This is a genomic window from Streptomyces sp. NPDC056883, assembly GCF_042788835.1.
In the GTDB taxonomy this organism is placed as follows: domain Bacteria; phylum Actinomycetota; class Actinomycetes; order Streptomycetales; family Streptomycetaceae; genus Streptomyces; species Streptomyces stoeckheimensis.
On record NZ_JBHUBS010000003.1, the window covers coordinates 171,414 to 228,062 of the forward strand.

Annotated in this window: 47 protein-coding genes (2 of these 47 running past the window's edge); 22 read left to right on the top strand and 25 right to left on the bottom strand. The window is 72.6% G+C overall.

Annotated elements, in window-relative coordinates:
• The 3 genes from ACFRU2_RS09835 to ACFRU2_RS09845 form a co-directional block, all read left to right on the top strand.
• On the top strand, positions 1-674 hold the 3' portion of the coding sequence (locus ACFRU2_RS09835) for a maleate cis-trans isomerase (RefSeq protein WP_382969992.1). 97 nt of this gene lie to the left of the window's left edge; only the last 674 of its 771 coding nucleotides appear in the window; its start codon lies off the left edge, out of view; its stop codon occupies positions 672-674.
• A gap of 114 nt (positions 675-788) precedes the next feature.
• Entirely contained in the window at positions 789-1,613 is an 825-nt protein-coding gene (locus ACFRU2_RS09840; protein ID WP_382969995.1) for a PP2C family protein-serine/threonine phosphatase, read from the top strand.
• A gap of 98 nt (positions 1,614-1,711) precedes the next feature.
• A complete protein-coding gene (locus tag ACFRU2_RS09845) occupies positions 1,712-2,656 on the top strand; it encodes an MASE1 domain-containing protein (protein ID WP_382969998.1) in 945 nt (314 codons plus the stop codon).
• 42 nt (positions 2,657-2,698) lie between these two features.
• Here the strand turns inward: ACFRU2_RS09845 and ACFRU2_RS09850 are convergent, their stop codons facing one another.
• Complete coding sequence (locus tag ACFRU2_RS09850; protein ID WP_382970000.1) at positions 2,699-3,919, bottom strand: aromatic amino acid transaminase; 1,221 nt, start codon at positions 3,917-3,919, stop codon at positions 2,699-2,701.
• Positions 3,912-4,889 carry a DMT family transporter gene (locus ACFRU2_RS09855; RefSeq protein WP_382970003.1) on the bottom strand — a complete coding sequence of 326 codons (978 nt, stop codon included), beginning with the start codon at positions 4,887-4,889 and terminating at the stop codon, positions 3,912-3,914. The genes ACFRU2_RS09850 and ACFRU2_RS09855 overlap by 8 nt, the downstream gene beginning before the upstream one ends.
• A 135-nt stretch (positions 4,890-5,024) precedes the next feature.
• Between ACFRU2_RS09855 and ACFRU2_RS09860 the strand changes: the two genes are divergently transcribed.
• Entirely contained in the window at positions 5,025-5,513 is a 489-nt protein-coding gene (locus ACFRU2_RS09860; RefSeq protein ID WP_382970005.1) for an Lrp/AsnC family transcriptional regulator, read from the top strand.
• A 59-nt stretch (positions 5,514-5,572) separates the two neighbouring features.
• Here ACFRU2_RS09860 and ACFRU2_RS09865 read toward each other — a convergent pair whose 3' ends face one another.
• From ACFRU2_RS09865 to ACFRU2_RS09875, 3 genes are all read right to left on the bottom strand, one after another.
• Positions 5,573-7,258 carry an alpha/beta fold hydrolase gene (locus ACFRU2_RS09865; RefSeq protein WP_382970007.1) on the bottom strand — a complete coding sequence of 562 codons (1,686 nt, stop codon included), beginning with the start codon at positions 7,256-7,258 and terminating at the stop codon, positions 5,573-5,575.
• 110 nt (positions 7,259-7,368) lie between these two features.
• A complete protein-coding gene (locus ACFRU2_RS09870; RefSeq protein ID WP_382970010.1) occupies positions 7,369-7,926 on the bottom strand; it encodes a TetR/AcrR family transcriptional regulator in 558 nt (185 codons plus the stop codon).
• A 60-nt stretch (positions 7,927-7,986) separates the two neighbouring features.
• Positions 7,987-8,499, bottom strand: coding sequence for an O-acetyl-ADP-ribose deacetylase (locus ACFRU2_RS09875; RefSeq protein WP_382970013.1), 513 nt, complete (start codon positions 8,497-8,499; stop codon positions 7,987-7,989).
• Between the two features lie 380 nt (positions 8,500-8,879).
• Between ACFRU2_RS09875 and ACFRU2_RS09880 the strand changes: the two genes are divergently transcribed.
• Entirely contained in the window at positions 8,880-9,995 is a 1,116-nt protein-coding gene (locus ACFRU2_RS09880) for a right-handed parallel beta-helix repeat-containing protein (protein ID WP_382970015.1), read from the top strand.
• A 33-nt stretch (positions 9,996-10,028) separates the two neighbouring features.
• Here ACFRU2_RS09880 and ACFRU2_RS09885 read toward each other — a convergent pair whose 3' ends face one another.
• Together ACFRU2_RS09885 and ACFRU2_RS09890 are read right to left on the bottom strand one after the other, a co-directional pair.
• On the bottom strand, positions 10,029-10,532 hold the full coding sequence (locus ACFRU2_RS09885; RefSeq protein ID WP_382970018.1) for a MarR family winged helix-turn-helix transcriptional regulator: 504 nt from the start codon (positions 10,530-10,532) through the stop codon (positions 10,029-10,031).
• Positions 10,533-10,542: 10 nt separating this feature from the next.
• A complete protein-coding gene (locus ACFRU2_RS09890) occupies positions 10,543-11,976 on the bottom strand; it encodes an MFS transporter (RefSeq protein WP_382970019.1) in 1,434 nt (477 codons plus the stop codon).
• A gap of 311 nt (positions 11,977-12,287) precedes the next feature.
• On the opposite strand from ACFRU2_RS09890, the gene ACFRU2_RS09895 reads away from it, so the two are divergent.
• Both ACFRU2_RS09895 and ACFRU2_RS09900 read left to right on the top strand, forming a co-directional pair.
• Entirely contained in the window at positions 12,288-13,478 is a 1,191-nt protein-coding gene (locus ACFRU2_RS09895) for an anion permease (protein WP_382970022.1), read from the top strand.
• Between the two features lie 57 nt (positions 13,479-13,535).
• Positions 13,536-14,678, top strand: coding sequence for an aromatic acid exporter family protein (locus ACFRU2_RS09900; protein WP_382970025.1), 1,143 nt, complete (start codon positions 13,536-13,538; stop codon positions 14,676-14,678).
• Between the two features lie 25 nt (positions 14,679-14,703).
• Here ACFRU2_RS09900 and ACFRU2_RS09905 read toward each other — a convergent pair whose 3' ends face one another.
• Complete coding sequence (locus tag ACFRU2_RS09905) at positions 14,704-16,125, bottom strand: phytoene desaturase family protein (RefSeq protein WP_382970027.1); 1,422 nt, start codon at positions 16,123-16,125, stop codon at positions 14,704-14,706.
• Between the two features lie 96 nt (positions 16,126-16,221).
• Entirely contained in the window at positions 16,222-17,043 is an 822-nt protein-coding gene (locus ACFRU2_RS09910) for an inositol monophosphatase family protein (protein WP_382970029.1), read from the bottom strand.
• Between the two features lie 265 nt (positions 17,044-17,308).
• On the opposite strand from ACFRU2_RS09910, the gene ACFRU2_RS09915 reads away from it, so the two are divergent.
• Positions 17,309-18,496, top strand: coding sequence for an alpha/beta hydrolase (locus ACFRU2_RS09915; RefSeq protein WP_382970031.1), 1,188 nt, complete (start codon positions 17,309-17,311; stop codon positions 18,494-18,496).
• 7 nt (positions 18,497-18,503) lie between these two features.
• On the opposite strand, the gene ACFRU2_RS09920 is transcribed toward ACFRU2_RS09915, so the two are convergent.
• Positions 18,504-18,716, bottom strand: a complete 213-nt coding sequence (locus tag ACFRU2_RS09920; RefSeq protein ID WP_382970033.1) for a hypothetical protein — start codon at positions 18,714-18,716, stop codon at positions 18,504-18,506.
• 98 nt (positions 18,717-18,814) lie between these two features.
• Positions 18,815-21,268, bottom strand: a complete 2,454-nt coding sequence (locus ACFRU2_RS09925; RefSeq protein ID WP_382970035.1) for a tetratricopeptide repeat protein — start codon at positions 21,266-21,268, stop codon at positions 18,815-18,817.
• A 213-nt stretch (positions 21,269-21,481) separates the two neighbouring features.
• On the opposite strand from ACFRU2_RS09925, the gene ACFRU2_RS09930 reads away from it, so the two are divergent.
• The 3 genes from ACFRU2_RS09930 to ACFRU2_RS09940 all read left to right on the top strand — a co-directional run bounded on the left by ACFRU2_RS09930 (position 21,482) and on the right by ACFRU2_RS09940 (position 23,248).
• The gene (locus ACFRU2_RS09930; protein ID WP_382970037.1) at positions 21,482-21,934 is read left to right on the top strand and encodes a carboxymuconolactone decarboxylase family protein; all 453 of its coding nucleotides are present in this window, start codon (positions 21,482-21,484) and stop codon (positions 21,932-21,934) included.
• An 88-nt stretch (positions 21,935-22,022) separates the two neighbouring features.
• Positions 22,023-22,484, top strand: a complete 462-nt coding sequence (locus tag ACFRU2_RS09935; protein WP_382970040.1) for an iron chaperone — start codon at positions 22,023-22,025, stop codon at positions 22,482-22,484.
• Between the two features lie 59 nt (positions 22,485-22,543).
• Positions 22,544-23,248 carry a 4'-phosphopantetheinyl transferase family protein gene (locus tag ACFRU2_RS09940; protein WP_382970043.1) on the top strand — a complete coding sequence of 235 codons (705 nt, stop codon included), beginning with the start codon at positions 22,544-22,546 and terminating at the stop codon, positions 23,246-23,248.
• Between the two features lie 50 nt (positions 23,249-23,298).
• On the opposite strand, the gene ACFRU2_RS09945 is transcribed toward ACFRU2_RS09940, so the two are convergent.
• The gene (locus ACFRU2_RS09945) at positions 23,299-24,327 is read right to left on the bottom strand and encodes a phosphotransferase family protein (RefSeq protein WP_382970045.1); all 1,029 of its coding nucleotides are present in this window, start codon (positions 24,325-24,327) and stop codon (positions 23,299-23,301) included.
• 304 nt (positions 24,328-24,631) lie between these two features.
• Here ACFRU2_RS09945 and ACFRU2_RS09950 point away from each other — a divergent pair, with 304 nt between their 5' ends.
• Positions 24,632-25,990: an ABC transporter ATP-binding protein gene (locus tag ACFRU2_RS09950; protein WP_382970048.1), complete on the top strand. Its 1,359-nt coding sequence runs from the start codon at positions 24,632-24,634 to the stop codon at positions 25,988-25,990.
• Between the two features lie 72 nt (positions 25,991-26,062).
• Here the strand turns inward: ACFRU2_RS09950 and ACFRU2_RS09955 are convergent, their stop codons facing one another.
• On the bottom strand, positions 26,063-27,391 hold the full coding sequence (locus ACFRU2_RS09955; protein ID WP_382970050.1) for an ROK family protein: 1,329 nt from the start codon (positions 27,389-27,391) through the stop codon (positions 26,063-26,065).
• A gap of 184 nt (positions 27,392-27,575) precedes the next feature.
• Here ACFRU2_RS09955 and ACFRU2_RS09960 point away from each other — a divergent pair, with 184 nt between their 5' ends.
• The 7 genes from ACFRU2_RS09960 (at position 27,576) to ACFRU2_RS09990 (ending at position 39,977) form a co-directional block, all read left to right on the top strand.
• Positions 27,576-28,895: an ABC transporter substrate-binding protein gene (locus tag ACFRU2_RS09960; RefSeq protein WP_382970053.1), complete on the top strand. Its 1,320-nt coding sequence runs from the start codon at positions 27,576-27,578 to the stop codon at positions 28,893-28,895.
• Between the two features lie 13 nt (positions 28,896-28,908).
• Positions 28,909-29,904, top strand: a complete 996-nt coding sequence (locus ACFRU2_RS09965; protein WP_382970055.1) for a carbohydrate ABC transporter permease — start codon at positions 28,909-28,911, stop codon at positions 29,902-29,904.
• A gap of 31 nt (positions 29,905-29,935) precedes the next feature.
• Positions 29,936-30,775: a carbohydrate ABC transporter permease gene (locus ACFRU2_RS09970; RefSeq protein ID WP_382970814.1), complete on the top strand. Its 840-nt coding sequence runs from the start codon at positions 29,936-29,938 to the stop codon at positions 30,773-30,775.
• Between the two features lie 11 nt (positions 30,776-30,786).
• Positions 30,787-32,163: a GH1 family beta-glucosidase gene (locus tag ACFRU2_RS09975; protein WP_382970058.1), complete on the top strand. Its 1,377-nt coding sequence runs from the start codon at positions 30,787-30,789 to the stop codon at positions 32,161-32,163.
• A gap of 607 nt (positions 32,164-32,770) precedes the next feature.
• A complete protein-coding gene (locus ACFRU2_RS09980) occupies positions 32,771-34,978 on the top strand; it encodes a discoidin domain-containing protein (RefSeq protein WP_382970061.1) in 2,208 nt (735 codons plus the stop codon).
• A gap of 207 nt (positions 34,979-35,185) precedes the next feature.
• Positions 35,186-37,360 carry a discoidin domain-containing protein gene (locus tag ACFRU2_RS09985; RefSeq protein ID WP_382970063.1) on the top strand — a complete coding sequence of 725 codons (2,175 nt, stop codon included), beginning with the start codon at positions 35,186-35,188 and terminating at the stop codon, positions 37,358-37,360.
• 160 nt (positions 37,361-37,520) lie between these two features.
• Positions 37,521-39,977: a glycoside hydrolase family 3 C-terminal domain-containing protein gene (locus ACFRU2_RS09990; RefSeq protein WP_382970065.1), complete on the top strand. Its 2,457-nt coding sequence runs from the start codon at positions 37,521-37,523 to the stop codon at positions 39,975-39,977.
• A 121-nt stretch (positions 39,978-40,098) separates the two neighbouring features.
• Here ACFRU2_RS09990 and ACFRU2_RS09995 read toward each other — a convergent pair whose 3' ends face one another.
• From ACFRU2_RS09995 to ACFRU2_RS10030, 8 genes are all read right to left on the bottom strand, one after another.
• Positions 40,099-41,112, bottom strand: coding sequence for a TIGR03842 family LLM class F420-dependent oxidoreductase (locus ACFRU2_RS09995; RefSeq protein WP_382970068.1), 1,014 nt, complete (start codon positions 41,110-41,112; stop codon positions 40,099-40,101).
• A gap of 38 nt (positions 41,113-41,150) precedes the next feature.
• Entirely contained in the window at positions 41,151-42,551 is a 1,401-nt protein-coding gene (hydA, locus tag ACFRU2_RS10000; RefSeq protein ID WP_382970071.1) for a dihydropyrimidinase, read from the bottom strand.
• A gap of 17 nt (positions 42,552-42,568) precedes the next feature.
• On the bottom strand, positions 42,569-43,864 hold the full coding sequence (locus tag ACFRU2_RS10005) for an aspartate aminotransferase family protein (RefSeq protein ID WP_382970074.1): 1,296 nt from the start codon (positions 43,862-43,864) through the stop codon (positions 42,569-42,571).
• Positions 43,861-44,703 carry a nitrilase-related carbon-nitrogen hydrolase gene (locus ACFRU2_RS10010; RefSeq protein WP_382970077.1) on the bottom strand — a complete coding sequence of 281 codons (843 nt, stop codon included), beginning with the start codon at positions 44,701-44,703 and terminating at the stop codon, positions 43,861-43,863. Before ACFRU2_RS10010 ends, ACFRU2_RS10005 begins: the two co-directional genes overlap by 4 nt.
• Positions 44,704-44,876: 173 nt before the next feature.
• Complete coding sequence (locus ACFRU2_RS10015; protein ID WP_382970079.1) at positions 44,877-46,883, bottom strand: hypothetical protein; 2,007 nt, start codon at positions 46,881-46,883, stop codon at positions 44,877-44,879.
• Positions 46,884-46,983: 100 nt separating this feature from the next.
• Positions 46,984-48,882 (bottom strand): zinc ribbon domain-containing protein, encoded by a 1,899-nt coding sequence (locus ACFRU2_RS10020; protein ID WP_382970082.1) that lies wholly within the window; start codon positions 48,880-48,882, stop codon positions 46,984-46,986.
• A 226-nt stretch (positions 48,883-49,108) separates the two neighbouring features.
• Positions 49,109-49,489, bottom strand: coding sequence for a PPOX class F420-dependent oxidoreductase (locus tag ACFRU2_RS10025; RefSeq protein ID WP_382970084.1), 381 nt, complete (start codon positions 49,487-49,489; stop codon positions 49,109-49,111).
• Between the two features lie 23 nt (positions 49,490-49,512).
• Positions 49,513-49,941, bottom strand: coding sequence for a MarR family winged helix-turn-helix transcriptional regulator (locus ACFRU2_RS10030; protein WP_382970087.1), 429 nt, complete (start codon positions 49,939-49,941; stop codon positions 49,513-49,515).
• 134 nt (positions 49,942-50,075) lie between these two features.
• Between ACFRU2_RS10030 and ACFRU2_RS10035 the strand changes: the two genes are divergently transcribed.
• A complete protein-coding gene (locus ACFRU2_RS10035; protein ID WP_382970090.1) occupies positions 50,076-50,960 on the top strand; it encodes an MBL fold metallo-hydrolase in 885 nt (294 codons plus the stop codon).
• A 53-nt stretch (positions 50,961-51,013) separates the two neighbouring features.
• On the opposite strand, the gene ACFRU2_RS10040 is transcribed toward ACFRU2_RS10035, so the two are convergent.
• Together ACFRU2_RS10040 and ACFRU2_RS10045 are read right to left on the bottom strand one after the other, a co-directional pair.
• Entirely contained in the window at positions 51,014-52,231 is a 1,218-nt protein-coding gene (locus ACFRU2_RS10040) for an alginate lyase family protein (protein ID WP_382970093.1), read from the bottom strand.
• A gap of 142 nt (positions 52,232-52,373) precedes the next feature.
• Positions 52,374-52,625: a helix-turn-helix domain-containing protein gene (locus tag ACFRU2_RS10045; protein WP_382970096.1), complete on the bottom strand. Its 252-nt coding sequence runs from the start codon at positions 52,623-52,625 to the stop codon at positions 52,374-52,376.
• 64 nt (positions 52,626-52,689) lie between these two features.
• Here ACFRU2_RS10045 and map point away from each other — a divergent pair, with 64 nt between their 5' ends.
• Entirely contained in the window at positions 52,690-53,457 is a 768-nt protein-coding gene (gene map, locus ACFRU2_RS10050; protein WP_382970099.1) for a type I methionyl aminopeptidase, read from the top strand.
• A gap of 14 nt (positions 53,458-53,471) precedes the next feature.
• Here map and ggt read toward each other — a convergent pair whose 3' ends face one another.
• Positions 53,472-55,271, bottom strand: coding sequence for a gamma-glutamyltransferase (gene ggt, locus ACFRU2_RS10055; RefSeq protein ID WP_382970102.1), 1,800 nt, complete (start codon positions 55,269-55,271; stop codon positions 53,472-53,474).
• A 101-nt stretch (positions 55,272-55,372) separates the two neighbouring features.
• On the opposite strand from ggt, the gene ACFRU2_RS10060 reads away from it, so the two are divergent.
• On the top strand, positions 55,373-56,098 hold the full coding sequence (locus ACFRU2_RS10060; RefSeq protein WP_382970105.1) for a hypothetical protein: 726 nt from the start codon (positions 55,373-55,375) through the stop codon (positions 56,096-56,098).
• On the opposite strand, the gene ACFRU2_RS10065 is transcribed toward ACFRU2_RS10060, so the two are convergent.
• Positions 56,058-56,649, bottom strand: the 3' portion of a protein-coding gene (locus ACFRU2_RS10065; RefSeq protein WP_382970108.1) for a cytochrome P450. 665 nt of this gene lie beyond the right edge of the window; the window shows 592 of its 1,257 coding nt (coding positions 666-1,257); the start codon falls outside the window, past its right edge; it ends in the stop codon at positions 56,058-56,060. The two genes, ACFRU2_RS10060 and ACFRU2_RS10065, sit on opposite strands and share 41 nt — an antisense overlap.

Consider the following 56,649-nt stretch of genomic DNA (forward strand, 5'->3'; position numbering starts at 1 on the left):
CGGCCGACGTGGGCGTGCACGCCGCGCGGGTGCCGTTCCGCGCGATGGGGCGCGGCGGCGCGATGGACCCCACCATTCCGCTCGCCCCCGTACGGGCCTTCGCCGAGCCCCCGCACCTGGACGATGCCGCCGAGCTGCTGGCGGCCGCCCCGGTGTCGGTGATCGCCTACGCCTTCACCAGCTCCGCCTACGTCATCGGCCCGCGCGGGGAGGGGTACATGCTGGACCGGCTGCGCGAGCGCACCCACGGGCTTCCCGTGGTGGCCACCTGCGCCGCCACCGCCGAGGCGCTGCGGGCGCTGGACGCCGGCCGGATCGCCCTCGTGGACCCGCCGTGGTTCGACGAGACGCTGAGCGATCTGGGCCGGGGCTACTACGAGGACGCCGGGTTCGAGGTCCCGTACGCCGCCCCCTGCGGCCTTCCCAGCGGGCAGACCCTCATCGGGCCGCGGGCGCTGCACGACTGGGTGGCCTCGCACGTCCCCGACACCGCGGACGCGGTCGTGATCGGCGGCAACGGCTTCCGCGCGGTCGGGGCGATCGCGGCCCTGGAGGCCACCTTGGGCCGCCCGGTCCTGACCGCGAACCAGACGCTCCTCTGGGCGGCCCTGCGCGCGGCGGCCACCCCGACCACCCCCGTCACGGCCTACGGCCGGCTGTTCTCGGCGGCCTGAAGGCCGGGAACCGCCCCCGGCCGCCTGCGCGCCGTGCGCCGAGCCGAAATATGATGGGCCCGGGTCTTTCGCGCAGCGGAAGCAGAGGCACATGGACGTATCCCGGAGCGGTCCGTGACCCCGCGCCGGCCTCCCCGGCCCGCCAGCGCGGATCTGCTGAGCATGCTGGGCCGGCTCACCGCCCAGGCGCGGGAAGGCGCCGAGCTCCAGCAGGCCCGGGTGGAGCTGGCCGAGGCCCTGCAGCGCGAGCTGCTGCCCGCTTCCCTGCCCGTGGCACCGGGGCTGAGGACCGCGGCCCGGTACGCGCCCGCCCGGCGCGGCCTGGACATCGGCGGTGACTGGTACGACGGCTTCCGGGTGGCGGGCGGGGCCCTCGCCTTCTCCATCGGCGACGTACAGGGGCACGATGTGGCGGCCACCGCCTTCATGGGGCAGGTCCGGGTGTGTCTGCGGGCCGTGGCCTCCGTCGTCCTCGATCCCGGCGAGGTGCTGAGCCAGGCCAATGACGTGCTGCTCTCGATGGACAGCGAGCTGTTCGCGACCTGCAGTCTGCTCCGCTTCGATCCGCGTACGTGGGAGCTCCAGACGGCCCGGGCCGGCCACGTCCCCACCGTCTGGGCCACCGTCGACGGCCGGTGCGGCATCGCCGAGGACGCCGGTGGCCCGCCGCTGGGCACGTCCCCCGGGGCCCGGTACCCGGTGACCCGCCGGAGGCTGACCGAGGCGGGCTCCATCGTCCTGGTCACGGACGGGGTGGTCGAAGGGCCGTCGTTCCCGATCGAGGAGGGGCTGGAACGCGTGGCCCGGATCGTCGGGGAGGCGGCGGGGAGCGATCCCGACGAGCTGGCCGCCGAGGTGATGAAGGTGACCGATTTCACCGGCCACGCCGACGACGCCGCGGTGCTCGTCCTCAGCCACGACGCGGCCGGACCCCGCTGAGCCTCCCCCCTCCCCCTCCCCCCGGCAACCGGCAACCGGCCACCCGTCCACGCGTGTCACGCCCTGCCGGGAGGCACGGACCGTTGTCTGATGCAGGGGTGCGCACCGTGGAATGGCGACGTCCGGCCGGAACCCTCCTTCGGATCCTCGGGGTCGCCGTCGCCTACTACGCGACCGGCCGGCTCGGCCTGCGGCTGCACGTGAGCGTCGAGGGGGCGGTCGTCACGCCCCTGTGGCTGCCGACCGGGATCGCCCTCGCCTGCCTGCTGTGGTTCGGGCTCCGGATCTGGCCCGGCCTGGCGCTGGGGACCTACCTCTCCATCGAGCGGATCAGTTCGTTCGATCTCGTCGATCTCGGCATCCTCGCGGGCAACACCCTCGCTCCGCTGTGCGCCTACGCGATGCTGCGCCGGGTGGGCTTCCGCACCGAAATGGACCGGCTGCGGGACGGGCTGGCCCTGGTCTTCCTCGGCGGTCTGCTGCCGATGCTGATCAGCTCCACCACCGGGACGTGGACGCTGGTGCTCACCGGCGACCTGCCGCCGGCGAACTTCTGGCCGGTGTGGTCCGCCTGGTGGGCCGGGGACACCATGGGCGTCCTCCTGCTGACCCCCCTGCTGCTGGTCCTGCCCCGGGCCAGGCTGCCCCGGGACCCGTACCGGATGGCCGAGGCCGCGGCCCTGGCGGTCACGGTCGGCGCCGTCACCCTCACGGCCACCCGCAGCTCCCAGTCCCTGCTCTTCCTCGTCTTCCCGCTGCTCATCTGGGCCGCGGTGCGCTTCCGGCTCCCCGGCGCCGCGCCGTGTGCCCTGCTCGTGTCCGTCCTGGCGATCACGGCGGCGACCGACCGTGCCGGGCCCTTCGCCGGCCGCACCCTCCTGGAGATCATGGTCAACCTCCAGGCGCTCAACGGAGCGGCCGCCCTGACCGCGCTGCTGCTGGCGGCCCTCGTCACGGAGCAGGACGACATCCGCCTGAAGCTCGAAGAGGTCTGTGAGGACCTGGCCGAGGTGGTGACCCGCCTGGCCCCGCCGAAGGACTGACCGGCGCAGCCGGGCCAGGCGAGCGGGATCCGGAAAGACGGCCTAAGCCGGCAGGATCACCCGCGGCGCGTCGGCCGTGTCGAGGACCGCCGCGATGCCCTGCGCGAGGCGGGGAATGCGGTTCGCCGGGATTCCCGCGATGTTGATCCGCCCCGAGGTGGTGCCGTAGACGGCGTACTGCCGGCGAAGCCGGAGCATCTGCTGCGGCGTGAGCGGCAGCATGGAGAACATCCCCTTCTGACGCGCCAGCGACCGCGCCTGTTCCTCCCGGCCCAGCGCACCCAAGTGGGCGACCAGATCGGCCCGGTTGGCCATGATCCGGCCCCGCATGACGTCCAGTTCCGCCCGCCAGGCGGCCCGTAGGCCCTCGTCCTCCAGGATCGTGGTCACGACGGCCGCGCCGTGCTCGGGCGGCATCGAGTACAGGGTCCGGGCCGCGTTCTGCAGGGCCGTCTCGGCGTGCCGCACGGACCGGGCCGAGGCGCCGAGAACGATCGCGCAGCCGACGCGGTCGCTGTAGAGGCCGAAGTTCTTGGAGCAGCTGACCGCGATCAGCATTTCCGGTACGCGCTCCGCCAGCATCCGCGTGGCCAGCAGGTCGGCGTCCAGGCCGTCGCCGAGCCCGTGATAGGCGAGGTCGACGAAGGGCACCCAGCCGACGCGGACGGCCGACTCGGCCAGCGCCTCCCAGTCGTCGAGGAGGGGGTCCACGCCCGTGGGGTTGTGGCAGCACCCCTGGAGCAGGACGACGTCGTCCCGCCGGGCCTCGCGCAGTTCCCGCAGCACGCCCGTCGTGTCGAAGCCGCCCTCGGCGTCGCGCCAGCCGTACGGGCGGACCTTCAGCCCGGCGGCCTCCAGGATGGGCCGGTGGTTGACGTACGCCGGATCGCTGACCCACACCGTGGTGCCCGGACGGGTGCGCCAGATCAGATCGGCCAGCAGCCGCAGTGCGCCGGAGCCCGCGACGGTCTGGACGGCCGCGGCCCGGTCGGCCGCTCCGCCCGGGCCGGGGCCGAGGACCAGGTCCAGAAGGGAGCGGTTGAAGGCGGCATTGCCGGAGAGCCCGCGGTACTCCTTGGACTCCGAGCGCTCCGCCAGGCGTATCTCGGCCTCGCGCACGGCGGCCATGACGGGCGTGGCTCCCGTCTGGTCCCGGTAGACCCCGAGGACGAGGTTCAGGCGTTCGGGACGGTCGTCGGTGCCGAACTCGTAGGTCAGGTCCCACAGCGGGTCGGTGGGCGGCGGCGGGAGGAGCTCAAGCATCTGCGGGCACCTTGGGTCGTGGGCGGCGGTTGGCGAGGACTACGCCGGCGGTGATGAGGGGGACGCCGATGAGCACGGCGGGGGTCGGCGACTCGCCGAGCAGCGGGACGGCGAGCAGGACGACGGCGACGGGGCTGAGGCTGCCGACGACGGAGCTGCGCTCGGCTCCCAGCCTGCGGATGGCGAAGGCGTACAGCAGGCCCGCGCACAGCCCGACTCCGAGCCCCTGCACCACCAGGAACAGCGCGATGTCGCCGCCCGCGGCGTGCGCGATGCCCGTCGGGAGCACCCCGGTCAGGACCAGGACTCCGATCACCGCGAAGGAGGGCAGGCACAGCAGCCCGATCGATCCGACGGGATCGAGGTCCACCTCGCGCAGGCCCACCGTGTAGAGGGCCCACAGCCCGCTGGCGACCAGGAGGATGCCGGAGCCGGCGAGCACGTCGGTGTCCACCGGGACGACGTAGCGCCAGACGAGGGCGACCACACCGGCCGCGATCAGCGCGAGCCCGACGGACTGCGTCCCCCGGGGCATGCCGTGGCCGCGGCGGACCATGATCGCGGAGACGAACAGCGGGACCATCCCGGGGACGATCGAGCCGACGAAGGCGGCGGACGTGAGCGCGCCGCCGTGCATCGCCGCCAGGAAGAAGGGCACCCCCGCACCGCAGATGATCTTGAGTGCGACGCCCGGCCGCACCGCGGTGATGCGGCGGCGGCGCCGCCACAAGGCAGGGAGCAGGACGAGGAGGGGGACGCCGAACCGCAGCAGGGCCGCGTCGGCCGGCAGCAGGGAGGAGGCGCTCAGGGCGCGGGCGCTGAGCGCGAAGGCCGCCCAGATCGCCACGGTCAGCAGGAGGGCCAGCATGCCCTCGGCCTGCGGGGAGAGCCCGAACCGGCCGGGGTGTCCGGCCTTCGGGCCCGCCGCGTCGGGAGGCGCGGTCGCCGGGGTGGTGTTCGTCGCGACCAAGGAAATTGCTCCAGCCTCTGAGAGCGGACCGGTCCGGCCCGTTCGAGGGCAACGCTAGGGCTTCGGCCGGGGCAGTCGATTGCCAGTTCTGCCTCTCAGACATACGTTTGGGGCAGAATCTGCCAAGGAGTGGCCATGGACGCAGTCGATCTGCAGATCATCAGGGAATTGCAGGCCGACGGACGCCTGTCCAACCAGGACCTGGCCGACCGCGTCCGGCTCTCCCCGTCGCCCTGTCTGCGCCGGGTCCGGCGCCTGGAGGAAGCGGGCCTCATCCGCGGCTACACCGCGATGGTCGACCAGGTCGCCTTCGGACTCCCGGTCACCGTGTTCGTCCGGATCCGCCTCGAACGCCACACGGCGGAAGCGGTGAGGCTGTTCGAGGAGCACGTCGCGGTCATCGAGCACATCCAGGACTGCTATCTGATGGCGGGGAGCAGCGACTTCCTGCTCCGGGTCGTCATCGAGGACCTCGAAGCCTACGAAGCCCTGGTGCGCCACCGGATCCACGCCATTCCCGGCATCGCCTCGATCGAGTCGAGCTTCGCGTACGGCAGCGTCAAGCAGTCCCGGACGTACCCGCGGCCCAATCCGGGCGCATCGAGGCGTTCGCCGTCCTCCTGAGCCGATCACGGCGGCCGGCGGCCGACGGGGCCGGGCCCGGCCCGGCCCGGCCCGGCCGGTCATCCGCCGATCGGAGCGGGGGCGGCGGCGAGGTGGCGGGCGACCTGCGCGGGGTGGGTGAGCTGGGGGTAGTGCCCGGCCCCGTCGATCTCCACCACCGGGTGGCCGACGGCCTCGACCAGCGGATCGGCCGAACCCACGAGGATCCGGACCGGGACCGTCACCCGGTCCAGCAGCGCCCGCGACCGCCGGCGTCCGGCGAGGTCCGTGCGCAGGGCCGCGACCACGCGGCGCGCCACGCCGCGACGGCGCAGGTCCGCCGCGGCGCTCTCCAGCTCCGCCCCCTCGGGGACACCGAGCGTCCGGGCCAGCCGGGCGGCGGACATCCGGCGCATCATCGGCGCGGCCAGGCCCGAGCGGGCGAGCCGGGAGGCGGGTGCCTGCAGGAACGCCGGGGAAATGAGCACCAGGCCGCTGATGCGGTCCGGGTGCTCGACGGCGAAGCGCAGCGCGGGTCCGCAGGCCAGGGAGTGCGCGACCAGCGTGGGGCGGCTCCGCACCGGGCCCAGCAGATCGGCCAGCCACGCGTCCACCGGCCGGGCCGTGGCGGCCGAGCGGCCCAGGCCCGGCAGGTCGGGGGCCAGGACCGGGCCGGGGAGGAAGGCGGCGAGGGGCGCCCAGAGGTCCGCGTTCATCGGCAGTCCGTGCAGCAGGACGTGGTCGGGGCGGTGCCGTTCTCCGCTCACCCAGGTACGGCTGCCCGCCACCTCGGAGAAGCCGTACGGCTTCAGCCAGGGCGATGCGGCACCGAACCGGGCGGCCACCAGCTCGTCGGCCCACCCGCGCAGGGCCTCGGCGGCCGGGGGCATCTCCAGGCCGGCGCCCGCCGCGAAGGCGCGGGCGGGGGCCGTCGGGTACCGGTCGGCGGACAGGAACGCCAGCGTCTCGGGATCGGCGCCGGTCAGCTTGCGCGGCAGGCGGCGCAGCAGACCGGCGGGCACGCTCCGCCGGGGTGCCCGTACGCCGGTGTGGTCGGCGATCGTGGCGATCAGCTCGGGCAGGAGCGGGGTGTTGTCGTCGAGCACCCAGTAGTGCTCGCCCGCGGGCCCCGCGGGGACCTCCGCGAGGAACCGTACGAAGTAGTCGATCGTGGCGATCGGCAGGAAGGTGTCCGGGCCGCCGGGCAGGGCGGGAAGCCGGCCGTTCCACAGGTCCTCGACGAGGGTGGCCAGGCCGATGTACTGGCCCGGCCCGATCACGGTGCTGGGGTTCGCGATGGTGAGCGGGACCCCCAGGGCGAGGGCCCGGGCACGCACCGCGAGATCGCCTTCGCACTTCGACGCCTCGTACGCGCCCAGCCCGGCGTAGTCGGGGTGGCCCTCGGACGCGCTCACCCGGTACCCGCTGATGTGCACCAGCCGCCGCAGTCCGGGCAGTTCGGCGGCCCATTCGAGCACGTTGAGCGCCCCGGTGACGTTGGTCGCCCGCGCCTCCTGCACGCCGAGGCCGAAGGCGAAGCGGCCGGCGGCGTTGTAGACGTCGCGCACCTCGGGCAGCCCCGAGAGCGGTCGCGTGATGTCGGCGACGACGACCTCCAGCCCGCCGGTGTCGACGCCCTGGGAGATCAGCCAGGGCGTGAGGGTGTCGTTGCGCACGGCTGCCGCCACCCGCTGCCCCCGGGTGAGCAGTTCGGCGACGAGCGAGCGGCCGATGAATCCGGTCGCGCCGAAGACGATCGCGTCCATGAGAACCCCTTGAATAGATCGGTCTACATATTTTGAGGCCAAAAAGAAGCCCGCCGATCGCGACGGGCCGTGTCATGCCGGGCGGGCCTTGTCAGGTCACGCGGGCCGCGTCAGGCCAGCAGGGCGCCGATCTGACGGGAGACGCTGTCCAGCGGCCCCCTGCTGCGGTGCGCCCTGGCCAGCAGGAGCGCCCCCTCCACCAGGGCCAGGATCGTGACGGCGAGGTCGTCGGCGTCCGGGCGGCCCGCCAGTCGTGCGCGCAGGGCCTCCTGCCACGAGGCGTAGACCTCCGAGCAGGCCTCGTGCAGCGGGTCGCTGACGGCGGCCATCTCCAACGCCACGGTGGCCACCGGACATCCCTTGCGCCAGCCCGACTCCTCCAGCCGGTCGCCCAGGTGCCGCAGCACCCCGTCGACGAACTCCGCCACGGACGGACTGGAGCCGGCCAGTCCCCCCAGGGCGTCACCGATCATCCCGCCGGCCCGCCGGACGGACTCGCCGACGAGCTGGTCCTTGCCGCCGGGAAAGTGGAAGTAGAGCGAGCCGCGGGGCGCGCCACTGGCCGCGATCACTTGATTGAGCCCGGCGCCGAAGTACCCCCCGGCCTCGATCAACTCCTGCGTCGCGTCCAGCAGCCGGTCACGCGTCTCGGCACCCTTCTGTCCCATGCCCACAGACTAGACCGATCTACATATTCTTTCAATCGTCCCCTCGGTCGGCCGAACCCCTCAGGCGTCCACCGCCGCCGCGAAGGCCGCGTAGGCACGCTCGTCGAACAGCACGAACCGGACCTCCTCCACCTCGGTCCGCACGGACCGTACGGTCTCCACCGCGATCCGCGCCCCGTCGTCCATCGGCCATCCGTAGATGCCGGTGGAGATCGCCGGGAAGGCGACGCTACGGGCTCCCAGCTCGTCGGCGACCCGCAGCGACTCCCGGTAGCAGGAGGCCAGCAGCTCGGAGCGGTCCTCGTCGCGCGACCAGACCGGGCCGACCGTGTGGATCACGTGTTCCGCCGGGAGCCGGCCGGCCGTGGTGGCGACGGCCCGGCCCGTCGGGAGGCCCTTGCCGTAGTGGGAGCGGCGCAGGTCCTCGCAGGCGGCCAGGATCTCCGGGCCGCCGCGCCGGTGGATGGCTCCGTCGACCCCGCCGCCGCCGAGGAGCGAGGAGTTCGCGGCGTTGACCACCGCGTCGGCCTCCTCGGCCGTGATGTCACCCAGAACGAGCGTGATGCGGGGCATCGGATTCCCTTCCTTCGCAGGTGGTGCAGGGTATCGACATCGCGACGGCCGCTTCGAGGGAATTGCGTCCGCCGCGGGCCCGGCCGTCGGGGCGGAAAGGATGCGGCTCAGCAGCGGACCGGTGAGCGCGGTGGTCGTCACCGCCATCACGGCCAGACCCACGAAGAGGTGGACGGCCTGGGACTCGGTCACCGCCGGCCTCCGGGCGCGGTCCCGGCGATGGGCCGGCAGGGGGAACCCGGACCGTGTCGGACGGCCGGGAGGGGGCTGTGATCACAGCCGTCCCTAGGTTGGCAGGCGCGGCCGGGGGCATCCGGCCGACGGGTCCCGGGGACCCCCCGGATCCACGGTGCGCACACCCCTCGCGGGAGCGAAACCCCATGGCAATCCCCTTGATCAGGACGGCGGCCCGGCTAGGGCTCTGCGTCGTCACCGCCATCGCCGTCTGTCCACTGGTACCTGCGTCGGCTGCGGCGGGCGGGTCGGCGGACCTCGTGGTTCCCCGGGACCATCCGACGATCCAGGCAGCGGTCGACGCCGCCGCCCCCGGTGACCGGATCTCCGTCCGGCCGGGTGTCTACCGCGAGCAGGTGGTGATCGGCAAGAACCTGTCGATCACCGGGTCGGGCGACGGGAAGACGACGATCCAGGCTCCGCAGACGCTGACCCCCGGCGACGACGGCGGCAACTCGATCGTCGAGATCCACAACGGCGCCTCGGTCAAGCTGTCCAAGCTCGCCGTCAGCGGGCCGGGCTCCGGCACCTGCGACAACGGCGCGCTCGGCGCCGGCATCCGCGTGCTCGGGGGCGCGAGCCTCGACCTCGGCCACGCCGCCGTCACCCACATCACCGACACCCCGGCCGCGCCCTGCTTCCACACCGCGAACGCCGTCCTCGTCGGGGACCTGCCGACCGGTACGGGCTCGGCCACCATCCACGACACCAAGATCACGGGCTACCAGGGCGCGGGGGTGGTCGTCCTCAACGAGGGGTCCACCGCCACCATCGAGCGCAGCACCGTCACCGGGCACCCCACCCTGTCGACCGACGGCATCGAGTTCGTGGCGGGCGCGGTCGGCCGCGTGGTCAAGAACACCGTCAGCGACAACGAGTGCCGGGAACCCGACCCGGAGTGTGGTCCCGACTTCTTCAACGAGTTCCAGCACGCGGGGATCGTCGGCGACGCGCCGGGCACCGTCGTGGAGCACAACCGGATCGTCGGCAACCAGGTGGGCATCTACGTCGCCGGTACGGGCCTCACCATCGGTGGCAACGACCTCCGGAAGAACTCGTACGTCGGAATGGCCCTCCAGGACGGTTCGTTCACGCTCCGGAAGGACCGGATCACGGGCGGGGTGCACGGTGTCGCGGTCATCGCGTCGGCGGTCGACACGACCGCGGTGCTCGACGGCGTGAAGATCACGAAGACCTCGGGCGCGCCGGTACAGACCTTCGAATGCTGCGGCTTCACCGCCACGGCGACCGTGAAGCCGTAGCGGCCTCCGGCCCGAGCCTCGTCGCTTCCGCCCCTACCGGCCCTCGCCGTCCGCGTCCTCCAGGCGGGCGGCGAGCCGGGCGAGGGCCGGCAGGGCCGTGCGGAGCGCCGCGCGGTCGGCGTCGGGCAGGGCCGTCAGCGCGTGCTCCAGGCGGCGTTCGTGGGCGCGGGTCCAGGCGGCCAGCCGCAGCCGGCCGGCATCGGTGGCGCTGACGGCGGCCGCGCGCCGGTCCTCGCTGTCCACCTCGCGGGTCACCAGCCCGTTCAGCACCATCGTGGCGACGAGTCCGCTCACCGTGGACTGTGCGAGGCGCTGGCGGGCGGCGAGTTCGCTGACGCGGACCGGGGAGTGTTCTACGCAGACCTGGAGGAGTTCCACCTGGGCCATGGGGAGCTGCTCCCAGGGGTACTCCGTACGGATCGAGGCGCGCAGGGCGCGGCGCAGGCGGGTGACGGCGGCGGTCAGCTCCCGGGCTTCGGGCGAGCCCGCGCCGGGCTGCGCGTCCGGGGCACCGGGCGGGCCCGGCATGCGTGCCATACCGACCACGTTACGCGCGCTCCGCCGCGGCCGGGGTGCGGCCCGCGCCGCTCCGGGACCCCGTGACGGCCATGGCGGCGGCCGCGGCCAGCAGGATCAGCACCGCGTGGCGTCCGCCGGCGCCGCCCGTGTGCAGGGCCAGGGTGACGAGGGCGACGCCGATCGCGGTGCCGAGCCCGCGGGCCATGTTGATCAGACCGCCGCCGGTACCCGGAGCCTCCTTCGGCACCGCCCGCATCACGAGGGCGTTGTTGGCGGGGGCGAACAGCCCCAGGCCGAGGCCGAGTACGCCGAGCGCGCAGGCGAGCGGCACGGGTGCGGGCGGCAGGAAGAGCAGGGCGGCCAGGGCGCAGCCGGTCAGCGCCGCTCCGTACAGGCAGCGCGCCCGGTCGGTGACGGAGGCGCGCAGGGCCCGGTCACCGCCCACCGCGCCGAGCGCGAACCCGGCGGGCAGGGCGGTGAGGGCCGTTCCGGCGGCGAGCACGCCGTGCCCGGACCCGAGGAGGAGTACGGGCACCAGCACCAGCGGGCCGAACAGGACGAGGTATCCGCACAGCGCCGCCGCGAGCCCGCCCCGGATCCCGGGGGTCCTCAGCAGCGCGGGGTCGATCAGGGGTGCGGGGGCCTTCCGCTCCTGCCGGACGAGCGCGGCGGTGGCCCCGAGGGCGACCGCGCAGGCGGCCGGACCGGTCCAGGCCGGCACGTGCAGCCCCGACAGGGAGCTGAGCGCGACCAGGAGGGCGGCGGTGGCGGTGGCGAGCCACAGGACTCCGGCCCGGTCGAAGCGGCGTGCGGGGGCCCGGTCGCGGGTGCGCGGGAGCAGGTAGTGCCCGGCGGCCAGGGCGATGAGTCCGACGGGGACGTTGATCCAGTACGTCCAGCGCCAGCCGAGCCCGGCCACGAGGGCGGCCCCCGCGGTGGGGCCGAGCGCCAGCCCGACGGCCTGGGCGGCGGCCTGTACGCCGAGCGCGGTCCGCAGCCGTGCGGCGGGCGCACTGGTCTTCACCAGGGCGACGCTGTTGGCCTGGAGCATGGCCGCGCCCACCGCCTGCACGACCCGGAATCCGATGAGGGCGATGAGGGTCGGGGCGAGGCCGCAGGCCGCAGAGGCGGCGGTGAAGAGCGCGAAGCCGTAGAGGTAGGAGAGCTTGCGGCCGTGGGCGTCGGAGAGCCGGCCCACGGGCACCAACAGGGCCACGAGGGTGAGCAGATAGGCCAGCGAGACCCATTCGACGCCCGCGAGGGGGACCCCGAACTCGGCCCGTACCCCGGGATAGGTCATCGTCACGATGCTGGCGTCGAGCTGGCCCATGAAGGCGCCGAAGCACACGGTGGCCACCGCCAGCCGCCAGGCGCCGGTGCGCGAGCGCACCCAGGCGGGCCGGGCCCGTTCCCGTACGAGAAGGGCGGGCAGGGCGGGTGCGGGCGGAAACGGGAACGACATGCGGGGCTCCTTCCGTGCCCGGCCCCCCACGTTCCGAGATTACATCGGACACCGCTCCATTCCCTCTCTCCCCTTCCCGGAAGAAAAGGCGGAAAGACCCGGTCCCCGCGGGCCGAAAGGCCGGGAGCCCCGTCCCGACAAGGCCGGTCGAGGAATACCGGACAGAATCCTTTACGGATTTTCCCGGCATTTTTGCCTCCCTATACTTAGCGCCGCCTTATTCGTTTTCCGTTTACCCGGGAAGCCGATTCGGCCGGTCCGGCGAGCCTATGGTTCAGACGTTCCCACTCCACTCGCAGAGACGCGCACTCATGGACTCCTCCACGACGCTCATCGCGATCACCATCGCGGTGGCCCTGCTCTTCGACTTCACCAACGGGTTCCACGACACGGCGAACGCCGTGGCCACCGCCATCGCCACCGGCGCACTGCGCCCCAAGGTCGCCGTGGCCATGTCCGCAGTGTGCAATCTCGCGGGTGCGTTCATCTCGGTGGCGGTCGCCAAGACGATTTCCGGGGGGATCATCGACGAGCACGCCGGAATACGTCCGCCGGTCATCCTCGCGGCCCTGGCGGGCGCCGTGCTGTGGAACCTGACCACCTGGCTGCTCGGAATTCCCAGCAGTTCCTCGCACGCCCTCGTGGGCGGGCTGATCGGCGCCACCGTCGCCTCCGTGGGGCTCCAGGGGGTCAACGGGATGGCCGTGGTCGGCAAGATCCTCATCCCCGCCGTCCTGTCTCCGCTGATCGGCGGACTGGTGGCGTACGCGGCGACGCGGGCGGCGGGCCGGCTGAGCGGCCCGGAACGCGGAACGGAGCGAGCGGGGCGGGCAGGCGGCCGCGGGGCCCGCGGCGGGCAGGTGCTCGCCGCCGCCCTCGTGTCCCTGGCGCACGGCACCGGCGACGGACAGAAGACCATGGGCGTGATCACGCTGACGCTGGTCACCGCGGGCTCCCTGCCCGCGGGGTCCGCGCCCCCGCTGTGGGTCATCGTGACCGCGGGGCTCACGATGGCCCTGGGCACCTACACGGGCGGCTGGCGCATCATCCGCACGCTCGGCACGGGCCTGACCCGGCTCGGCCCGCGGCAGGGCTGTGTGGCCCAGACGAGCGCGGCGGCCGTGCTGCTGACCACCTCCCACCTGGGCTTCGCCGTGTCGACCACGCACGCCGTCACCGGCAGCGTCGCCGGGGCCGGGCTCGCCACCCCCGGCGGGGTCCTGAGCCGGGCGACCGTGCGGGCCATGCTCGTCTCCTGGGTCCTCACGCTCCCCGCGGCGGGGCTCGTCGCCGCCCTGGCCGTCCTGCTCACGGAGCAGGGCGCCTGGGGCCAGGACACCACGGCCGCCCTGCTGTTGTGCGCGACCCTCGCCTTCTGGGTCCGGTCCCGCCGGACGGCCGTCACCGCGCGGAGCGTCGCCCCGGAGCCGGCCACCGCCGCGGAAGCCGCCGCCGCCACCACCACGGCCGGTTCCGCGGCCGCCGCGACCGCGACCGCCTGAGCCCCGGTACGCATCTCGTCACGTAAGGTCACGCAAGTGAAGGAATCGGGCAGAACGGTGGCGGCAGAGGGCCTGCGGTCCCGGATGACCGCCGGCTTCGGCGACGGAAGCATGGTCGTGCGCGCGGCGATCTCGGCGGGACTCGCCTGGTGGATCGCCTCCGTGCTGCTGCACTCCGACGCGGCCTCGCTCGCCCCGGCCGGCGCCGTCCTCGCCACGCAGACCACGCCCTTCGCCACCGCGCGCAAGAGCCTGCAGCGGGCGGCCGGCATCCTGTTCGGCTTCCTGCTCGGCGTGGTGGCCACCGCGTCGATCGGCACGAACACGGTGAGCGTCGCCCTCGTGGTGCTGGTCGGCATGTTCGCGGGACGCGCGATGAACCTCGGTTCGCAGATGCACCAGATCGCGCTCACCGCCGTGCTCGTGATGGGCGCCGCCACCACCTTCGGGTACGGGGCCGCCCGGCTGGAGGACAACGTCGTCGGCGTGCTCGTCGGCACCTGCGTCGGCCTGGCGCTGCCCTCCCCCGGTTTCACCCGCCGTGCGGGTGAGGAACTGGCCCGCCTGAACCGGCAGATGGCCGCCCTGCTGGCCGAGATCGCCCGCGGGCTGGCCGAGGACGAGTGGGCCGCGCGCACCGGGGACTGGGTCCGGCGGGCCCGCTCCCTGTCCAAGGAGCTCGACGCGGTGCGGCAGGCCGTCCGCGAGGCCGAGGACGCGATCCGCTGGAGTCCGCGCGGCCGGTCCGCGCGGCCCCGCCTGGACCGGCTCGCCGAAGCCACCCAGTGCCTCGACCACGTCGGGCACCAGGTCCGGGGGATCACCCGCGGCCTGTACAACCTGACCTTCCGCGAAGGCCGCCCGCCCGCCCTGCACTGGGCACAGCACGAGGAACCCCTGGTGCCCCGGCGGGCCGACGCCCCGGCCGGGCTCGACGGGGTGCTGGCCGCGCTCGCCGCGATGCTGGGCGACCTGGCCGACGTACACGTACGGGAGGACGCGCCTTCGCCCGAGGTGCGGGACCGCCTGGCGGGGCTGCTCGGCGAGGCCGAGACCGGCTTCCTGCGGACCGCGCTGGCGCAGTCCCCCGCCTACGCGGACTGGCGGGTCCTGTGCACCGCCGGGATCCTGGAGGACGCCCGGAAGATGCTCCACGAACTGGACCCCTCGATCGGCCCCCACAAGGCCGCTTTCGGGTAGCCGCCGGCAGGTGTGGAGCGCGTCCTCAGGCGGCCTTCCCGCGCAGGTGGCGCCAGACGGCCTTGGCCGCGTTGTGGCCCGACATGCCGTGCACTCCAGGGCCGGGCGGGGTGGCCGAGGAGCACAGGAACACGGCCGGGTGGGCCGTGTTGTACGGGGACAGGGTGAGCTTGGGGCGCAGCAGGAGCTGGAGCCCGGAAGCCGCTCCGCAGGCGATGTCGCCGCCGACGTAGTTCGGGTTGCGGGCGGCGAGCTGCGGCGGGCCCGCCGTGGCGCGGGCGAGCACCAGGTCGCGGAACCCGGGTGCGAAGCGCTCCAGTTGGCGCTCGACGGCTTCGGTGAGGTCGCCGTCCCAGCCCGCCGGGACGTGCCCGTACACCCAGAAGGTGTGCTTGCCCTCGGGCGCCCGGCCGGGGTCGACCAGGCTGGGCTGTGCGGCGATGAGGAACGGGGTGCGCGGGACGCGCCCGCCGCAGGCCAGTTGCAGGGCCGCGTCGATGTCACGGGTGCGCGGACCGATCTGTACCGTGCCGGCCCGGCGGGGCTCCTCGGCGGTCCAGGGGACGGGGCCGTCCAGGGCGTAGTCCAGCTTGAACACGGAGGCGCCGTAGCGGTAGCCGTCGTAGACCCGGCCCAGGCGTGCGATGCGGGCCAGTGCGGTCGGGGAGGTGTCGAAGACGTACGCCCGGGCCGGCGGCAGGTCGTCGAGGCGCTTGACCTCGAACCCGGTGTGGACCGTCCCGCCGAGGTCGCGCAGGTACCCGGCGAGGGCGTCGGAGATCGACTGCGAGCCGCCGCGCGGCATCGGCCAGCCGTTCGCGTGCGCGGCGAGGGCGAAGACCAGGCCGACGGCGCTGGTCCCGATCCCGCCGAGCGGGGCGATGACGTGCGCGACGAGCCCCGCGAACAGAGCGCGGGCACGGTCGTCGCGGAAGCGGCTCAGCAGCCAGGTGGAGGGCGGCAGCCCGGCCAGCCCGAAGCGGGCGAGGGTGAGCGGGTCACGGGGCAGCGCGGTGTCCGGCAGCGACATGAAGTCCCGGGCCAGGGTGTCCCACTTGCCGAGGAACGGATCCACCAGCCGCCGGTACGTGCCCGCGTCGCGGGGCCCGAAGGACGCGGCCGTCTCCGCGACGGAGCGGGAGAGCACGGCCGCCGTGCCGTCGTCGAAGGGGTGCGCCATGGGCAGCGGGGCGTGCAGCCACTCCAGCCCGTACTGCTTGAGGGGCATCGTGGAGAAGACCGGGGAGCCGGCGCCGAGCGGGTGCACCGCCGAGCAGGGGTCGTGCCGGAAGCCGGGGAGGGTGAGCTCCTCGGTCCGGGCCCCGCCGCCGACGGTGTCCGCGGCTTCGAAGACGGCCACGGAGAAGCCGCGCCGGGCCAGTTCAACGGCGGCCGTCAGCCCGTTGGGCCCGGCCCCCACCACGACCGCATCGAGGATCGACGGCACTTGCGACTCCTTCGTCCGGCGGCGCCACCGCCCCCAGGGTATTGCCCCTGTCCATAGGCGGATCCGAGATCCGCGCCGACTGCGTTCGCTCTGGGCTCAGCCGCGCAGCAGCTCCCGGATCCGTACGGTCGTGGCCTCGTCCCGGCCGACCGCGAAGGGCAGCGCATTGTCCCGGTCCACCCGGAAGGGGACCCCGTCGACGGTGCTCTGGGAGCCGCCCGCCTCGGCGACCAGCAGCAGCCCGGCCGCGTGGTCCCAGGCCGAGGGCCAGTTGAAGGCCAGGCCGTCCATCTCTCCCCGGGCCACCTTCAGGTACTCCAGGCCCGCCGAACCGCAGGCTCGGGAGGCCACCCCGGGCACGTCGAGGCGCGCCAGGACGCGCCGCTCGGCCTCGGTGGTGTACAGCGGGTGGGCGGTCGCGACCCGCAGCTCGGCGCCGGGGTCCGGCGAACCGCTCAGGATCCGCTCGCCGTTGACGTACGCGCCCTGTCCGCGCACGGCGGTGGACATCTCCTCCAGCGCCGGGGCGAAGGTCCAGGAGGCGAGGAGCTCCCCGCGGTGCGCGAGCGCGACCAGGGTGCAGAACTCCGGCTCGCCGTGCACGAACTGCCGGGTCCCGTCGACGGGGTCCACGATCCACACCGGGGCGTCGGCGCGCAGCGCGCCGTAGACCCCGGGATCGGCGTGCACCGCTTCCTCGCCGACCACGGCCGAGCCGGGCAGCAGCCGGGTCAGGGCCTCCGTGAGGTACGCCTCCGCCTTGCGGTCGGCGTCGGTCACCAGGTCGTGCGGGCCGCTCTTCTCGTCCACCTCGTGGTCCGCGAGCCGACGGAACCTCGGCATGATCTCGATCGCCGCCGCTTTGCGAACGGCTTCGTCGACGTCGGACAGGTTCCGGGCGAGGAATTCATCGATCATGCCTCCAGCAAAGCACGCCCGGCTGACAAACCCCACTGCCGGACCCGGCGGGCGGCCGGACCCCGGGTGGACCGCGGATGAACACGCCGCCGGGCGGGCGGCGGGGACCGGGGCGGGTGGGGAGCGGATCAGGTGCGGACCTGGCGGTGAGGACCGGGCGGGAAGACCGGAACCCGGTCCGCCTCCTGGTGGGCTCCGGCCGCCCGTGCTACACCGGCCGGGCCCGGCCCTCTCCCTCCCCCACACCACCGCCTGGGAGCCCTTCATGCGCCGCCCCGCCCGCCCCGCCCGCTCCTCCCGGTCCCTCCGCCCCCTCCGCCGCGCCGCAGCCCTGCTCGCGGCCGCCGCCACCGCCGCGGCCGCGCTCGTGGTCGCCGCGCCCGCCGCCCCCGTGGGCGCCGCGTCCGTCCTGCCCTCGCTGCCCGCGCCGAACGCGGCCGGGCTGACCCTGCGGACCTGGTCGGTGGCCGCGGAACAGAGCGAACGCATGGGCGACGCCTCCGTGACCTCCGCCGCCGTCTTCGCCGCGCACGGCGGCACCCCCTCGATCGATCCGGTCCAGGTGCCCGTGCGGGTACGCGTCCTGCTGCCGGAGGACTACCAGCGGGACCCGGCGCGCCCCTACCCCGTGCTGTACCTGCTGCACGGCGGCACGGGCGACGTGGAGCAGTGGTCGAAGACCGACGAGGGCAATGTCACGGCGAACCTGAAGGACTCCGCCTTCAAGGGCATCGTCGTGATGCCGGAGGGCGGCAAGGCCGGCTGGTACAGCGACTGGCCCGGGCACACGGACGGCTTCTTCGCCCCGCAGTGGGAGACCTTCCACATCCAGCAGCTGGTCCCGTGGATCGACGCCAACTTCAACACCGTGCGGGCGGCCTCCGGGCGTGCGGTCGCGGGTGTCTCGATGGGCGGTTACGGGGCCCTGCGCTACGCCGGCCGCCACCCGGAGCTGTTCTCCGCAGTCGGCGCCTTCTCGCCCGGCACGGACATCTACGACCCGGGCGCGCAGAGCATCATCACCAACTCCACCTGGACGGTGGGTGCTTCGATCCTGTGGACGGGCCTGTTCGACGGGAAGTTCCGGGTGACCGGCGACACCCCGTACCGGATGGCCACGGTCTTCGGCCCGCCGAGCACCTGGCCGGGGCAGAACCCGGTCAACCTGGCGCTCGACGGCAAGTACGCCTCGTACGGCGGGAAGTTGGCCCTGTACGCGGGCGGCACGGGCGGTACGGGCGAGAAGGAGATCGGCGCGATGACCGCGGCGCTCCACCAGGACCTGAAGGACCGCGCGGTCGCCCACCGCTACTGCCGGGGCGCGGGCGACCACGCGTGGCCCTACTGGGGCCCGGAGCTCAAGGACTTCGTGGCCTACGCCTACGGCCCGGCCCCGCAGACACCTCAGCCCCCGGCCCCCTGCCCGAATGGCTGGGGGTCGGAGACCCCGTAGCCCCGGCCTAGTTGGTGGCGAGGTCGCCGACGACGAGGGTCTGCGGGGCGAGGTGCTCGTACGCCCCGTCCGTCATGTGCTGCGGGTTCAGGTGCTCGAAGTTGCCGTCCAGGCCCTGCGGCGCGACGCTGCTGTGGTTGTCCGCGAAGGCCGGGCCGGCGCCCAGCGCGGCCAGGGCGAAGGCGGCGGTGGCGGCCATGGCGGCGGCTCTGATGTTCATGAGGGTCCCCCCGGGTCCGGCCGGCCCCTGGTCGGGCCGGCTCGGGAACAGGCTGTCAGGACCGGTCGGAGTCCTGCAACGGCATCGGGGCGGTCCGCTCAGCCCACCCCCGCGCCGAGGCCCTCCAGGAGCGCCAGTCCCGCCGCGCGGTGCTCGGCGGCCGCGGCCGGGTCCGTGTCCTCCAGCAGGACCGCGATCCCCTCGTGGGCCAGTGCCTCCTCGTGCCGGTATCCGAGCCCGGGGGCCAGCTCCAGCGTCTGCCGGTGCAGGATCAGGGCCTCCTCGGGCAGTCCGGCGAGCCGGCAGGTCTCGGCGTAGGCGCCCAGGAAGCGGACCTTCCAGTGGTCCTCGAACAACTCGTCCAGCAGGGCGAACGCCTCCCGGTGGCTGGTCAGGGCCTCCTCGTACCGGCCCATCCGGCGCAGCCCGACGCCCAGGCAGTTGAGGGACCACGCCTCGTTGTTCACGTGCCCGTCCTCGCGGGCCAGGGCCAGCGCCCGGTGCAGGTGCTCCGACGCCTCCTCGGGCGACTCCTCGGCGATGGCCACGCCGAGGGTGATGCGGGCCGTCAGGGTGGGCGGCCACGCGGGGTCCGGGTGGGACACCTCCAGCACCTCCCGGGCCCGTCGCGCCGCCTCCTCGCGGTCGCCCAGCTGGAGCAGCGCCCAGGCCTCCGAGGCGGCCGCGTGGGCCGTGCCCGCCGGGAGGCCGGCTTCCCCGTACAGCTTCCCGGCCAGCCGGAACAGTTCGAGCGGCTCCTCGACGCTCCCCCGGTCCCAGCTCAGATAGCCGCGGCGCAGGGCCAGTTCGGCTTCCGAGTGGGGGTCCCCCGCCTGTACCACCCGTAGTCCGGCGGCCTCGTACGCCGCTGCGGCCTCGGTCATCCGGCCCGCGTTGTAGCGCGCGAAGCCCAGGTCGCTGTAGGCCTCGGCCAGGCTCCGCGGGTCTCCCAGACGTTCGGCGGCGTCCAGCGAGCGCTCGAAGAGGTGGTTGAGGTGGGTCGTGCCGCAGCGCCGTGCGAAGTACGCCCGCAGGAAGCGCGGCAGCTCGCACACGTGCGTGTCCGCCCCGACGGCGACCGCCGTCTCGAAGGCGGCGATCATCGTCTCGTATTCCGAGGTGAGCCAGGCGCAGGCCGCGTGCTTGTCGGCGAACCGCGGCAGTTCGGCCGGGGGCCGGCCCGCGGTGGGCGGCCGGCCCGGCGAGAGGACCGGCATCGCGGCGTCGGCCGCGGCCGCCGCGTGCACGAAGTAGTCGAGGAAGCGGCCCAGCGCGCGCTCCCGCTCGGCCGGGGAGTCCTGCTGCGCGCAGGCGCCGCGCGCGTGCTGGTGCACCAGGTCGTGCAACCGGTAGCGGCCCGCCGTCGGCTGCTGGACCAGGTGCGCGTCGACCAGATCCTCCAGCATCTCCCGGGCGTCGCGCAGTGGTACGTCCGCCAGGGCCGCGGCCGCGTACGCGTCGAAGGAGCCGCCGGGCAGCAGGCCCAGCATCCGGAACAACCGGGCCTGGGCCCGGTCCAGCTGCCGTACGGACATGGCGAAGGCGGTGTCGAACTCGCTCGTGCCCTCCGCCAGCCGCTCCACGAGGATGCCCACCGTCCAGCCGGGCCGGTGCCGCAGCCGGGCCGCGGCCAGCCGCAGGGCCAGCGGCAGGTGGCCGCAGAGCCGCAGCACCTCGGCGGCGGACTCCGGTTCGCGGGCGATGCGGCCTTCGGGGCCGCCGGAGTCCCCGCTGGCCCGGGCGAGCAGCTCCGCGCTCTCCTGCGGGCTGAGCACGTCGAGCGAGACCGGCGGCACCTCGTCCAGGCCGAGCAGCCGGTTGCGGCTGGTGATCAGGACGACGGAGTCGCCGGCGCCCGGCAGCAGCGGGCGGACCTGCTCCGCGTCGGCCGCGTTGTCGACGACCACGAGGGCGCGCCGGCCCGCCAGCTCCGCGCGCCAGCAGGCCGCCAGCTGTTCGAGGCCCTCCTGCGGGACCCTCTCGGACGGCACGTCGAGCGCCCCGAGCAGCATCCGCAGCGCCGAGTCGGGATCGAGGGGGGCCCGGCCCTCGGTGAAACCGTGCAGGTCCACGTAGAGCTGGGCGTCCGGGTAATCGGCGGCGAGCCCGTGGGCGACGTGCACCGTCAGGCAGGTCTTGCCCACGCCCGCCATGCCGTCGACGACGACACCCCGGTGGCTTTCCACCGCGGCGAGCACGGCGGCGAGCTGGCTCTCGCGCCCGGTGAAGTCGGGGACGTCGCGCGGCAGACCGTTGTGGGGCCGCGGCTGGACCTGGCGGCTGGTCCTGGGGGGCGCCGGCAGCGGGTTGGCGGACCCGAGCTCCCAGAGGGGTCGCAGCGGGCGGGGATCGCGTTTGACCAGGCGGCAGAGGGCGACCACCGCGGACCAGGGCGGCGCGGTCTGGCCGCTGAGGTAGCGCGAGAGCGAGGAGGAGCTCAGTCCCGCATCCTTCGCGAGGGCCCGTACACCGAGCCCGGAAAGCTCCTGGAGCAGCCGCAGCCGTGCGGCCAGCTCGCCCTGCGGGTCGGCTCCGGCCGTCCGCCGTTCCATGTCCACGGTTCCCCCCGTATCCCTGTCCCGCAGCGCCCGAATTATCTCGGCCCTCATCTCCGCTGGTCAAGGATGTCCCGCCTGTCCCAGGGTGTCCCACCGTCCTCGTCGCGACGGGCCGCTGCGGCTGTCATGGAGTCACACCCCGAGGGGGGCACCGGAAACCCGGGACAACCCCGGAGGACCGGAAGACCAGTAGAGGAGCACACCGAGATGCAGTCCCGCATGCAGAACCCCGCCGTCGTCCTGTCCGGTGCGATGCAGCCCATCCAGGAGATCATCAAGGCCGTCCACTCCGGTGGAGTGGACGGGCAGACGCTGGAGCTGGTCCACCTGCGGGTGAGCCAGATCAACGGATGCAGCTCCTGTGTCGACATCGGCGCCAAGGCGGCCCGCAAGGCCGGGGTGAGCGAGGAGCGGCTGGCCACGGTCTCCGTCTGGCGCGAGACCCCGTACTTCACCGAAGAGGAGCGGGCGGCCCTGCTGCTGGCCGAGGCCGCGACCCGGCTGGCCGACCGTCCCGACGCGGTGAGCGACGAGGTCTGGGACACGGCCGCCACCTACTTCGACGAGAAGCAGCTCGCCGCGCTCGTCCTGATGATCGGCGTCACGAACCTGTTCAACCGGCTCAACGCCACGACCCGCCAGATCGCCGGCTCGTGGTGACGATGGGAGCGGACCGCCCCGCTTCCTAGCATCACCGTCCAGCCCGTCCAGCCAGCCCGTCCGCCCGACTCCCGTGAGGAAATCCGCCATGACGAACACCGACCGACCCGCGAAGAGCACGTTCGAAGGGTTCACCGACGAGGAACGCGCCGCGATGAAGGACCACGCCAAGGAGCTGAAGGCGTCCGCGCGCCGCGGATCCCGCGCCGACAAGGCGGCGGAGGAGGAGGCCGCCGTGGTGGCGAAGATCGCCGAGATGCAGGACTCCGACCGGGTCATGGCGGAGCGGATCCACGCGATCGTCAAGGCGAGCGCGCCCGGCCTCGCACCGAAGCTCTGGTACGGGATGCCGGCGTACGCCCGGGACGGCAAGGTGGTCTGTTTCTTCCAGAGCGCGGAGAAGTTCAAGGCCCGCTTCGCGACGCTCGGCTTCAGCGACCAGGCCCACCTCGACGAGGGCTCCATGTGGCCGACCTCCTACGCCCTGACGCAGCTGACGGCCGCGAACGAGGAGATGATCGCCACCCTGGTGAAGAACGCGGCACACTGAGAGGCACACTGAGAGGAAGCCTGCCGACGGCCGGCGCCGGACCTAGGAGAACACCGATCGTGCTCACGCCCCACGTCCTCACGATCGGTGCGGAGCTCCCGCCCGCCGCGCAGGCACCGTCCGACGCGTCGACAGCCGTGTGGCTGGTCGACACCGACGACCGGGAGGGTGCGGCCGCCCGGCTGGCTCCGGAGACCCTGGACCCGGCCGAGCAACAGCGCGCGGCCTCCTTCAAGCGCAAGGAGGACCGGCGCCGCTACGTCACCTCCCACGTGGCGCTGAGGGTGCTGCTCGGGGCCTGGCTGGACCTCGCCCCGGGCGAGGTACGGATCGGCCGCGCCCCGTGCCCCGGGTGCGACGGTCCCCACGGACGTCCGATGTCCGCGGACGGACCCGTCCACTTCTCCCTGTCGCACAGCGACCGGCTCGCCCTGCTCGCGGTGGGCCCGATGCCGGTGGGCGCCGACGTGGAGACGCTGCCCGCGGCATCGGCCGTGGCCGAACTGGCCGGGCAGCTGCACCCGCAGGAGACCGCGGAGCTGAAGGCCCTGGCCCCGGAAGAGCGGCCCGCGGCCTTCGGCCGCGTCTGGGTCCGCAAGGAGGCGTACCTCAAGGGCCTGGGCATAGGTCTCGCCCGGGGCCTCGCCCTCGACTACGTGGGCGCCGGCGACACCCCGGCGACCGGCCTGCCCGACTGGTCCCTGACGGACGTGGCCGTCCCCGCGGGCTTCACCGCCGCCGTGGCGGTGGGGACCGGCGACTAGGGGGTGTCCCTTTCGGATCTTGCCGGGCCCGCGGCGCCTGGCGCGGCGGCCTACCGCAGGAGGTCGAGGGCCGCCTGCAGGTCGGTGGCGGCCAGGGTGGTGAGCGGCGCCCTCGCCTGCGGGTCGTAGCCGCGGGGGACGCCTTCGATCAGGACGATCAGGGCCAGGTAGGCGCGGTACATCGCGATCCGCCGGCGTTCGTGGGGCGTGAGCGGTGCGGAGCGGTAGCCGGCCAGGAAGGCCGGGTCCCGGGTGATGTCGTCGAAGAGCGCGGTGGACACGAGGTCGGCGAGCGGATCACCCCAGAAGGACCGCTCGCCGTCGAGGATTCCGGTGATCTCCAGGCGTCCGTCCCGCTCGGCGAGCAGGATGTTGCCCTCCCACAGGTCGAAGTGGACCAGTGAGGGGGTCGTCACCCGGTCCAGGAGCCGGCCCCGGGCCCGGACGAGGGCGAGGACCTCGTCGGGGTCGACGGGCAGCGGAGGCCGGAAGCGGCGGGCGTCCGCGCAGACGTCGGCCAGCATGCCCTCGAAGGCGGTCCGCCAGCTCGTGGCGGCGCCGGCCGGCGGATGCGCGTACGGATAGCCGAACGAGGAACCCCGCACCCGGTGGAGTCCGCGGACGAGGCGCCCGAGGTCGGTGCGCAGCCTGGCCCGGTCCCCGGCGCCGATCCCGGGGCTCAGGCGCTCCCAGGGTTCGCCCTCCAGGTGGGTCATCAGGAGGTAGTCGCCGTCGATCGGGCCGTCGCCGTCGGCCAGGCCGTCGCCGTCGATCGCGCTCCGGTCGAAGCCGGTCGCCACGACTGCGGGCACCGGAAGTCCGGGTACCGCCGAGGCTCGCCGGTAGAACTCCGCTTCCGTGCGCATCAGCGCGTGCTCGTAGGTCATGAGGGGCGTGCCCGCGGGTGGCGCGACCTTGAGCACGGCCGACTCCCGTCCCGCGCCCCGGTCCAGGGTGAGCAGGTGGACCGAGTTGAAGGTGCCGCCCGCCAGCTCCCGGCTGCCGAGCACCCGGGTGTCCGGCCCCCGGGCGTGCGCGATCGCGCGGGCGATCTGCCCGTCGGTCAGTGTCCGCTTCATCGCGCGTGCCCTCCGACCTAGCGGCGGGAGAGCGCTCTCTCCCTGCCGGAACCTAACGCGCGTTCCCGGCCGCGGTCAAGGAAGCGGGGCGATCAACTCACCTCCCGGAAAGGCGAGTTTCCCCGGCGGCCCCACAGGTCGCCGTACCGGTGTCACGGGCGAGGCCGGCCGACGGGGTCGACCGGGGCTCGTTTTCCGGATGTTGCGCCAAGGCGTTCCCTCACGGGGGTGGCCTCCGCTAGCTTCTGACCTCAACTCCCCCACCCCCCTCCCACACCCCATTCCCAGCTCCGGGCGGATCGTTATGAGTCGTTCCATCGTGTTGCGCGATGTCAGCAAGAGATACGGGCGCGGCTCCCTCGCCGTCGACCGCGTCTCCCTCACCGTCGAGCCGGGCGAGTTCCTGGTTCTGCTGGGGCCTTCGGGCTGCGGCAAGTCCACCGTCCTGCGGATGATCGCGGGGCTGGAGGAGATCACCGAGGGCGCGCTGTACCTCGACGGCGAGTACGCCAATCACGTGCCGCCGAGCGAGCGGGACATCGCGATGGTGTTCCAGAGCTTCGCGCTGTACCCGAACATGACGGGCCGCGCCAACATCGGATTCCCGCTGAAGCTGCGCGACCCCCGCGGGGATCACGAGCCCCAAGTGGAGGCCACGGCCCGGATGCTGGGCATCGAGGACCTCCTCGACCGCTTCCCGGGACAGCTCTCCGGCGGCGAGCGCCAGCGGGTGGCGATGGGCCGGGCCATCTCCCGGCAGCCGTCGGTGTTCCTGATGGACGAGCCGCTCTCCAGCCTGGACTCGAAGCTCCGTACCCACCTGCGGGCCGAGATCGCCCGGCTGACCGCCGAACTCGGCGTCACCACGGTCTACGTCACGCACGACCAGTCCGAGGCCATGTCCCTCGGGCACCGCGTGGCGGTCATGCGGGGAGGCGTCCTCCAGCAGGTCAGCTCACCACGGGACACCTACGCCCTGCCGGCGAACGTGTTCGTCGCGGCGTTCATCGGAACACCCCGCATCAGCCTGCTCCAGGCCGTCGTCCACGCGCCGCTGGGCGCGGGCATGTGGATCGACCTGGGACGCCACCGGCTCGCCCTTCCCCAACCGCTCAGCCCCGACCACCAGTTGCTCCGGATCCAGCAGGGGCGCCCGGTCATCGTCGGCCTGCGGTCGGAGGCGGTACGGATCGCACCGCCGAGCCAGGCACGGCCGGGCGAGGTGGCGATGACGGGCATCGTCGAGCACGTGGAGTACCAGGGGCACGAGGCGCTGGTCCACGTGGACACGGGCTCGCGCCCCGCGGTGGTGGCGGATCTGGAGTCGGCACGGCACCCGGCCGCCGCTCCCCGGCGCAGCCTCAGGCGGCAGCAGAGCGGGCTGGGCCGGCTCAAGGCGCGGGCCGTGGAACGGCTGTCCGGCGGGTCGGTGGCGGTCCTGGACGCGCCGCCGGAATCCCCCCGGGGGGCCGACGCGGGCGTCGCCACGGAACGGCTGGGGGCGGTGCGCAGCGACCTCGTCGTGCGCACGGGACCGCACGTCCGGGTGCGGGTGGGGGCGCAGATCCCGCTCCTGGTCGACCTCGCGCAGTTGTACGTCTTCGACCATGCGGGGCAACGGGTGTCTCCGGCCGGGGACGGGCTCGCACCTCTGGAGCGGTAGCGCCCGGGTCCGGAGGGGCGCCGCCCGGATGCCGGCCGGCCCACCGCGCGGGCTGCGGGGTGGGCCGGGCGGTCAGTGCGCCGCCCGCTCCTGCAGCGTGGTCCGCCAGGCCGGCAGCGGCTCCTCGCGTTCGGGTTCCGTGCGGTGTCCGCCGCGGGCGAAGAAATCGGCGAGGGGCAGGATTCCCGCGCCGACGGTGACGGCGTCGGGGCCGAAGGTGCCCAGGTCGACGCGGACGTTGGCGGCCGGGTACGACAGGGCGTAGGAGGTGGCGTAGGACCGTACGGAGTCCAGGAAGCGGGTGCCGAGCTGGAGGCCGGCCCAGCCGCCGACGAGGATGCGTTCGGGCTGGAAGAGGTTGATCAGGTCGGAGAATCCCGCGCCGAGGTACTCGGCGGTCTCTTCCAGGACGGCCAGGGCGGTCGCGTCGGCCCGGGGGGCGGCGCCGTCGGGGCCCGGCTCGGGGTAGGCGGCGGCGAGCATCGCGGTCAGGGCGGTCTCTTCGTCGGCGTCGGCCGGGGGGCGTCCGCCGGCCTCGGCCCAGCGTTCCAGGAGGGCCTCGGCCCCCGCGTACGCCTCCAGGCAGCCCTGGGCTCCGCAGCGGCAGCGGCGCCCGCGGACGCGCACGGTCAGGTGGCCCCACTCGATGGCGCGGCCGGTCCGGGTGTCGTCGCTGACCACGCAGGCGCCGACGCCGGAGCCGAAGAGCACGACGACGGCGTTGTGCGCCCCGCGGCCGGCGCCGAACCACATTTCGGCCTGGCCGAGGGTCTTGGCCCCGTTGTCGATGTAGTACGGGACGGTTTCGGGCAGCAGGTGGGAGTCGCGCAGCATCCGCTCCAGGGGGACCGCGTCCCAGCCGATGGTCTGACCGTGGACGACGGCGCCGTCCGCGGTCCGCGCGACGATGCCGGGAACGCCTATGCCCACGCCCAGGAGCCGCTCGGGTGCGATGCCGGCCCTGCGCAGGACCTCGGCGATGCCCTCGCGGAGGTGCTGCACGACGACGGTGACGTCGTAGCGGTCGATGCGGCGGGGCCCCGCCGCCCCGGCCACTTCCAGGGGGCGTTCCACGCGGGCGAGTTCGGTCAGGGTCAGGTCGAAGAGCTCGATGCGGATGCGGGTCTCGCCGACGTCCACGCCGATCATGTAACCGCTGGTCGGGCTGACGCGGAGCAGGGTCCGGGGGCGCCCGCCGGCCGATTCCACGCTCCCGGCTTCCTCCACCAGGCCGTCGGTGACGAGCTCCGCGACCACGTTGCTGATCGATCCGGAGCTCAGCCCCGTGGCGGGGCCCAGCGAGAAGCGGCTCAGGGGGCCGTCGAAATACAACCGTTGCAAAACAGCGGTTCGGTTCTCGCGCCGCAGGTCACGCACTGTTCTGCCGCTACGTACTCGCACTCTGTCCCCTGTCATCGATGCCCGTACCTGCAAGATACCTGCGTGAACGCTCTTGACGAGTCCTTCGCTTGAGGTTTAACTCACATCCTAAATTAAGCCATGTGGTTTTGGGGGCGAACCGCGGAACGTCCGCCCCCCACCCCGCAGTCGGCATCCCGTTCCTTCCTGAAAGGCCCATGGAGCCATGCGCAGAATCAGAGTCGCAGCGGTCGGCGCCGTCACCCTCTCCCTCGTCCTCGGGGCGGCCGCCTGTGGTGGTGGCGGCTCCACCGACGGGAGCGGGTCCAACGAGCAGCCGAAGACGCTGACCTACTGGGCCTCCAACCAGGGATCGAGCCTGGAAGTCGACAAGCAGGTCCTCCAGCCGGAGCTCGACAAGTTCGAGAAGCAGACGGGCATCAAGGTCAAGCTCGAGGTCGTGCCGTGGGGCGACCTGCTCAACCGCATCCTGACCGCGACCACCTCCGGTCAGGGCCCCGACGTCCTGAACATCGGAAACACCTGGAGCGCCTCGCTCCAGGCCAGCGGCGCGCTGCTCCCGTGGGACGCCAAGAACTTCGAGAAGATCGGCGGCAAGGACCGCTTCGTGGAGTCCGCGCTCGGCTCCACCGGCGTCCAGGGCCAGGACCCGGCGGCCGTCCCGCTGTACTCGATGGCCTACGCGCTCTACTACAACAAGAAGGCGTTCGCCGACGCCGGCGTCGCCAAGCCGCCGACCACCTGGGACGAGGTGATCGCCACCGGCAAGCAGCTGACCAAGGACGGCAAGGCCGGACTCGGCGTCGAGGGCTCCAACCTGTCGAACAACATCCACCAGGTCTTCGTCCTGGGCAAGCAGCACGGTGCGGACTTCTTCGCCGCGGACGGCAAGGCCGACTTCACCTCCGACGGCGCGGTCAAGGCCGTGAAGCAGTACGTCGACCTGATGGCCGACGCGCAGATCGTCGCCAAGGGCAACGCCGAGTACTCACAGAACCAGTCGCTGAGCGACTTCGCCAAGGGCAAGACCGCCATGGTGCTGTGGCAGACCGCTTCGGCCACCTTCGCCGCGCAGGGCATGAAGGAGGACGAGTGGGGCGTGGTCCCCGCGCCCGTGCAGTCCGGCGCGCCGGGCACGGGAACGTCCACCAACTCCATGGTGGCCGGCATCAACATGGCCGTCTTCAAGAACACCAAGAACATCGACGGCGCCACGAAGTTCGTGAACTTCATGACCGGTGACGAGGAGCAGAAGATCCTCAACAAGGCCTACGGCTCCATCCCGCCGGTGAAGTCCGCGCAGACCGACCCCGCGTTCAACACCCCCGGCCTGTCCGTCCTGCGCGACACGCTCGCCAAGAGCGCCTCCGCCCTCCCGCAGGTCCCGGAGGAGTCGCAGTTCGAGACGGTGGTGGGCACCGCGGTCAAGGAGCTCTTCGCCGACGCGGCGGCCGGCCGGCCGGTCACCACGGAGTCGGTGAAGGCCAAGCTCGAGAAGGCCCAGCAGCAGATGCCCAAGAAGTAGGCGCGGACACCTCATGACCACCACCGCACCCCCTCGTACGGGCAAGCGGACGGTACGGAAGAACCACCCCGGAGCGGCGCCTCGCACCCGCCGCTCCGGGCGGCTCCGCCGGATCTCCCTGCCGTACCTGCTGCTGCTCCCCGCACTCGTCCTCGAGCTCCTGGTCCACCTGATCCCGATGGTCATCGGCATCGTGGTCAGCTTCAAGGAGCTCACCCAGTTCTACCTCCGCGACTGGGGCAACGCGCCCTGGTCCGGCCTGGACAACTACGCCCTGACCGTCGACTTCGACGCACCGGTCGGCCAGGCACTGCTGAGCTCCTTCTTCACCACGTGCCTGTTCACCTTCTTCTCCGTGGGCCTGTGCTGGCTGATCGGCACGGCGGCCGCGATCTTCATGCAGGAGACGTTCAAGGGCCGGGGCATCCTGCGCACCATCTTCCTGGTGCCGTACGCACTGCCCGTCTACGCCGCCGTCATCACCTGGGCCTTCATGTTCCAGCGCGACAACGGCCTGGTGAACCACGTCATCCACGACCAGCTCGGGCTCACCGACAGCCCGCCGTTCTGGCTCATCGGCGACAACGCCTTCGTCACCCTGCTGGTCGTCTCGGTCTGGAAGGGCTGGCCCTTCGCCTTCCTCATCATGATGGCCGGCCTGCAGAACATCCCCCGCGAGATCTACGAGGCCGCCGCCCTGGACGGGGCGGGCGTCTGGCAGCAGATCCGGCGCATCACGCTCCCCTCGCTGCGCCCGGTCAACCAGGTGCTGATCCTGGTGCTGTTCCTGTGGACGTTCAACGACTTCAACACGCCGTTCGTCCTGTTCGGGAAATCGGCACCGGCGTCGGCCGACCTGATCTCCATCCACATCTACCAGTCCTCGTTCCAGACCTGGAACTTCGGCACCGGATCCGCGATGTCCGTCCTGCTGCTGCTGTTCCTGCTCGTCGTGACCGGCCTCTACCTCCTGTTCACCTCCCGAGGAAGGAGCGCCACCGATGCCTAAGCACACTCAGGCGGTGCAGTCCCGGTCGCCCATGGCGCCCCCCAAGTCGTTCCTCGCCAGCCGGCTGGTGTTCCTGACCCTCCTCACCGGGTTCGTCCTGCTGCCGGTGTACGTCATGATCTCCAGTTCGCTGAAGCCGCTGCAGGACGTGTCGGGGAAGTTCCAGTGGATCCCCTCCGGCCTGACCGTCCAGCCGTACTTCGACATCTGGAAGACCGTCCCCCTCGGCGACTACTTCATGAACTCGCTGATCGTGGCCGGTTCGGCGACCGTGTTCTCCGTCGTCATCGCGATCTTCGCTGCCTACGCAGTCAGCCGCTACTCCTTCCGCGGCAAGCGGGTCTTCACCGTCACGGTGCTGTCGACGCAGATGTTCCCCGGCATCCTCTTCCTGCTGCCGCTGTTCCTCATCTACGTCAACATCGGCAACGCCACCGGGATCGCGCTGTTCGGCTCGCGCGCCGGGCTGATCCTCACCTACCTGACGTTCTCGCTGCCGTTCTCGATCTGGATGCTGATCGGGTACTTCGACTCGGTCCCCAGGGACCTCGACGAGGCCGCCAAGGTCGACGGCTGCGGTCCCCTCGGCGCCCTCTTCCGCGTCATCGTGCCCGCCGCGATCCCCGGCATCGTCGCCGTCGCCGTCTACGCCTTCATGACGGCCTGGGGCGAGGTGCTGTTCGCCTCGGTGATGACCAACGACGCGACCCGCACCCTCGCGGTGGGCCTGCAGGGCTACTCGACGCAGAACGACGTGTACTGGAACCAGGTCATGGCCGCCTCGCTCGTCGTGAGCCTGCCCGTCGTCGGCGGCTTCCTCCTCCTCCAGCGCTACCTCGTCACCGGGCTGACCGCCGGCGCGGTCAAGTAGCCCCTCCTCCCATGACTTTCGAAAGGTTCGCTGTGTCGGATTCCATTGACCTCGGCGCCTTCCCCCAGGACTTCGCCTGGGGCACGGCCACTTCCGCGTACCAGATAGAGGGAGCCGTCAAGGAGGACGGCCGCGGGCCGTCCATCTGGGACACGTTCTCCCACACCCCCGGCAAGATCGACAACGGTGACACCGGCGACGAGGCCTGCGACCACTACCACCGGTGGCCCGAGGACATCTCCCTCATGAAGCAGCTGGGCACCAACGCCTACCGCATGTCGATCGCCTGGCCGCGCATCGTCCCCGACGGCTCCGGACCGGTCAACGCCCGGGGCCTCGACTTCTACGACAAGGTGATCGACGGGCTCCTGGAGGCCGGCATCACCCCCTCGGTGACCCTCTACCACTGGGACCTCCCCCAGGCCCTGCAGGACCGCGGCGGGTGGACCGTCCGCGAGACCGCCGAGCACCTGGCCGCCTACACCTCCGCCGTCGCGGAACGGCTCGGCGACCGCGTCACCCAGTGGGCCACCCTCAACGAACCGCTCTGCTCGGGCTGGATCGGCCACCTGGAAGGCCGCATGGCCCCCGGCCTGACCGACCTGACCGCCGCGGTCCGCGCCTCCTACCACCTCCTGCTGGGCCACGGTCTGGCCGCGCAGGCCATCCGTGCCGCAGCACCCGGCGCGCAGATCGGCCTCGTCACCAACCACTCCACGGTGGTACCCGCCTCCGACGCCCCCGAGGACGTCGCCGCCGCCGTCCGCATGGACGGACACACCAACCGCTGGTGGCTCGACCCCGTCTACGGACGCGGCTTCCCCACCGACATGCGGGAGCTGTACGGCGTGGAGCTGCCCGAGCGCCCCGGCGATCTGGAGACCATCGCCGCGCCCCTCGACTGGCACGGCCTCAACTACTACTTCCCCGCCACCGTCACCAACGACCCCCTGGGCCCGGTCCCCTTCGCCCGCGAAGTCCGCCTCCCGGACGTACCGCGCACCGGCCTGGACTGGCAGATCGACGCCAACGGCATCGAATCCCTGCTGCTGCGCCTCACCCACGACTACGGCGTGCGGAAGCTCTACGTCACCGAGAACGGCTCCGCGTTCCCCGACGCCGTCGGCCCCGACGGCGCGGTCGACGACCCCGAGCGCACCGCCTACCTCGAGCAGCACCTGGCAGCCTGCGCCCGCGCCGTCCGCCAGGGCGCCCCGCTGGCCGGCTACTACGCCTGGTCCCTGCTGGACAACTTCGAGTGGGCCTACGGCTACGACAAGCGCTTCGGCCTGGTCCACGTCGACTACGCGACCCAGCAGCGCACCGTGAAGACCAGCGGCCGCCGCTACACGGACATCGTCCGCAGCCACCGCGAGCTCCACGCGTAGGTCCGGCGGTTGGCCCGCGGTCCCGGCCGGATTCCGTCCCCCGTCGGCGCCGTAGGCCGTCCCCACCCCCTTCCCCACCCGTTCCCCTCCCCTTCCCCACCCCTCTCGCCCCCGAGCCCCTCGCCCCCGCAGAACGCTCGGCCGGAACACCCGGCCGAGCCTGCGGCGGTGCTCCCGGGCAGCCGGACGAAGCATCCGGAACTTCCCCTGCCATATGCCTACCGGCCCGCGCGCGCCGGTGCCTATGGTGTGGCTCCGGACCATCCCGGGCCCAGCACCCTCCCGGCTCCCCACGGGAGGGTTGCCGTGCGTCCGGCTCCGGCCCGGCCCCCTGTTCGCGCAGAACCCGACGAGCCCCCGGGCCATCAGGTCGTTCGCGGCGAACACCCCGGCCGCTTCGCAATATCCGATCAGCAGCTGGCTCATGACGATCCCTCAGCAGCCCAGGGCCTCCCCTGGGCTGCTCACTGCTGCCCCGGGACCGGCCCGCTGCTCGGAACTTAATGAAAGCCAAAAGAAAAGGCGTCACGGTCCTTGACCGGCCGATCGCGTTACGGGCAAGGTCTGGAGAGCGCTCTCCCGTTTCAGGTTCGTTAAAGGAGCACCAATGCCCACTGGCATACCTGTCGATGCGTTGCCACGCGGACGACGTCCCGTCTCCACCCGGAGGGGGATCGCCGGGGCGGTGACGACCGCCCTCGTCGGCAGCCTGCTCGCGCTGGCGCCGTCCTCCCCCGCCGTCTCTGCGGAGGCACCGCTGGTCTCCCAGGGCAAGACGGTCACGGCCTCCAGCCAGGAGCACTACGGCACCCCGGCGGCCGACGCCGTCGACGGCAACAACGGCTCGCGCTGGTCCAGCGCCGCCTCCGACGCCCAGTGGCTGCAGGTGGACCTCGGCGCCGCGACCGAGCTGAGCAAGGTCGTCCTGCAGTGGGAGGCCGCCTACGCCAAGGCGTACCGGATCGAGCTGTCGGCCAACGGCACCGACTGGTCCACGGCCTACTCCACGACCACCGGCGCCGGCGGCACCGAGACCGTGAACATCACCGGGACCGCCCGCTACGTCCGCATGCAGGGCGTCTCCAGGGCCACCGGCTACGGCTACTCGCTCTGGGAGTTCAAGGTGTTCGGGACCACCGGGGGCGACGGGGGCGGGCCGACCCTGCCGGGCGGCGGCGACCTGGGCCCGAACGTCCACATCGTCGACCCGTCCACGCCGGGCATCCAGGCCAAGCTGGACCAGGTCTTCCAGGAGCAGGAGTCGGCGCAGTTCGGCAGCGGCCGGCACGCGTTCCTCCTCAAGCCGGGCACGTACGACAACATCAACGCCCAGATCGGCTTCTACACCCAGATCGCCGGCCTCGGCCTGCGCCCGGGCGACACCACCATCAACGGTGACGTGACGGTCGACGCGGGCTGGTTCAACGGCAACGCGACCCAGAACTTCTGGCGCGGCGCGGAGGGCCTGACCGTCAACCCGGTCAGCGGCACCAACCGGTGGGCGGTCTCGCAGGCGTCCTCCTTCCGCCGCATGCACGTCAAGGGCGCGCTCAACCTGGCGCCGAACGGCTACGGCTGGGCCAGCGGTGGCTACATCGCCGACTCCAAGGTCGACGGCCAGGTCGGCAACTACTCGCAGCAGCAGTGGTACACCCGCGACAGCACCATCGGCGGCTGGTCCAACAGCGTGTGGAACCAGACCTTCTCGGGCGTCGAGGGTGCTCCGGCCACCGGATTCCCCGAGCCCCGCTACACCACGCTCGACACCACGCCCGTCTCCCGCGAGAAGCCCTACCTGTACCTCGACGGGAACGAGTACAAGGTGTTCGCGCCGGCCAAGCGCACCAACGCCCGTGGCACCACCTGGGCCAACGGCACCCCGCAGGGCGATTCCGTCCCGCTCGGCCAGTTCTACGTGGTCAAGCCCGGCGCCACCGCCGCCACGATCAACCAGGCGCTGGCCCAGGGCCTGAACCTGCTGTTCACACCCGGCGTCTACCACGTCGACCGGACCATCGACGTGAATCGCGCGAACACCATCGTGCTCGGCCTCGGCCTCGCCACGATCATCCCGGACAACGGTGTCACCGCGATGAAGGTCGCCGACGTCGACGGCGTCCGCCTCGCCGGCTTCCTGATCGATGCCGGACCGGTCAACTCCCCGACCCTGCTGGAACTCGGACCGCAGAACTCCTCCGCCGACCACTCCGCCAACCCCACCACCGTGCAGGACGTGTACATCCGCGTGGGCGGGGCGGGCGCCGGCAAGGCCACGACCAGCGTCGTCGTGAACAGCGACGACGCCATCGTCGACCACACCTGGGTGTGGCGCGCCGACCACGGCGAGGGGGTGGGCTGGGAGACCAACCGCGCCGACTACGGGGTGCGGGTGAACGGTGACGACGTCCTGGCCACGGGCCTGTTCGTCGAGCACTTCAACAAGTACGACGTGGAGTGGTACGGCGAGCGCGGAAAGACGGTCTTCTACCAGAACGAGAAGGCCTACGACGCCCCGAACCAGGCCGCCATCCAGAACGGCGCCACCAAGGGCTACGCCGCCTACCGGGTCGACGACTCGGTGACCACCCACGAAGCGTGGGGCCTGGGCAGCTACTGCAACTACAACGTGGACCCGAACATCCGCCAGGACCACGGCTTCAAGGCCCCGGTCAAGCCCGGCGTGAAGTTCCACAGCCTCCTGACGGTGTCGCTCGGCGGCAACGGCCACTACGAGCACGTCATCAACGACATCGGGGCCTCCACGGTCCCCGCCGGGACCTCGACGGTCCCCTCCACGGTGGTCTCGTACCCCTGATCCGTCCGGCCTCCCCCACCGGTTCCGCTCACCCGGCGGAACCGGCCCCCGACACCCCGGGCCCGGTTTCCGCCCTGCCGCCGCGGCCCGGGGGCACCACCGCACGACCGGCCTCCGCCGACCCGCCGGAGCCGCACCCACTCCCCTGGGCCGGGTGAACCGATCTCCGCGCCCCGGCCCAGGGGCCCCCTCACACCAGGAGCCGCAATGTTCCCCCCTCCCGCCACGAGAAGCACGCTCCGCCGCACGCGCGGCGCGGCCGCCCTCGCCACCCTGGGCGCGCTCCTCGCGTCCTCGCTCACCCTGGCCGCCGCCCCCACCGCGGTGGCCGCCGACTCCCTGCTCTCCCAGGGCAAGCCGGCCACCGCCTCCTCCCAGGAGGGCGAGGGCTACTCCGCGGCCGCCGCCTTCGACGGCAACCTCACCGGCACGCGCTGGGCCAGCCAGTGGCGCGACGCCGAATGGATCCAGGTCGACCTCGGCGCGAGCCGCAACCTCAGCCGCGTCGTCCTCACCTGGGAGGGCGCCTTCGGCAAGAACTACGAGATCCAGGTCTCGGACGACGGAACGAACTGGCGCACGGCCAAAGCCGTCACCGGAAGCGACGGCGGCACCGACGAGATCGCCATCTCCGGCAGCGGCCGGTACGTGCGGATGAACGGCCTGGTCCGCTCCGGCGGTTACGGCTACTCCCTCTGGGAGTTCCAGGTCTACGGCACCACCACGGCGGAACCCCCGGCCCAGGGCGCCGTCCGCGTGGCCGGCTCCCAGGGCAACTGGCAGCTGACCGTCGGCGGGCAGCCGTACACGGTCAAGGGCCTCACCTGGGGTCCGTCCTTCGCGGACGCACCGAAGTACATGCCCGACGTGAAGTCCATGGGCGTCAACACCATCCGCACCTGGGGCACGGACGCGTCGAGCAAGCCCCTGCTCGACACCGCCGCGGCGAACGGGATCCGGGTCGTCAACGGCTTCTGGCTGCAGCCCGGCGGCGGCCCCGGCTCGGGCGGCTGCGTCAACTACGTCACGGACGCCGCGTACAAGAGCAACATGCTGACCGAGTTCGCGAAGTGGGTGGACACCTACAAGTCGCACCCGGCCACGCTCATGTGGAACGTCGGCAACGAATCCGTCCTCGGTCTGCAGAACTGCTACAGCGGCACCGAGCTGGAGGCGCAGCGCAACGCCTACACCACGTTCGTGAACGACGTGGCCAAGAAGATCCACACCATCGACCCGGACCACCCCGTCACCTCGACCGACGCCTGGACGGGGGCGTGGCCGTACTACAAGCGCAACGCCCCGGACCTCGACCTGTACTCGATGAACTCCTACGGAGACATCTGCGGGGTGAAGCAGGACTGGATCGACGGCGGCTACAACAAGCCCTACATCATCACCGAGACGGGCCCGGCCGGCGAGTGGGAGGTGCCGAACGACGCCAACGGCATCCCCGACCAGAAGACCGACGTCCAGACGGCCGAGGGGTACACCACCGCCTGGAACTGCATCACCGGTCACCAGGGCGTGGCCCTGGGCGCCACGATGTTCCACTACGGCATCGAGCACGACTTCGGCGGCATCTGGTTCAACCTGCTGCCCGACGGGCTCAAGCGGCTGTCGTACTACGCGGTGAAGAAGGCGTACACCGGGTCGACGGCGGGCGACAACACGCCGCCGGTCATCAGCAACATGACCGTCGACAAGGCCTCCAACGCCCCGGCCGGCGGGGAGTTCACCGTCCGCGCCACCATCAGTGACCCGCAGAACGACCCGCTGACGTACAAGGTCTTCCTCAGCGGCAACTACGCGAACGGCGACAAGCGCCTGGTCGAGGCGCAGTGGCGCGCGACGGGCAACGGGACCTTCGCGGTCACCGCTCCCGAGAAGCTCGGCGTCTGGAAGGTGTACATCCAGGCCGAGGACGGCCGCGGCAACGCGGGCATCGAGACCAAGTCCGTCAAGGTGGTCGCCCCGCCCGTGAGCGGCACGAACGTGGCGCTGAACAAGCCGACGACCGCCTCCTCCTTCCAGGCCGGGTACGGAGACTGCCCCTGCACGCCGGGCAACGCGACCGACGGCAAGGCCGGCACCCGCTGGGCCAGCGACTGGAGCGACCCGCAGTGGATCTCGGTGGACCTCGGTGCCTCCACCGCGATCCGCACCCTGCAGCTGGTCTGGGACCCCGCGTACGCCAAGTCCTACGAGGTGCAGCTCTCCGACGACGGCACCAACTGGCGCACCGTCCACACCACGACGACCGGCAACGGTGACATCGACACGATCAACGTGTCGGCGAACGCCCGCCACGTACGACTGAACCTGACCGCCCGCGGCACCGCCTGGGGCTACTCCCTCCACGAGTTCGGCATCTACAGCTGACCCCGTGACGGCGCGCCACTGAACGCGGAGCACCGGCCGCCCTGACCCGGCCGGCCCTCCGTACGGGCCCGGCTCTCCCCGCCTGAACGGCGGGGAGGGCCGGGTCTTCTCGAACCGCAGGCGGGGAGCGGATGACGTGAATGGGGTGGGGATGGTGGGGATGGGCGAGGACATGCTCGATCGACTGCTGGAGAAGCTCGATCTGGCGCAGAAGGTGCGGCTGCTGTCGGGGGCCACGACGTGGCGGACGGCCGGCGAACAGGCCGTCGGCCTGCGGGAGATGGTGACCTCCGACGGCCCGGCAGGGGTGCGGGGAGAGGCCTGGGACGAGCGGCTCACCTCCGCGCTGCTGCCCTCGGCGTCCGCGATCGGCGCGCTGTGGGACGAGGGCCTGGTCGAGGAGCTGGGGGGCCTGCTCGCTTCGGAGGCGGTCCGCAAGGGCGTGGACGTCGTCCTGGCGCCGACGCTCAACCTGCACCGCACGCCCCTGGGCGGCCGGCACTTCGAGTGCTTCTCGGAGGATCCCGTACTGACGGGCCGCACGGGCGCGGCGCTCGTCCGGGGCATCCAGGCGGCGGGGGTGGCGGCCACGGCCAAGCACTACGTGGCCAACGACTCCGAGACCGGCCGGATGCACGTGGACGTACGCGCCTCCGAGCGGGTGCTGCGGGAGGTGTACCTGGCTCCGTTCGAGGCTGCCGTGGGGGCGGGCGTGTGGCTGGTGATGGCCGGCTACAACAGTGTGAACGGGGCGACCATGACCGCCAGTCCGCTGCTCGCCGAACCCCTCAAGGGCGAGTGGGGCTTCGACGGGGTGGTGGTCTCCGACTGGGGCGCCCTGCGGTCGGCCCTGGAACCGGCCCTCGCCGCACTCGACCTGGCGATGCCGGGACCGCAGGGCCCGTGGGAGGCGTCCCTCGTCCGGGCCGTGCAGGACGGCCACGTCCCCGAGCGTGCCGTCGACGCGAAGGTGCGGCGCCTGCTGCGGCTGGCCGGGCGCGTGGGGGCGCTCGAACCGCACCGGCCCCCGCGCACCCCGGCGTTCGGGCCGGACGACACGCGGATGCTGCTGCGCCGCACCGTGGCCGCCGGATCCGTGCTGCTGAGCAACCGCGCGGTGCTCCCGCTCGACCCGTCCGCGCTGGCGGAGGTCGCCGTCATCGGCGTGCACGCCGACTCCCCGCGCCTCCAGGGCGGAGGCAGCGCGGGGGTCTTCCCCGCGCACGTGGTCACTCCGCTCGACGGGATCCGGGCCCGGCTGGAGGGCCTGGCCCGGGTCGTGCACGTACCGGGTCCGGGCCTGGGCGTCCCCCCGTCGCCCCTCGACACGGGCTGGTGCAGCGATCCGCGATCGGGGCGGCCGGGTGTGCTGCTGCGCCTCCTGGACGAGGCGGGACACGAGATCTACGCCGAACACCGCCTGTCGGGGCGGCAGTTGGAGCCGCCCGTGACGCCCGCCGCACGAACGGTGGAGATCAGCGCGCTCGTACGACCGCAGGCGACGGGGGAATGGACCTTCGGCATCGCCGGCTTCGGCCGCATGAGCCTGACCCTCGGCGAACGGACCGTACTGGACGGCGCGTTCCCGTGCACCACCGACGACCCGGCCGTCGTCCATGTGAACCCGCCCCTCCACACGGTGCGGGCGACCCTGGACACGACGGAACCCGTTCTCCTGACGGCCCGGCGCGAGCTGGTCCCCGGGGCCGGGCGCGCCACGATCGTCGCGGCGGCGGCGCCGGAGCCCGAGGCGGCGGCCGCGCTCGCCGAAGCGGTGCGGGCGGCCCGCGACGCGGACGCCGTGATCGTGGTCGTCGGCACGACCGAACACACCGAGACCGAGGGCCACGACCGCGGCGACCTCTCCCTGGGCGGCCACCAGGACGCGCTGGTCCGCGCCGTGGCGGCCGCCAACCGGCGCACCATCGCCGTGGTCAACAGCGGCGGCCCCGTCGAACTGCCCTGGCGCGACGAGGTGGGCGCGGTGCTGCTCGCCTGGTTCCCCGGGCAGGAGGCCGGTGCCGGGCTCGCCGACGTCCTGTTCGGGGACGCCGAGCCGGGCGGCCGCCTCCCCACCACCTGGGCGGCCGCTCTGACCGACGCGCCCGTCACCCACGCGCACCCGGTCGACGGCCGCCTCGCCTACGACGACGGCGTGCACATCGGGCACCGGGCCTGGCTCCGCACCGGCAGGCGGCCCGCCTACTGGTTCGGCCACGGTCTGGGCTACACCACCTGGGAGTACGGCACGGTCCACGCCCCGGCGGAGGTCACGGAAGGCTCCTCGTTCGCGGTCCGCGTCCAGGTGCGCAACACGGGCGACCGGCCCGGCCGCGAGGTGGTGCAGGTGTACCTCGCCCGCCCGGAATCCACCGTCGAGCGTCCGGTCCGCTGGTTCGCCGGCCACGCCGCGGTCCACGCGGAAGCCGGCGCTTCGTCGACCGCCGTCGTGCAGGTGCCGGCCGGCGCGCTGCGGCACTGGTCGGAAGCCGAGGGGGCCTGGCGCACGGAGCCCGGGACGTACCAGGTCCTGGTCGGCCGCTCGGTCGGCGAACTGGTGTGGAGCGGGTCGATAGCCTTCGAGCCGGACCACAACGGTCACGTAATGGAGCGCTGATGGGAAATGCGATGCGGATGCGCCGGGTGCCGGGTGCCGGGTGGCTTGATTCCCCGGCCGACCAGGATCGCCCCGTCGATTCCGTGATCGACGGGGCTCGGCCCTGGGCCACTCCCGAAAGTCAGTTGAACGACGGGATGACGTCGGAGCCGTAGGTGTCGATGGTCGCTTCCCGGGCGTCGTGCATGTTGTAAAGGGCGAACTGGTCCACGCCGAGATCCCGCAGGGCGCGGAGCTTCTCGATGTGGGCCTCGGCGGGGCCCAGCAGGCAGAAGCGGTCGACGATCTCGTCGGGGACGAAGTCGGCGGACGGGTTCCCGGCGCGGCCGTGGTGGCTGTAGTCGTAGCCCTGGCGGGACTTGACGTACTCGGTGAGTTCGTCCGGGACCATCGAGGAGTGCTCGCCGTAGCGGGAGACGAGGTCGGCGACGTGGTTGCCGACCATCCCGCCGAACCAGCGGCACTGGTCGCGGGCGTGGGCCAGAGCCTGCGCCGAGTCGTCGGCCGTGACGTACGCCGGGGCTGCCACGCAGATGGTGATCGAGCCGGGATCGCGGCCGGCCTCCACAGCAGCCTGACGGACCGCCTTGACCATCCACTCGGTGAGGTAGAGGTCGGCGAGCTGGAGGATGAACCCGTCAGCCTTCTGTCCGGCCAGGGCCAGCGCCTTGGGTCCGTACGCCGCCATCCACACGGGCAGCTTTCCCTCCCGGATCCACGGGATCCGGATCGGATTGCCGTCCACGAGCGCCTCCCGGCCCTCCGCCAGGTCCCGGATGACCTCGATGGCCTCCCCCAGCCGGGCCAGGGTGTTGGGCGCGCGCCCGGCGACCCGCATCGCCGAGTCGCCGCGCCCGATCCCGCAGACCGTGCGGTTGCCGTACATGTCGTTCAGCGTCGCGAAGGTGGAGGCGGTGACCTCCCAGGTACGAGTGCCCGGGTTGGTCACCATCGGCCCGACGTGCATGCGCTGGGTGTTGGCCAGGATCTGGCTGTAGATGACGAACGGCTCCTGCCACAGCACGGCGGAGTCGAAGGTCCAGCCGTAGCGGAAGCCGTTGCGCTCGGCGCGCTTCATGAGGCTCACGACCTGGGAGGCCGGCGGGTCGGTTTGCAGGACGAGGCCGAAGTCCATGCATGGCTCCTTGCTGCTGCTGTGTGCGGGCGTGCGGCTTACAGGTACTGGCAGGTGGAGCGGGGGATGAAGGCCCCGTGGCCGGCCCGTCCGGTGAACTCCCGCCGGTCGATGACGAGTTCGCCCCGGGACAGGACCGTGTCGACGCGTCCGGTGATCCGCTTGCCCTCGTACGCCGAGTAGTCCACGTTCATGTGGTGCGTCTCGGCGGAGATGACCTGCTCGGCGTGCGGATCGTAGAGGACGATGTCGGCGTCGGAGCCCGGCGCGATGGTGCCCTTCTGCGGGTAGAGGCCGAACATCCGGGCCGGGGTCGCGCACGCGATCTCGATCCAGCGGCGGCGGCTGATGTGCCCGTCCAGGACGGCCTGGTGGAGGAGGTCCATGCGGTTCTCCACCCCCGGCAGCCCGTTCGGGATCTTCGAGAAGTCGCCCCGGCCCAGCTCCTTCTGGCCCCGGAAGCAGAAGGGGCAGTGGTCGGTGGAGACCACCTGGAGGTCGTTGGTACGGAGCCCCCGCCACAGTGCCGCCTGGTGCTCGCGGGGGCGCAGCGGCGTGGAGCAGACGTACTTCGCGCCCTGGAAGTCGGGCTCTTCGAGGTTGTCGGTGGACAGGAAGAGGTACTGCGGGCAGGTCTCACCGAAGACGGGGAGACCCTTGTCGCGGGCGGCCGCCAGCTCCGCGACCGCTTCCTCCGCCGAGACGTGCACGACATAGAGGGGGGAGCCGGCGACCCGGGCGAGCTGGATGGCGCGGTGGGTCGCCTCCGCTTCGAGGAGGACCTTGCGGACCTCTCCGTGGTGGCGGGGGTCCGTCTCCCCGCGCGCCAGGGCCTGTTCGACGAGCACGTCGATCGCGATGCCGTTCTCGGCGTGCATCATGATCAGCCCGCCGTTGCCCGACGCCCGCTGCATCGCGCGCAGGATCTGGCCGTCGTCGCTGTAGAAGACCCCGGGGTAGGCCATGAACAGCTTGAAGGAGGTGACCCCCTCCCCCACCAGGTGGTCCATCTCCTTCAGGGTCCGCTCGTTGACGTCCGAGAGGATCATGTGGAAGGCGTAGTCGACGGCGCATTGGCCGTCGGCCTTGGCGTACCAGGTGTCGAGGCCCTCGCGCAGGGCGTGCCCGGGTGTCTGGACGGCGAAGTCCACGATGGTGGTGGTGCCGCCCCAGGCGGCGGCCCGGGTGCCGGTCTCGAAGGTGTCGGAGGCGGCGGTGCCGCCGAAGGGCAGCTCCATGTGGGTGTGGGCGTCGACCCCGCCGGGGATGACGTACTTCCCGCTCGCGTCGATCGTCCGGTCGGCCGTCCAGGTCCCGGCGGCCGCCGTGCCGTGTGCCGCGAGGGCGGCGACCCGGCCGTCCTCGATCAGCACGTCGGCGTGGAGCTCGTCGGATGCGGTGATGACGAGCCCGCCGCGGATGAGGGTGCGGATGCTCATGTACGTCTCCCCCGGTGCTAGTCGATGCTTCTGAGGGCCTCGGCGAGGATCTCGGCGCCCTCTTCCGCCTCTGCGACGGTGAGGGAGAGCGGCGGCGCGATGCGCAGCACGCTGGTGTTGTGGCCGCCGCCCTTGCCGAGCAGCAGGCCGCCGGCCCGGGCGGCCTCCAGTACGGCGGCGGCCGCGTCCGGGTCGGCCTGGTCGGTGCCGGGCTTCGTCAGCTCCAGGCCGGCCATCAGGCCCCGGCCGCGCACCTCCCGTACGGCGGGCACGGTCGCGGCGACGGCCCGCAGCCGCTCCAGCAGCAGGCCGCCGACGCGGCGGGCGTTGCCCTGGAGGTCGTGTTCGAGGAGGTAGGCGAGGTTGGCCACGCCCGCCGCCATGGTGACCGGTGAACCGCCGAAGGTGGAGATGGAGTTGGAATCGAGGCAGTTCATCACCTCGGCGCGGGCCACGACTCCGCCGATGGACATGCCGTTGCCGATGCCCTTGGCGAAGGTGATGATGTCCGGCGGGCCGTTCTGGGCGTGGGCCTGCCAGCCCCAGAAGTGCTCGCCGGTACGGCCCCAGCCGGTCTGCACCTCGTCGCTGATCCAGAGGATGCCGTGCCGGTCGAGGACCTTGCGGAAGGATCCGTAGAGCCCGTCGGGCGGTGAGGTGAACCCGCCGACTCCCTGCACCGGTTCGGCGATGAGCGCGGCGACCCCGCCGCGCGCCTGGCCGAGCACGTCCTCCAGGTCGGCGACGGCCGCGGCGGTGAAGGCGGTGTCGTCGAGGTGGGCGAAGGGGCCGCGGGTGCGGACCGCGCCGTGGACGTAGTACGTCTGGAGCGGCGAGAGGCTGGTCGGGGACCAGCCGCGGTTGCCGGTGATCGAGACGGTGGAGAAGGACCGGCCGTGATAGCTGTTGCGCATCGCCAGGATCTGGTTGGAGCGGCGGTACGTCGTCGCGAGCAGCAGGGCGGTGTCGTTGGCCTCGGTGCCGGAGGTGGTGAAGAAGACCCGGGCGTCGGGGATGCCGGACAACGCCGAGACCCGCTCGGCCAGTTCGATCATCGGGCGGTTGAGGTACAGGGTGGAGGAGTGGATGATCCGCCCGGCCTGTTCGGCGACGGCCTTGGTGACCTCGGGCAGGGCGTGGGCGGTCATCGTGGTGAGGATGCCGCCGAAGAAGTCGAGGTAGCGGTTGCCGTCCGCGTCCCAGACGTGGCGGCCCTCGCCGTGGGTGAGTTCGATGGGGCGGTCGTAGTAGAGCGCGAGCCAGTCGGGCAGGACGGAGCGGTGCCGGCTGTGCAGGGGGATCGGGTTGGTCACGGCTGTACGAGTCCTCCGTAGGCGTCGGGGCGGCGGTCGCGGTAGAAGGCCCACTGGTCGCGGACCTCCTTGATGAGGTCGAAGTCGAGGTCGCGGACGAGGAGTTCCTCCTCCTTGTCGCTGGCGACCTCCCCGACGAACTGGCCGCGCGGGTCGACGAAGTAGCTGGTGCCGTAGAAGTCGTTGTCGCCGTACTCCTCCTGGCCGACGCGGTTGATGGCGGCGACGAAGTACTCGTTGGCCACGGCGGAGGCGGGCTGCTCCAGCTGCCACAGGTACCCGGAGAGTCCGCGGGAGGTGGCGGAGGGGTTGTAGACCAACTGGGCTCCGGCGAGGCCGAGTTCGCGCCAGCCCTCGGGGAAGTGCCGGTCGTAGCAGATGTAGACGCCGACCTTGCCGACGGCGGTGTCGAAGACCGGGAAGCCGAGGTTGCCCGGGCGGAAGTAGTACTTCTCCCAGAAGCCCCTGACCTGGGGGATGTGGTGCTTGCGGTACTTGCCGAGGTAGCTGCCGTCGGCGTCGATGACCGCGGCGGTGTTGTAGTAGAAGCCCTCGGACTCCAGCTCGAAGACCGGTACGACGATGACCATGCCGGTCTCGCGGGCGAGGGCCTGCATCCGCCGGACGGTGGGGCCGTCGGGGACGGCCTCGGCCCAGCGGTAGTGCTCGGGCTCCTGGACCTGGCAGAAGTAGGGGGCGTTGAAGACTTCCTGGAAGCCGATGATCTGCGCACCCTGGGCGGCGGCCCGGCGGGCGTGCTCCTCGTGTTTGGCGATCATCGACTCGGTGTCTCCGGTCCAGGTGGCCTGGACGAGTGCGGCGCGGACGACTTGGGCCATGAGCTGCTCCTCGCGACGGGTACGCCGGCTTCTACGCACGTAGAGGGTGTACGACGGCTGCGCGTAGGGAGTTGAAGGTAGGCCTCGGCCAGGCCCGGGGCAAGACCGCGTTGCGCGGTTGGAGTAGTGGATCAGCAAACGCAGGAGTTACGCCGATACGTGGTCGTTTCCGATCATCCGACGGGCAGATTCGCGACTCGAAGGGCGTGCAACAGGTCACGGTGATGAGCCCCCGAGAGGGCTTCGGCGGCGCGGAGCAGCCGGGGCGCGAACCACCGGGGGTCGCGGCGGGCGAGCCGGGCCGACTCCTCAGCGGTGCGGACCCGGACGAAGGCGGCGAGCAGGGCGTCGGCCTCCGGGGTGTGCCCGGCCTCCCCGAGGACGAGGGCGATCTCGGCGATCTCGGCGGCCGGGCGGGCCGCGCCCTGGCGCAGCAGGGCGTCGCGGTCGGCCGGCCCGAGCACGGCGGCGACCGCGGCGAACCGGGCGGGCGGCAGCGAGGCCGCCTCCCAGATCAGGGTGGCCCAGTCCGCGGCCAGCCCGGCCCGCGCCAGCTCCTCCCCCAGCAGCACCAGCCGCTCGGCGGACCCGGCGGCGGCCTCACAGAGCAACGCATGCGCCTCCCCACTGCGCCCTTGCCCCCGCAGCGCCACGAGCCCCTCCACGAACCCCCCGCCCACCTGGGCAGGCACCCCGTACGGGGCCCCGCCGGGGGCGGAGCCGGCCCACTGGGCGGAGTCGGCCTGCGGGCCGCTGCCGGAGGCGGAACCGGCCCACTGGGCGGAGTTGGGCTGCGGGCCACCGCCGGGACTGGAGCCGGCCCACCGCCCGGCAGCGGCCTGCGGGCCACCACCAGAGGCTGAGCCAGCCCACGGGGCGGAGTCAGTCTGTGGTCCGACGGCGCGGGCCTGGGTCGGCCAGGGGGTGGGCTCGTCCTGCGGGTGGGGGCGGAGCCCCGGGTCGGAGGCCCTGGCGGGTCCGGGGGTCTGTCCCATGCTCCAGGCCGGGGCGCCGGGCCTGCGGCCGCCCTGGCCGGTAGCGGCGGACTGTTGCCCTTGGTCCGGCACTTCGGAGCCCGCGCGGGCGGGCTGGTGCGGGGCTCCGTGAGCCCGGCCGGCATGTCCGGACCCGTCTGCCGAAGCGTCCTGCGCCGGCCCCGGATTCCCCGCCGGAGCGGGATCTGCCGCCCCGCGGGCGGGCCGCCCGAAGCGGGCGCCGCGCAGCGGCGTGGCGGACGCCGGGTGCCCCGGGGGCACGGCGGCGGCCCGGGCTTCCGGTGCCGCCGCGCCCGCGTACCGGGCCCCGCCGCTCCGCCGCGCACCGCGCAGCCACCGCCCCTCGGCCCGCCCGACGGGCTCCCCCGCCGCTTCCGGCGTCGGGGCCGATTCCGATGCCGGGGCCGATGCCCGACCCGGTGTCGCGTCCGGCGCCGCACCCGGCATCCGGCTCGATCCAACGCCCGACGCCCAATCCGGCGCCCCGCCCCGCGCATCCCCGGGCCCACCGGCCCACGCCGCATCCGGGGGCCCCGCCTGGGGGCCGCCCCGCATGCCCTCCCGTGGGCCCGGCCACGCCGTGGCGGGCGTTGCGCCCGGGGACGTCGCCGCGCGCTGTGCGGGTACGGCGTTCAGGGGGTCCGGCTGCTGCGACGGCGACGGGTGTCCGGGGCGGTCGGGTCCCGGGGTCACCGCTTGCAGGCGGGTCGTCAGGTCCTCGTGGCGGGCCGCCGCGCGGGCGGCGTCGTCGCGGGTCCAGGAGAGTTCCCGGGACAGGGCCTCCGCCTCCGCCGGGTCCGCCGATTCCGCGAGCCGCGCCGACAGCACGCGCAGGGCCGCCCGGGCCCGGGCCTGCTGCTCGGCGGCCGATGCGAGCAGCGTGCGCAGTTCCTCCGCCCCGCCCGGCAGCCGGTCCCAGACCCCGACCGCGGCGGCCCGCAGACCGGCCGCGTACTGCGTCTCCCGGGCGATCGCCACCGGGCCCGTCGTGGCGGCCAAGTCACCCAGCAGCGACTCCAGCACGTCCCACGGAGGCATCGCGGCCCCGTCCAGACAGGCCCGCATCCCCTCCGGGTCCCGCCGCAGGAACTCCCCGTACCAGCCCGTCCCGGGATCCAGTCGCTGCGTCAATCCCCGCATGTATCCGGAGAGTTGGCCGATCACCTGCGAAATCGCGGTCTCCATCCCCGCATTGGACCCCACGGGTGTTACGGGCGGGCTACAGGAGTCTCAAAGCTTGACGGCGGGCGGGGCAAGCGTCTCTGACCAGTTTGGTGATCCCGTGTCAGACATGGCGTCTGATTCCGGGATGTTCCCACCGTGGAGGGGTGGCGTGGGCATGGAGGTGGAATCCCGCGCCCAGCGCCGCTCCTCGTGGCCGGTATCGGCTGGTGGTGGGTGTGCTGATCGTCGTCACGTCCTGGTGCCGGTGGGCTGCGCGGGGCAGCCGTCTCCGGTCCGTGTGAGCGTGTCCCTCCGGACGCTGGCCTGCCGGGCCCGAAGGCCCGACGGGGGAGGGTGTCCGGCGTCGCCTGGGCGTCGGACGTGTGTGCTTGTGCCGGGTGGGCCCGGTCTTGGACCGGTCCCGGCTGGTCTTCGGCACGGTCGGCGTGATGACCGCGCCGGCTTCGAGGGTGTCGACGACCGCGCGGATGGCCAAGGGCGCCTGTGTGCGGTCTGTGACGGTCTTCGACTGGTGGGCGAGTCCGCGTGCTGCGATGCGCTGCCAGGCTCCCTGGTCGCGGTCTCCCTGCCAGCCGCAGTCGGGATTCTGGCAGATAGCCCATTTCCAGCCGGGCGTGGTGGGCCGGTCGGGGGCTTTGCAGTGCCGTAGCGGCGTGAGGCATTGGGGGCACTGCTTGGAGGTGTCGCGTGCCGGGACGGTGACCACGGCGATACCCGTCTCGGCGGCAACGTGCCGCATCCGCTCCACGATCCGCCCGCGTACCTGCTGGGAGAGCCGGGTGTTCATGGTTCGTCCCATGCCGTGGGCTTCCATCGAGCGGAGGTCCTCGACAAATATGACAGTTGCCCCGGCCGTGATCGCCTGGTCCACCGCCCACCGGGCGGCCGCCCACGCCAATGCGTCATTCAGGTTGGACCGGCGCGCGGAGACGTGCGCGGAGACGTGCGCGATCCCGTCGCTCACAAGAGTGTGCTTGGCGGCCAGCGGGTGTCGCTCGTCTCCGGTGGTGAGCAGCTTGTAGTGACCGGCCTTGGCGTGCAAGTACTCGCCCTGCCGTCGCAGCCGGTGCTGTTTCGCGAGGACTCCGCCCGTCCGGAACATTCCTCCGGCCCCGAGGGCGGTGATCCGCCCGTCCTCGTGCAGCCGGACGGCCCCGGCGGACAGCAGGGTGTTCAGGCCCCAGTCCACACCGAGCGCCACCGTGTGCCCACTGCGGGCCGCCTTCGGCACCGCGTGGGTGTAGGCGAGATCTGCGCGGACACGCCCCTGGTACGGGCGCAGCGTGGGCAGATGCAGCACCGCGCCCGCCGGAACCGTCGCCGGCAACGTGAGGGGGCAGGACACCCACGTCCAGTCCCGGTAGGAACGCGGATCCGGGCGGGTGGGAAGCTGCACACGCAACAGCGCACGGCCCGGCTCGGTCCCGTGACGTTCGATGGTGGCCTGCTGCCCGTCGCACGCCGACAGCAGCAGCACCCGCGCTGCCGTGGGCGCGACCTCCATCTCGAACAGATCGACGGGCATCCGGTCGTGCTTCCTGGTGAACGCGGCGATCTGGCGGGTGCGGGAGGTGATGACGCTGGACGGCAGATCCCGGCCCCCCGGCACCACCTCACGCACCGCGCCCCACTCCTCGGGCGTACGCCTGCCGGGATCGACGGGCCACACCTTCAGTACCCCGGTGGTCAGGTCTGCGCGCCACTTCGCCGACCGCAGCAAGCGTCCGGCCTGCTCCTGCGCCATCCGGACGATCCGGTCATTGACCCGAATACCTTCGGGCGGCGAGCCGCTCCAGCCCAGACGACGCAGAGCCATCCACGCGTTCAACGGCAGTTTCCTGCCCCCGCCGTCCTCCCCGGAGGCCAGCACATCCACATCGGCGGGCTTCCACCGGTCGGCCAGCAGCCCGGCGACCAGGGCTGCCACCAAGTCGGTTGCCCAGCCGACCCGCTCCGCCAGCACGGAGACCGCCAACAGCTCACCGGTGCCCTCGTCCACACCCGTCCGCAACACACCACGGGCACAAGCAATCCGGGCGGACTGACCCACGGCGAGCGACACCTTGCGACTCAACGCCCACCTCCGCTGCCACCAGTGCTGTCATCCGATCAACGACACCACCCGCGAAAGGTCGCCCATTCGACCAACGAACCCACATCCGGCACCCCACACCGCACGGACGCCACGGCAAGAACACCACACGATCACTACGGATCCCCAGGAACTACGTGAGCCTGACCGCGATCGCGGTGTGAGGCCGCCCGCGCCGGACGATGGCGGCCGGCACGTCGAGCATCCAGAACTGCCACGTGTACTTGCGCAGCATGAGCTTGCGCACCCGCTTCAGCCCCGCCTCGTCCAGCAGCCGCGCCTCGCCCTCGGACACCGCGGCCCCGGCGGCCACCTGCCCGCGTACGTCGCAGGCCACGACGGTGACCCGCCCGTCGTTGCGGATCCGCTTCACCTTCCACGCGTCGTTGCGCGTCCACACGTACAGCTCGTCGCCGTCCGCCACCGCCCACACCGGCGTGGCCACCGCCGTGCCGTCCTTGCGGAAGGTGGTGAGACTGACGTACCTCGCCCTGCCCAGCTCCACGATCGTCATGCGCCCGACCCTACGCGGGCCGGTCAACGGGAGGTGACGGCCCGCTCCAGCAGGCTCCGCAGCACGTCCTGCTCCTCCGGGGCCAGCCCGGAGACCGGCGAATCCACGGAGAGGAGGTCGAGGAGCCGGGCGCGCAGGGCGGCGCCCTCGGGCGTGAGGACGAGCTGCTTGGCGCGGCGGTCGGTGGGGTGCGGGTGCCGCTCGATCAGGTGCTGCTTCTCCAGCTTGTCGACGACGAAGGTGGCGTTGGAGGGCTCGCAGCTCATGCGCTCGGCGAGGTCCCGCATGGTCATCGGCCCGCTCATCTCGCGCAGCGCGGTGGCCTGGGACGCGGTGAGGCCCAGGGTGGCGGCGCGCTCCCGCACGTGCTCGGCGATCCGGTGGGCCAGCCCGTCCACCAGCCCGCACAGCTGCCGCTCGGCGATGGCCTGGCGCTCGGGAGGTGTCGTCATGGGGCCAGTTTAACAAGTCCCTCAAGCCAGAATATTTACAGCTTGAATGATTCAAACTTGATGCTTATGGTTGGCCCCACCGCCCCGGCAGACCGGTCGGAGGCGGCCTGACGACCCTTCACACAGGAGCTCTCATGCCCGATTTGACGACGACGCGCGACGAACGACTGCACCGGCCCGCGGAAATCCGCTCACTGTGGCTGGGCGACACGAAGGTCTCCTACGTGCCGGACGGCGACGTACGGCTCCGGCCGCTGCCGCTGCTCCCGGACACCACCGACGAGGTGTGGGCCGCCCACCCTGAGTACCTGGACGCCACGGGGCACCTCGTGGCGGGCGTCGGCGGCCTGCTGGTGGAGCACGGCGGACGGGCGCTGCTGATCGACGCGGGCTTCGGTCCGCAGACGCTCCGCGTCCCGGACGGCCCCCTCGGCGTGATCCACGGAGGCGCGCTCCCCGGCAGCCTGGCCGCACTCGGCCGCGCCCCCGAGGACATCGAGGCGGTGGCCTTCACCCACCTCCACTCCGACCACATCGGCTGGGCCGTCCACCCGTCCCCCGAGGACGAGTTGCCCCTCTTCCCCCGCGCCGAGTTCCTGATCGCCGAGCCCGAGTGGGACCGGCTCGACCTGCTGGCGGCCGAGGGCACCACCGAGCGGGTCGCCGCCCTCGCGCCGCGCGTGCGCACGCTCACGGACGGCCAGGAGGTCTTCCCGGGCGTGCACGTGCGGATCACCCCCGGCCACACCGTCGGGCACGCCGAGTACGTCATCACCGGGGGCGGCCGGCGCCTGATCGCCTTCGGCGACGCCGTGCACTCGCCGATCCAGATCGATCACCCGGACTGGTCCTCGGCCTTCGACCACGATCTCGCCCGGACCGCCGTCCACCGCCGCCGGCTCGTGGCCGAGCTGGCGGAGCCGGACACCATCGGATTCGGCATCCACTTCGCCGACGTGGTGTTCGGGCACGTCCGGCAGGGCGGGGACGGCCCGGCCTGGCACCCCGTGGACGCCTGACCCGAGAAACGACCGCGCCCCCGGCCGCGCCACGAGCCGCCCCCGGCCGCACCTCAGGCGACCGGTGCCGCCTCCCCGTGGGTGAGGGTCTCCCACGCCACGAACAGATCGTCCGTCCCGGCCGGCCGCGTCTTCTCGACCAGCTCGCGGGTGTACGGGAGTTTGGCCCCCGTCCGCACCGCGTAGTGCTGGAACGCGACTTCCAGGTCGGGCCCCATCGTGCGCTCCAGCTTGCCGCCGCACAGCCACCCGGGGGCCTCTTCGCCCAGCTGGTACTTGGAGTGGAACTCCAGTGCCGCCCGGAGCCGCTCGCCCTGCTCCCCGTACAGGTCCACGCCCTGGTGCCAGGCCGTCTCCGCGATGTGCGCGGACGCCGCGAGCGCGTAGCCCACGTGCATGAGGTTGCGGCAGGTCTCCTGGGCGACGCCGTCGACGTAGGTCCCCTGGCCGAACCAGTACGCCGCGACCTTGTCCGGCGAGTCGATGGCGGTGCGCGGCGGAGCCAGCGGGTGCGCGCCGTCCCGCTTGAGGTAGAAGTACGCCGGGACGCGCTCCCGGAACCGCTCCAGCGACTCCTCGAAGACGGCCCGGTCCTCCAGGAAGACGGAGATGCCCAGGGCGGCGTCGGTCATGGCCAGCTCCCAGTTGCCGTTGTACGCCGGCACCTGCGCGCGGACGGCCGGGAGGTAGGCGGTGCGCAGCATCTCCTTGAAGCGGGCGACCCGTTCCTCCCCCCACGCCGGGTGGTCGGCGTGGATGATCTCGGCGGCGCGCGCCCAGGTGGAGCCGGACCAGGCGGCCTGGAGGCCGGCGTTGTCCTCGGCGTGGCGCTTCATCACGGCCGACCAGCCGTCCATGATCTGCACGGCCTTGCGGGCGTGGGAGGTCTTGCCGTTCACCGACCACAGCAGGGCGTGGGTGTAGGCGGCGATCGCGTCCTGGCGTTCGTCCAGGCAGGACTGCGGCCCCGAGTTGAAGGGGCAGGGCACCACGTCGGCCGGGTGCGCCCGGTAGTCGAGGGAGGCGTAGCGGCTCTTCAGGAGCGCCCGGTACGCCGAGTTCCACGGCTCCTTGCCGGCGGCGACCATCTGCTTCGCGTGCTGGAGCCGGGTGTGGCTGACGACGACGCCCGGGTGGCGGAAGACCACGTCGCCCGGGTCCTTGGCGTGGGCCCGGCCCTCGGGCGCGGCGCATGCCGCGAGGAGCAGGCCGCCCGCGAGGAGGGCGCCCACGAGTCCGAGGCCGAGTCGCTTGGATGTGGATGCGTTCATGTCTGACACGCCTTCACGCTTCCCCCGCGCCCCGGCCCTCCCACCGCCGATTGGGCCGTTCGGCCCGTGGGCCCGCCCTAACGGCACGCCGAAGGGCGGGCCCGGCGGCCGAACGGCCGCGGCCCGCCCGCTCCCCCGGACCTCACACGGGCACGAGGGCGCAGCGCCGCATCACTTCGTCCAGGGAGAGCCCGAGGGCCTCCGCCAGGGCGGCGACGGTGAAGAAGGCCGGGGTCGGGGCCCGGCCGGTCTCGATCTTGCGGAGGGTTTCGGCGGAGAGTCCGGCGCTGGCGGCGACCTCGACCATGCTGCGGCCACCGCGGGCCGTGCGCAACAGGGCGCCGAGCCGCTCGCCGCGCTCGCGCTCTTCGGGGGTGAGGGGGGTACGGACCATGCCCTCATGCTACCCCGGAACCCAATAAGTATCCCGTTACAGTTATACCGGTATAGTTATTGGCATGATGGAACTGAAGACAGACCAATCGATCGACCGGATGCGCACCGCGGGCCGCGTCGTCGCGCACGCCCTCGCCGCCGTCCGGGACCGGGCCGCCGTCGGGGTGTCCCTGCTGGAGCTCGACCTGGCCGCGCGCGAGGTGCTCCGCGAGGCCGGCGCGAGCTCCCCCTTCCTCGGCTACCGGCCGCGGTTCGCCCCGGTCCCCTTCCCCGCCGTCGTCTGCGCCTCCGTCAACGACGCGATCGTGCACGGCATCCCCGACGGCTACCGACTGCGCGACGGCGACCTGGTCAGCATCGACTGCGGCGCGAAACTGGGCGGCTGGGTCGGCGACGCGGCCGTCAGCTTCACCGTGGGCCGGGCCCGCCCCGAGGACCTGCGGCTCATCGAGACAGCCGAGGCCGCCCTCGCGGCGGGCATCGCCGCCGCCCGGCCCGGCAACCGCATCGGTGACATCGCCCACGCCATCGGCACGGTCGGCCGCGCCGCCGGGTACGGCATCCCCGACGGCTTCGGCGGCCACGGCATCGGACGCTCCATGCACGAGGAGCCGGGCGTGCCCAACGAGGGCCCGGCGGGGCAGGGTACGAAGCTGCGCGCCGGCATGGTGATCGCGATCGAGCCGATGCTCATCGCGGGCGGTACGGACGACTACGCCTGCGACGCGGACGGCTGGACCCTGCGGACCGTCGACGGCAGCCGCGCCGCACACGCCGAGCACACGGTCGCGATCACCACCGCCGGCCCGAGGATCCTCACCGCCCTCTAGGCCCTACGGCGCCCCTACGGCGTCCCCTGCGGGTGCACCACCATCGCCGAGCCTCCGCCCCGCCGGGTCGTCTCGGCCGCGGCCAGCCACCGCCCGTCGGGCAGCCGCTGGACCCCGGTGGCCGCGCCGATCTCCGGGTTCTGCCGGAAACCCTGTCCGAGGGCCTCCAGGTCGGCCCGCACCGGGCTGTTCCACAGGCCCGGCTCCAGCTCGGTGGTGGTCTGGTTGCGCTGGCTGGCCCGCGGCGCGGCGATGGCCTCGACCAGCGGCAGCCCGCGGTCCAGGTGCCCGGTCAGGGTCTGGAGCACCGTGGTGATGATGGTCGCCCCGCCCGGGGAGCCCAGCGCCAGCACCGGGCGTCCGTGCTCCAGCACGATGGTCGGGGACATCGACGAGCGCGGCCGCTTGCCGGGACCCGGCAGGTTGGGGTCCGGGACGCCGGGCGCCGCCGGGGCGAAGGAGAAGTCGGTCAGCTCGTTGTTGAGCAGGAAACCGCGCCCCGGGACGGTGATGGCGCTGCCGCCGGTCGACTCGATGGTCAGCGTGTAGGAGACCACGTTGCCCCAGCGGTCGGCGACGGTCAGGTGCGTGGTGTTCTCCCCCTCGTACGTGGTCGGGGCGGCCTGCCCGGAGCCGCCGCAGGCGACCGGGTGCCGGGGATCCCCCGGAGCCAGCGGGCTCGTCAGCGCCTTGGCCGGGTCGATGAGGCAGCCGCGCGTGTCCGCGTAACCCTGCGAGAGCAGCTCCTTCGTGGGCACGTCCTCGGCGGCCGGGTCACCGACCCAGCGGCCGCGGTCGGCGAAGGAGATCCGGGAGGACTCGATGAAGCGGTGCAGGTACTGGGCTTCGGTGAGCGCGCCGAGGTCGGTGCGCTCCAGGATGTTCAGCGCCTCGCCGACGGTGGTGCCGCCGGAGGAGGACGGGGCCATGCTGTACACGTCCAGGCCGCGGTAGCCGACCCTGGTCGGGTCCTGCCGCTTGGTCGCGTACGCGCGCAGGTCCCTGGTGGTCAGGTCGCCGGAGCGGACCACGCGGGTGGCTGCCGGGTCCACCGGGGGCGTGCGCACGGCCCGGACGATGTCCTCGGCCAGCGGGCCCCGGTAGAGCGCGCCCGCACCCTTGCGCCGCAGCTCCGCGTACGTGGCCGCCAGGTCGGGGTTCTTGAAGGTGGAGCCGACCACGGGAAGGTCGCCGCCGGGGAGGAAGAGCTTGCTCGTGTCGGGGAAGTCCCGGAAGCGGGCCTGGTTCAGCTCGGTCTGGGCCCGGAAGGTGGAGTCCACGGTGAAGCCCTCGCGGGCCAGCTTCTCGGCGGGCTTGAGGAGTTGGCCCAGCGAACGGGTGCCCCAGGACTCCAGCGCGCTCTGCCAGGTCGCCGGGGTGCCGGGGACTCCGACGCCGCGGCCGCTGGTCTGGCCCTCGGCGAAGGGGATGGGCAGGCCGTTCTCCTGGAACAGCCCGGCGGTGGCCGTCGCCGGGGCGGTCTCGCGGCCGTCGATGGTGCGCACCCGGCCGGAGCGGGCGTCGTAGTACACGAAGTAGCCGCCCCCGCCGATGCCGGCGGAGTACGGCTCGGTGACCCCGAGCGCGGCGGCCGTCGCGACGGCGGCGTCCACGGCGTTGCCGCCCGAGCGCAGGACGGCGATGCCGATCGCGCTGGCGTCCGCGTCGACGCTGGCGACGGCCCCGCCGTAGCCGGCGGCGACCGGGACCTTGGGCGGGGCGGGGCTCCGCGACGACGGGGCACCGGCCCCGGTCGAGACGAGCGCCCCGGCGAGCGCGATGAGCGCTAAGTGACGTGCGGCGGGACCGCGCATTCGGTTCCTCCAGTCGGCTGCCTGTCAGACCTTGGAGCGGCAGCGTAACTTCCGCGCACCCACCGCGTCATGAAGGCGGTGTGACGGCTACGATCCGCCGCATGAATGAGGACGTCCGCAACATCGTGCTCGGGGTGATTGCCACTGCGTTCAGCGGCGGGTTCGGCTGGTTCACCCGGACCTATCTGTGGCGCCGAGCCCTGCGCCGCAAGCAGGCCTTCTTCGGGCTGCCGACCGGATCGGACTGCCTGTTCGTGGTCAACCGGCAGATGGGCGGCACCGATTCCTCCCTGCACCGCAACGACGCCTTCGCGCTGCTGGAGATATCCGCCCTGATCAAGGACTGCGGGGCGAACGTGCAGATCGTCACCCACGACGGAGCCCGCCAGGGCTTCGGCGAGCGGGCCGAGTTCTGCGTGGGCGGCCCCTCCTCCAACGCCCGCACGACGGCCCATCTGGCCTCCATGCTTCCCGGGGTGCGGATCATCGTCTCGAGCGAGCCCGTACCGGACCGCGGGGCCATCACCGTCGGCGGGGAGACCTACCGCTGGGAGAAGGGCCTCGTCGAGCACGTACTGCTGGCGCGGCTGACGACCGGGCGGGGGTCCCGGCCGGTGTTCCTGCTGTGCGGGCAGACGGCCATCAGCAATCAGGCCGCGGCCCGCTACCTGGCCCGGTACCACCGGAACCTGGCCGACTCCTACAAGGACGACTCCTTCTGCATCCTGCTCAAGGTGATCAACTCCGATGCCTACGGCCCCGATGTGACGGAGCTGGTCGCCGATGTCACCCGGCCGGCCCGGACACCCGCAGCGGCAGCCGTGTGATCCCGTTGATGAAGTTCGACACCAACCGGCGCGGCGGGCCCGTCAGTTCCGGTGCCGGCATGGCGGCGATCCACTCCTCGTAGAGGACGCGGAGCTGGAGCCGGGCGAAATGTGCGCCCAGGCACACGTGCGGGCCGTCGCCGAAGGAGACGTGCGGGTTCGGCGCGCGGCCGAGGTCGAGGCGGTCCGGGTCGGTGAAGACGCGCTCGTCGTGGTTGGCCGAGGCGTGGAAGACCACCACCTTGTCGCCGGCCCGGATCCGCTGCCCGGCGAGCTCGGTGTCGGCGGCGGCGGTGCGGCGGAAGCTCAGCACCGGCGGGTGGACGCGCAGGAGTTCCTCGACGGCCCGGTCCAACGGGGCCCGGCCTCCGGCGAGTCCGGCGTAGGCGTCCGGATCGCGGGCCAGGGCGAGCAGGCCGCCGGGCGCGGCGCTGCGCACGGTGTCGTTGCCCGCGACGGTGAGCAGGAAGAAGAACATCTCCAGCTCCGCGTCCTCCAGCCCGGCGAGCGCGAGGGTGGTCATCACGTCGTCGCCGGGGTGAGCCCTTTTG

What these genes read in the sequence shown, in the direction of transcription:
- ACFRU2_RS10030 (WP_382970087.1), bottom strand. Translation starts at nt 49,941, where the DNA reads ATGACGACACCTCCCGAGCGCCAGGCCATCGCCGAGCGGCAGCTGTGC.
- ACFRU2_RS10010 (WP_382970077.1), bottom strand. Translation starts at nt 44,703, where the DNA reads ATGGCCCAAGTCGTCCGCGCCGCACTCGTCCAGGCCACCTGGACCGGA.
- ACFRU2_RS09865 (WP_382970007.1), bottom strand. Translation starts at nt 7,258, where the DNA reads ATGGACGCGATCGTCTTCGGCGCGACCGGATTCATCGGCCGCTCGCTC.
- hydA (WP_382970071.1), bottom strand. Translation starts at nt 42,551, where the DNA reads ATGAGCATCCGCACCCTCATCCGCGGCGGGCTCGTCATCACCGCATCC.
- ACFRU2_RS09945 (WP_382970045.1), bottom strand. Translation starts at nt 24,327, where the DNA reads ATGAAGCGGACACTGACCGACGGGCAGATCGCCCGCGCGATCGCGCAC.
- ACFRU2_RS09870 (WP_382970010.1), bottom strand. Translation starts at nt 7,926, where the DNA reads ATGGGACAGAAGGGTGCCGAGACGCGTGACCGGCTGCTGGACGCGACG.
- ACFRU2_RS09920 (WP_382970033.1), bottom strand. Translation starts at nt 18,716, where the DNA reads ATGAACATCAGAGCCGCCGCCATGGCCGCCACCGCCGCCTTCGCCCTG.
- ACFRU2_RS09995 (WP_382970068.1), bottom strand. Translation starts at nt 41,112, where the DNA reads ATGGACTTCGGCCTCGTCCTGCAAACCGACCCGCCGGCCTCCCAGGTC.
- ACFRU2_RS09935 (WP_382970040.1), top strand. Translation starts at nt 22,023, where the DNA reads ATGACGAACACCGACCGACCCGCGAAGAGCACGTTCGAAGGGTTCACC.
- ACFRU2_RS09925 (WP_382970035.1), bottom strand. Translation starts at nt 21,268, where the DNA reads ATGGAACGGCGGACGGCCGGAGCCGACCCGCAGGGCGAGCTGGCCGCA.
- ACFRU2_RS09990 (WP_382970065.1), top strand. Translation starts at nt 37,521, where the DNA reads ATGGGCGAGGACATGCTCGATCGACTGCTGGAGAAGCTCGATCTGGCG.
- ACFRU2_RS10035 (WP_382970090.1), top strand. Translation starts at nt 50,076, where the DNA reads ATGCCCGATTTGACGACGACGCGCGACGAACGACTGCACCGGCCCGCG.
- ACFRU2_RS10015 (WP_382970079.1), bottom strand. Translation starts at nt 46,883, where the DNA reads ATGGAGACCGCGATTTCGCAGGTGATCGGCCAACTCTCCGGATACATG.
- ACFRU2_RS09975 (WP_382970058.1), top strand. Translation starts at nt 30,787, where the DNA reads ATGACTTTCGAAAGGTTCGCTGTGTCGGATTCCATTGACCTCGGCGCC.
- ACFRU2_RS09930 (WP_382970037.1), top strand. Translation starts at nt 21,482, where the DNA reads ATGCAGTCCCGCATGCAGAACCCCGCCGTCGTCCTGTCCGGTGCGATG.
- ACFRU2_RS09885 (WP_382970018.1), bottom strand. Translation starts at nt 10,532, where the DNA reads ATGGCACGCATGCCGGGCCCGCCCGGTGCCCCGGACGCGCAGCCCGGC.
- ACFRU2_RS09895 (WP_382970022.1), top strand. Translation starts at nt 12,288, where the DNA reads ATGGACTCCTCCACGACGCTCATCGCGATCACCATCGCGGTGGCCCTG.
- ACFRU2_RS09880 (WP_382970015.1), top strand. Translation starts at nt 8,880, where the DNA reads ATGGCAATCCCCTTGATCAGGACGGCGGCCCGGCTAGGGCTCTGCGTC.
- ACFRU2_RS10045 (WP_382970096.1), bottom strand. Translation starts at nt 52,625, where the DNA reads ATGGTCCGTACCCCCCTCACCCCCGAAGAGCGCGAGCGCGGCGAGCGG.
- ACFRU2_RS09970 (WP_382970814.1), top strand. Translation starts at nt 29,936, where the DNA reads ATGGCGCCCCCCAAGTCGTTCCTCGCCAGCCGGCTGGTGTTCCTGACC.
- ACFRU2_RS09980 (WP_382970061.1), top strand. Translation starts at nt 32,771, where the DNA reads ATGCCCACTGGCATACCTGTCGATGCGTTGCCACGCGGACGACGTCCC.
- ACFRU2_RS09985 (WP_382970063.1), top strand. Translation starts at nt 35,186, where the DNA reads ATGTTCCCCCCTCCCGCCACGAGAAGCACGCTCCGCCGCACGCGCGGC.
- ACFRU2_RS09950 (WP_382970048.1), top strand. Translation starts at nt 24,632, where the DNA reads ATGAGTCGTTCCATCGTGTTGCGCGATGTCAGCAAGAGATACGGGCGC.
- ACFRU2_RS10060 (WP_382970105.1), top strand. Translation starts at nt 55,373, where the DNA reads ATGAATGAGGACGTCCGCAACATCGTGCTCGGGGTGATTGCCACTGCG.
- ACFRU2_RS09965 (WP_382970055.1), top strand. Translation starts at nt 28,909, where the DNA reads ATGACCACCACCGCACCCCCTCGTACGGGCAAGCGGACGGTACGGAAG.
- map (WP_382970099.1), top strand. Translation starts at nt 52,690, where the DNA reads ATGATGGAACTGAAGACAGACCAATCGATCGACCGGATGCGCACCGCG.
- ACFRU2_RS09915 (WP_382970031.1), top strand. Translation starts at nt 17,309, where the DNA reads ATGCGCCGCCCCGCCCGCCCCGCCCGCTCCTCCCGGTCCCTCCGCCCC.
- ACFRU2_RS09960 (WP_382970053.1), top strand. Translation starts at nt 27,576, where the DNA reads ATGCGCAGAATCAGAGTCGCAGCGGTCGGCGCCGTCACCCTCTCCCTC.
- ACFRU2_RS10040 (WP_382970093.1), bottom strand. Translation starts at nt 52,231, where the DNA reads ATGAACGCATCCACATCCAAGCGACTCGGCCTCGGACTCGTGGGCGCC.
- ACFRU2_RS09860 (WP_382970005.1), top strand. Translation starts at nt 5,025, where the DNA reads ATGGACGCAGTCGATCTGCAGATCATCAGGGAATTGCAGGCCGACGGA.
- ACFRU2_RS09850 (WP_382970000.1), bottom strand. Translation starts at nt 3,919, where the DNA reads ATGCTTGAGCTCCTCCCGCCGCCGCCCACCGACCCGCTGTGGGACCTG.
- ACFRU2_RS09890 (WP_382970019.1), bottom strand. Translation starts at nt 11,976, where the DNA reads ATGTCGTTCCCGTTTCCGCCCGCACCCGCCCTGCCCGCCCTTCTCGTA.
- ACFRU2_RS09875 (WP_382970013.1), bottom strand. Translation starts at nt 8,499, where the DNA reads ATGCCCCGCATCACGCTCGTTCTGGGTGACATCACGGCCGAGGAGGCC.
- ACFRU2_RS10025 (WP_382970084.1), bottom strand. Translation starts at nt 49,489, where the DNA reads ATGACGATCGTGGAGCTGGGCAGGGCGAGGTACGTCAGTCTCACCACC.
- ACFRU2_RS09910 (WP_382970029.1), bottom strand. Translation starts at nt 17,043, where the DNA reads ATGATCGATGAATTCCTCGCCCGGAACCTGTCCGACGTCGACGAAGCC.
- ggt (WP_382970102.1), bottom strand. Translation starts at nt 55,271, where the DNA reads ATGCGCGGTCCCGCCGCACGTCACTTAGCGCTCATCGCGCTCGCCGGG.